This window comes from Phycisphaerales bacterium, from assembly GCA_016716475.1.
Lineage (GTDB): Bacteria > Planctomycetota > Phycisphaerae > UBA1845 > Fen-1342 > JADJWG01.
Window position 1 is genome coordinate 1 of record JADJWG010000002.1, and the last position, 57,671, is coordinate 57,671.

Sequence of the window (57,671 nt, forward strand, 5' to 3'; positions counted from 1 at the left end):
ATCGGGATAACGCTGCCGCTGCTGCCCAGGACGTTGCCGAACCGTACCGTGACGAACTGCGTCTTGCTGCGTGCCTGCAGGGCTTGGATGTACATCTCGGCGACACGCTTCGAGCAACCCATCACGCTGGTGGGGTTGACGGCCTTGTCGGTCGAGATCATCACGAACTTCTCGCAGCCGGTCGCGCTCGCCGCGTCCGCCACGGTGCGGGTCCCGCGGATGTTGTTTTTGATGGCTTCGCCCGGGTTGCACTCCATCATCGGCACGTGCTTGTGGGCGGCGGCGTGGAAAACCGCGGTCGGTTGCTCCCGGGTGAACAGTGCGCGTATCCGCTCCGCATCGCCAATGTCGGCGAGTGCCGGTACGACGTCGATCGTTTTGCACAACCGGCGGAGCTCCTGCTCGATGGGAAAGAGGCATTGCTCGGCACGTTCGATGAGGATCAGTCGCCGCGGGCCGAATTTGGCGATCTGCCGGCACATTTCCGCGCCGATCGACCCGCCCGCGCCCGTCACCGCCACGACCCGATCCCGGATAAACTTCGCAATCTCCGCTTCGTCGAGCTGTACCGGGGCCCGCCCGAGCAGGTCGTTGATTTCGACGTCTCGGATCTCCTTGACCGAGGCCCGCCCATCGATCAGGTCCGCCAGTGCTGGCAATGTCTTGAAGCGGAGGTTCGTCCCTTCGCACAATTCCACGACGTGCCGCAGGCGCTGCCGTGAGGCCGACGGAATCGCGATCAGGATTTCGTCGACCGCGTGCTGTGCGCAAATCTCCCTGATGTTCTCCACCGAGCCCAGCACTTCCAGCCCGTGAATCTGGGTACCCCACTTGCGGCGGTCATCGTCGAGGAATCCGACCACGCGGTACCGCGTGACCGGCATGCGCAGAATTTCCCGCACGGCGTTCTCGCCCGCATTCCCCGCCCCGACAATCAGCAGCCGCGGTACGATGCCATCCGCCGCCGGGCGGATTTCCTCGTGGTACAGCCGTACCCACAGCCGGGCGCCGCACACCAGTGCGATGGTGCCGGCGAAGTCGAGCAGAAAGACCGAATCGGGAAACTTCGTCCCAAAAGGTGCCGTCGCCCCCGGAATCAGAACGGCGATGTTCTGCAAACTGTAGTACAAGAAAAAGATCGCGAAAAAGCTCCACCAGGCGCCTTTCGCGACGTCGAACACGTCCCGCATGCTGACATAGCGCCAGGATGAACGGTGCAGGCCCAACAGGACAAAGACCGTGATCTTGATGATCACGACCGGCACGAGCATCGGCAGGAAGAACTCGAGGAACCAGTCTGTGTGCGGTTCACTCGCCGGCGGAATCGGTTGGAACAACGCGAGGATCTGCCGTGCGGGCCAGAGGATCGCCGCCGACCCCTTGAAGTTGTAAGCCAGTCCGAACGCGAGCAGCCACGCCAAGGCGAAGAGCACCCCGTGTGATACGATCGTCATCGTGCCCCGATGGCGCTCGATCCAATCCAAGGCGGTATTGCGGATAGGGGAATGCTTCTCGGTGCTCATTCCATCTGCCTGGCGGGCGTCCGGATAAGCCCGCGTACTCTGCAACTGTTGGACTCTCTATCGGCCACTTGGTGCCGGTGCGAGTACGACTGCGAACCGTATCTTAGCGCCGCGCGGGCAGCGGCTGCTGTCGCATCAATTCGGCGAAACGCATCAGGCGCGGTCCGCGGAGCGTGTCGTCACGTGCGATGGCCATGACGGTGACGAGCGCATCCTGCATCCGCGCCCGGTCGCCAAGCCGCCACGCGCAGTACGCTTCCAGTACCGGCGATTGTTGCAGCGTCTCGGAACTGCCAAGCTGTCGAAGCCAGGCGCGCATCTGCTCGTCCAAGAACTCGGGGTTGCCGAAGTGCCGCTCCGGGTTGAGCTGCTGGAGAGCTTCGGGGTCGCGCTCGAGGGCCTCGAGCAGCAGCAGTGTAGCTTGCTGGGGCCGGGCTTGGGTGAGGGCTGCATGGGCCAGCAACAGGGGTGCGAGCCCGTTCGCCGGGTCCAGTTCCCGAATCGCCCTCAACCGGTTGGACGCCAGCGTGAGGGCCGCGCGATGCTGCTCCAGCTCTTCCGGCGTGTTGGTAAACACCGTCGCTTGGCGGAACTCACGTTCCGCCTCACGTGCCATCTGCTGAATGCGTGTGTCGTTCTGGGCCTGTAAAGCATGTACCAGCGAGGTTGGCCGCGACTCCAGAGTGGGCCGCACCGACTCGGTCAGGCCGAGCGGTGGCCCCGCTTCGATCGGCGGCGTCTCCGTCCATGGTGTACCACCATCAAGCCGGTTGGTAACGAAATCCGAAACGGGAATCAGTGGCAGGCGAAAGGGCTCTGTTGCTCCCGGCGAGGGTTCCCGCTCGGGCTGCAGCCCCATGAGATCCTGGAAGCGGGTGGTATCGGGTCGTGGAGTAAACTGCGCAGCATACAGGTTCGGCACGTAACCGCGCCCCATGCCCGGCAGGGGCATGTCCAGGCGTGTTGCTGCGGAGAGACCGGTAAGCACGCGCAACTCCTGCGCGGATGCCGTCAGAGGCGGCAGCGATGCGCGGCGGCCGAGCGGGGATCGCAAACCGACATCCACCAGCCCCAGTGACTGGGTGTACTGTGAGGCCGCTCCCGGGCGAAATCCGAAATGTCGCGCGCCGAGCAGGGCGACATTGCCCGCCCGGGCCGCACTGAGTGGACGCACTTCCCGCTGGGCAGTAAACCGCCCCCCCATCGTGACAGAGGGACCGCGACCGGCCGGCCGACTGAGGAGATCCTCTCCCGTGCGGGCACGCTGGGCCGTGGCGTCGGGCACGAGAAACGCTGCCGCGAAGACGGCAAGCGTCCAGCTTTGAATCGTTCTGCTACGAATGCGAAGCCGCATGTGCTCTAACCTCACGCTTCGCGCCACATAAGCGGGCCCCGGTAACCCTTGATATAGTAGCATCGGACAGCATGGCGCCACAGGTGCGGCTTTCCGACTGCAGGTGTATTTTTCGGCCCCGCGGGGCTGGCCCCCGTCACCGTCTTGTGTGGTATGGAAGTCTCGGAGCACACCATGCGAGCGCTGGTTCTGACTGGTGCCCCACCTGCATCCCTTGCATTCGTGCAGAATTATCCGGACCCTGTTCCTGGTGCGAAAGAAGTCCTCGTACGTGTCGACCTGGCCGGTGTTTGCGCCACCGATCTGGAGCTCGCGCGCGGATACATGAGCTATACCGGTGTGCTCGGCCACGAGTTCGTGGGTACTGTCCTCCAGGGGGCACCGGAGCTGCATCACCGGCGCGTGGTCGGAGAAATCAACTGCCCTTGCGGGCAGTGTACCATCTGCCGTTCAGGTGCTGGCAGGCATTGTCCGAGCCGGACAGTCCTTGGTATCTCCGGCCGTGATGGTGCCTTTGCCGAACACCTTTGCATCCCGGCCGCCAACTGCCACATCGTCCCCGCGGATTTGCCCGATGAAGCTGCCGTCTTTGTCGAACCCCTCGCGGCCGCGGCCCATGTGCTCGACGCGGTGCATCTCGACGCCGACACGCGGGTCACGGTGGTCGGGTCCGGGCGCCTCGGGCTGTTGGTGGCTTTTGTACTCCAACGGACCGCCTGCCGGCTCCGCGTCGCAGGTCGCAACCCGAGGACCTTGAGCTTGTGTCGCCGCCGCGAAATCGAAGCCGTAGCGGTCGCAGATCTGCCCATCTCCGCGGATCAGGATGTGGTGGTGGACTGCACGGGCAGCCCGGACGGACTACGGCTTGCGCTGGCCCTCTGCCGCCCCCTCGGTACGATTGTGCTGAAGAGCACCTATGCGGAGCCGGCCGCGCTCGACCTGGCGCCGCTGGTCATCCACGAGCTCCGCGTTGTCGGCAGCCGTTGTGGCGACTTCGGTCGGGCCTTGGCGCTGCTCGCACAGGGCGATTGGAGTCTCGGCGAACTCATCACGGGTAGGTATCCGATGTCACAAGGGGCCGCCGCCCTCACCGCGGCCGCTGCGCCGGAACACATCAAGGTACTCATCTGCCCCCAGGAGTAACCATGCAGTTTGTGACCCGCGGCGGCCGGCACTATGCGCAGTTCGAGCGGCTCGCGCGCGTGCCTGGCTTTGTGCATGCCTTCACGCTGCGGCCGGAGGATGTTTCCGCGCGGGATGACGAGTGGGCTTCTGTGCGGGCAGCACGTCGCGCCACAGCGCTGCGCGACTGGCATCTGCCAGCAGAAGCACTGCGGTATACCCACCAGGTACATGAACCCCGGCTAATGGTGGTCCACGCCGAGACACCGCCCGGACCGATCAACCGTTGCGACGGGTTGGTCACCACCCTTCCCGGCATTCCGCTGATGACGTTCTCGGCGGATTGTCCGCTCGTGTTGCTGGTGGATCCCGGGCGCCGCGTCGTGGGCATGGCCCACGCGAGTTGGCGGTGTGCGGTGGGCGGGATTGTGGGCCGGCTGGTCGAGACCATGACAACCGTGTGCGGCTGTGAACCGCAGGCGCTGTACGCGGGTGTTGGTCCGAGTGCCGGACCCGACGCCTACGAGGTGCGGTTGGACATGTACGCGGCCGCCGCGGATTTGCCCGAGCGCGAGCGCTTTTTTCACCGCCGCAACGGGGGGATGTATTTCGACCTGTGGGCGGTCAACGTGGCGCAGCTCGAAGCTGCTGGTGTGCCGCGGGCGCACATCGAGGTTGCCGGTCTCTGTACGATGAGCCGCACCGACCTGTTTTACTCGTTTCGCCGCGAGGGCCGCGGCTGCGGACATTTCGGACTGCTGGCTGCCTGGGCTGCGCCCGGGTAACGCCTTACTGCGCTGCCTGCTTCAGCAGGGCGATGAACGGGCTGATGTCAGCGAAGTTCACCAACCCGTCGAAATTCGTGTCCCCATTGGAGTGGAAGCACTCCGGGTACGCCACCTGGTATGCAGCCATGTCTTTCAGTGCTGCGATGAACGGGCTGATGTCGGCGAAGTTCACGAAGCCGTCGCAATTGAGGTCGCCCGCAGTCGGCGCGGTGGCAAGGAAAATGTCTGCGAACACGCGCTGGGTTTGCTGGTTGAAACCGCTGAGTTGATACGTGATGTGTACACGTCCGTTCGGACCGACTGCGACCGCCGCGCCTACCCGCGACTGCTCCACACCGCTGACCTCCATTGGCGCGCTGAAGCCGCTCGAAGTCTCCGCGACCACATATACGCCGCGGTTCGGCAGCACGTTCGAAACGAACGCGATGTATCGTCGTCCTGCCGGATCGAACGCCGGCCGTTCGTAAAACGCCGGATTGCCGCCGGAGAACAAGGTGAGCGCCGGACCGAAGACGCCAACTCCGGCATCGTCCACGAGTCGCAGGGTGTTGCTGGTCTCATAGAGGATGCTGACGGTGCCATTGGGGGCCACGACCGGAATCGCCGTCTCGACGTTCTCCAGCACGCCCGTAAACACCGGCTGGAACGCGCCACCCGAGTTGTTGAGGTACACCAAGGGTCCGCCGAAGGCGTTGCCGGCCTGGTAGGTAATGTGGACGACATCGTCCGGCCCGATCGTGAGGTGCGGATACCACGACTCGGCGGCATCGTTGCTCAGGTTCGTCAAGGCCCCCACGCCGACGCCGGGCGTGTAGGTCGTGTAGAACACATCCTGCGTCCCGCTTGACCGTTGCGACATGAACACGAAGTGTGCCCGCCCAGTGCTGTCAATCGCGTGCTTCACAATCACGTAGCCGGACCCGGTGATATCGATAATGCTGCCGAACGCGCCGCCCACGTTGTTTACGTAGCGGATCAGGTTGGAAGTGGTCGTGCCGGTGTGAAAAGCGATGTGGACGTTGTCAGCCGCATCCAGCACCAGATTGGGAAACTCCTCGCGTACGCTGTTGAACGTGATCTGCGTGTGCTCCCAGGCGCCGGACCGGTTCGTCGCGTACCAGATTTCCTTGCTGTTGCTGTCGGTGCCGAACTGCTTCATGTACGCCACGTGCAGCGCCCCCGCGCTGTCCACCGCGAGCGAGGTTGGGTTGTTCCAGTACAGATCCGCCAGCACGGTCTCCGACGAGAAGACCAGCTCGGCGCGGACGACTCCTGCAAGACCAAGCAACAACACAAGCGCAGTGGTGCGCTGTCCGTGAGAACGCAACATGACTCCTCCTCCTCGCCGGCAGCCCGGCTTGTTCGACCTCTGCGGTGCGGGCCCGGCGATTCCTCCCGGAGCCCCCGGGGCCCTCTTAACCCCGAGTGTAGCGATTTCCGGAGGCCGGACCAATGTGCATCGCGAGGGACTTTGTGGTCGCGACTCCGCCCCTTTCGGCGACCGTGGGCGCAATGGTTCGGCAATACCTGTTCGGCGTCTGAGGTCCCCCTTGCCGCAGAGGTGCAGACCGCTACTTCTACTTCTGACGGTAAGTAATGCGACCGCGCTTCAGATCGTAGGGCGACAACTCAACCGTCACTCTGTCACCCGGGAGGATGCGAATGAAGTTCTTACGCATGCGGCCGGAGACGTGGGCAAGCACCTCATGCTTGCCGGAGCCGGCCAGATCGGCTTCGACGAGGAACATGGCGTTCGGTAGGGCCTTGATGACGACCGCTTCCAACTGAATGGCATCTTCTTTGGCCACGCTGTCCTCGCTGCTGCGCAACGGCCACTCGCTGGCCTGCGCGGGGGCACCACCATGCCCCTCGGAGCAACCATCCGCGTTGAATGGAGGGGGGGCGGCACGCTCGTGAAGCCATCCACGGCACTCACGACGTACGTGCCGCATGGTAACGACGCGTTCGGGAGCGGTCAACGCGGCACACTACCACTCGTGGTGTGCTACAGCAGGATCCAACGGGAGGTTAACAGGGGGGATAGCGCCCGGGAGCGATTACGGGCCGAATCGATTCGACTCCCGCACCCCCCATCCGTCCAGGCCCCCGGTTTTTCTGCAAGAATACGTTGTGAACTGCGTTTGGCCCTCCGTAAGACGGTCGAATACGGTGACCGTTCTACGTGGTGCGCCGGGTATCCCACGCCCCTGCGTAGGTGCCGGCTGGGTGATTCCACGGATTCAACGCCGAGAACTACAGGAGTGCGAGACATGCAGCGATGGATGGTCATTACGGTCGGGGCGGCCCTGCTTTTGGCGACCGTTGCCGAGGCGCAGCAGGGGCAGGGCGGGCGACGGCCAGGGCAGCGCGGCCCTGGCGGTCCGGGTGGTCCGCCCGGTGGTCCCATGTTCGAGATGATGGCTGAGCGGCTTGCAGAGCGTCTGCACATGAGCGAAGACCAGCGCCTCGTGCTCGAAGGACTGGTGGCACAGCACCGCGCCGAACTACAGGCGGCGGGCTTCGGCCCAGATCAGATGCGCGGCTTGGGGCAGGAGATGCGCGCCGCCCGCGAAGCCGGGGATGATGCCCGTGTGGCCGAAATTCGTGCCGAGATGCAGGCCCATCGGCAGCAGTTTGAGGCCCTCAATCAGAAGCTGATGAACAGCGTCGAGGGGATCCTGCTCGAGGACCAACTGCCGGAATTCCAGGAGATGCGCGCCCGCATGGAGCGCGGTCGCCAGCAGATGCAGGCCGGCCAGCGTTTCCGCGATATCGTGGAGACGCTGCCCAACGAACTCGCCATGACGCCTGAGCAGCGTGCCTCCTACGACGAGCTCGTGGCGGAACAGCGTGCCGGGTTTGAGGCCCGCCGTGGCCAGTGGCAGGAGATGCGTGGCTTGTTTGAAGAGCTGCGCGAGGCCCGTGCAGCCGGTGATTTCGACCGCGTGCGAGAGATCGAAGCGGAACTGGAATCACGCCGCCCGGCTCCGCCGAATGTGGATGAGTTCTTCGCGAAGTTGCAGCCGCTGCTCACCGCCGAGCAGCGGGCCCAATTGGCCGAGATTCAGGCCCAGGGCCCCGGCCAGCAGCGTGGTCCCGGAGCCCAGGAGCGGCAGCGCCCCCTTGATATCCGCCAGGTCCTACAGACGGCCCGCCGCCTGCGGCTGAACGAGGAGCAGCAGGGCAAGCTGCGCGACATCGAGCGGAACGCTCGTGATGCGGAACAGGCCGCCCGCCGTGATCAGCAGGGTGCCCAGCAGCGGGCCGAAACGGTGAAGACCGAGATTCTCGGCATCCTCGACGCCAACCAGAAAGCCGAGTTTGAACGCCTGCTTACCAGTCCGCGCGGCGAGCGCCAGACCCGCCCCGGTGTGGGCGAGCGTGAACGCGGTCCACGGCCCGAGGGTGGCCCACCGCCGGGCGAAGAACGCCCGCGACGCCGCCCCGCCGGTCCGCCGCCGGTCTAAGGTCGAATGCGGATCTGAACGGGTGACGCAGGGTGCTCGACACCCCGGCGGGGGTAATGTCCCCGTACGGTTTGTCGACAGCCGCCCGTATCCTCCAGGCGCCACCGAAGCGGCCACGTCACCCGGCGTGGCCGCTCGCCTGATTTCTTGGATCACGGTGGCCCAAGTCCGCCGGTGCGCTACTGGTAGTTCACCATGACCGAATCGTACACCGTGTCCAGGATGACCCCTTCGTCGCGCAGCGCGTTCAACGCGGCCGGCATCGACTGCATCCCGTAACGCTGCCCCGTCGTGATGGCATTCCGCAAGTGATACGTGCCGCGGTTGCGCAACACGTTCCGCACGCCATCGGTCGCCACCAGGATCTCGCACGCGACCCGCTTCCCGCCGTCGATTGTCGGTAGAAGTTCCTGGTGTACCACGCCCAGCAGCGCTTCCGCGAGCAATGCCCGCATGTGTCCGTCGCTGCCGTCCGGTGCATACGACAGCAGCCGCTCGATGATCTTGTCGATCGAGATGATGTGCAGCGTGGACATCACCAGCACGCCGGTCTCGGCGGCGGTCAGCGCAATCTTGATGGTCTCGTAGTCGCGCATCTCGCCGATCGCAATGATGTCCGGATCCTGCCGCAGCGCCGCCCGCAGTCCGCGGTGGAAGGAGGAAGTGTCCCGGCCGATCTCGCGCTGCCGCACGATCGATTTCTTATTGCGGTGCACGTACTCGATGGGGTCCTCGATGGTCACGATGTGTCGACGGTGCTGCTCGTTGACATGATCGAGCATGCCTGCCAGCGTGGTCGTTTTTCCCTGACTCGTGCTGCCGGTGACGAGGATCAACCCCTTGCGCGCCACGGCAAGCTGTCCCACGATCGGCGGCAGCTTGAGCTGTGACAGTGGCAGGGGGGCACTCGACAACAGGCGGATGACAGCGCCGACGTCGCCGTCGTTGTAGCTGAGGTTCACACGGTAGCGGTGGTGCTCTTGGTCGGAGATGACGATGTCGAGGTCGCGATCGTGCTCGAACTCCAGTCGCTGCTCCTCACTCAGCAGGGCGAAACTGAGCTCGCGGGCCAGCCGCGCGGACAGCGCCTCGCGCGTTACCGGCTGGAGTTCACGCTCAATGCGGAACAGCACGGGCGACCCCGCCACCAGATGCACGTCGTTCGCCCGCATGGCTCGGGCGCGTGCCAGGATTTCCATTACGTCTGCCATGGAGCTCCTCCTCGGATCGGGTTGGGGTCGGCGGCCGCCTCGATGCTATCCTAACGGCCCGAAGACCGGATCGCGCCCGGTGTGAAAGCATGTGCCGAGGCATGGACAGCTACGCGAGAGAGTCCTGCGGATCGCAACACGTGAAGGGAGTAGCGGCTGATGTACGACTGCCTGACATGTGGGGCCTGCTGCCACGGACTGGATGTGTATCTGACCGAGGAGGATCAGGACCGCTTCGTCGGGGATCCGCAGCTCGGGCGCTACATCCGTGAGCACCCCTGGCGCGGACGCTTCCCGCTCATCTTCCTTCGCCGCGATGCCGAACACGACCGCTGCTTGGCGCTTGAGGTACGCGGGGAGCGGGTACGTTGCACGATCTACCCTGACCGGCCGTACCTTTGTCAAGAACTCGCGGTCGGCTCCGATGGCTGCGAAGAGGCCCGCCGCAAGAAGGGCTTACCGGTGGACTCCGCACCCCGCCCCGACGAAGTTTGATTCCCGGCCTCCGGCAGCCGCGTGGGAACACCTCGGCCCCACGGCGCGCGGGTCAGCGGGTATCATTCCGGCCTTTCAGGAGGCCACCGGATGGTGACACCCGCAGACCCAGCGCCGCCTGCGCCGGCGTCCCCCGCAGCCGCACCGTCCGTTGGTCCGCCGCCACGTCACATCACGAAGCTCTCGGTGGCAAGCTGGGTTCTTTACGATCTCGCGAACACCGTCTACTCAATGAATATCTCGTCCCTGTACTTTTCCCTCTGGGTGCGGGAGCAGGTCGGGATGGAGCGCGCGGATTTCGTTTTCCCGCTCACGATGGCTGTCGCGATGGGCACCATTTTCCTGCTCTCTCCGATTCTGGGAGCGCTGACCGATTTCTCCCGGCGCCGCGTGCCATTCCTGATGGTCTCGACGCTCATTTGCGTGGGTCTTACCGCGCTCCTGGGCCAGGGTGGGGAATGGCGGCTCACCTTCAGCTTGGTCTGTTTCGTCATTGCCACGATCGCCTTCAACGCCGGGCTGCAGTTCTATGATGCGCTGCTCCCCGAGGTGAGCACGGAGCAGAATCGCGGCTGGATCGGCGGGATTGGCATTGGGATCGGCTACTGCGGCTCCTTCCTCGGCATCGGCACGGGGTACTACCTCACGCAGGTTCTCAAGCTAGACCTCGTCTCTATCTTCCCCACCTCCGCGGCGCTGTTCATCCTCTTCGCCTGGCCGGCCTTCGTCTTTGTCCGCGAACGCGGCAACCCCGCCGCGCAGCCCTTCACATGGGGGCTGCTCGGGCAGGCCACGCGCCAGGTCTTCCATACCTTTCGGCACGTCCGGCAGTATCCCGGTCTGGCGCGTTTTCTCATCGGGCGGGTCATTTACACCGATCCGCTCAACACGGTGATCGCCATCATGGGCTTGTATGTGACCAATCTGGCGGTACGCGCCGGGCGCAGCGAGGCCGACGCAAGCGGGATTGCGCAGCAGATCCTGTTCGTGGCGGTGGCCTTCTCCGTGGCGGGTGGTTTCGCCTGGGGGCGGTTGGTCGATTCCATCGGGCCGAAGCGCACGCTCCAGATCGTGCTCGTCGGCTGGATGGGCTGCCTGCTGGCCGGTGCCGCGATGGGGTTCTTCGGTTGGCCCATGCCGGTGTTCTTCGTGATCGCCTGTGCGACCGGGCTCTGCATGGGCGGAACCTGGGCAGCGGACCGGCCGCTCATGCTGCGGCTGGCACCGCCGCGCAGGATTGGTGAGTTCTATGGGCTCTACGGAATGGTGGGACGCTTCTCAGCCATCACCGGCCCTTTGATGTGGAGCATCGTGGTGGGCTACCTGTTCCGCCACGGTGATCAGGCCATCGGCCAGGCGGTCGGCCTGCTCGTCATGCTGGTCTACATGGTGGTTGCGTTTTGCGTGCTGTGGCCGCTGTCCGATGCGCCACGCGCTTGGCCGCCGGATGAGTGCCGCGCCGACGAGATCTGACCTGCGGAAAAGTGTGCGGGTGACTGCCGGCGAACATCGCCCAAGCCCCTTTCCACGCAGAACTTCCCGCCGGTGCAGCTGCCGGCCACGGGGCCCCTTGCTTTCTAGCGCGGACAAGATATCATTTCGGCATGAAACGAAATGATCATGCCATCTTGGGTACCCTCGCAACGATCGCCCGGGCTCTTGGCGATGTGAATCGACTGAGAATTCTGGCGGCCCTACGCACCGGGGAGTTGTGTGTCTGCCAACTGCTCGAGCTGCTCGGTCTCGCCGGGGCGACCGTTTCACAGCACCTTGCCACGCTGCGGACTGCCGGACTGATCGACACGCGTAAGGTCGGCCGCTGGGTTTACGTCGCGCGGCCCGTGGCACCGACACCGCTCGTGGCGACCACCCTCGCCAACTTGGACGAAGCCATCGAGCAGGATGCCACAGTTCGAGCGGATGGACGGAAGCTTGGCACGATCCTGGCTATCGAGCCGGCCGAACTCGCACTGCGTCAGCGTGGCGGCTGCTGCGAGTGAGCACGAATTGCAGGTGTGACGAACATATGAAGGGAGCAGAAGATGAAAGCGACGAACGTTAGCGAAGCGGAAGCCGTCCGCGCGCAGGTGCGCGCGGGTTACGCCGAGATCGCCCGGGTGGGCAACTTCACGACTGGGGAGGACCAGCTCTCCGGTGCTAGTGGCAGCGGTGGGTGCTGCGGTTCGGCGATGTCGGCCGACCAGCTCGCCGAGCGGATCGGCTATGCCACGACCGAACTGCGCGGCCTGCCGGAGGGTGCCAACCTGGGCCTCTCCTGCGGCAACCCGACGGCGCTTGCGGCTTTGCGGCCGGGAGAAGTCGTCCTTGACCTTGGCAGCGGCGGCGGGTTCGACGTGTTTCTCGCCGGCCCGCGCGTCGGTGCGACCGGGCGAGTGATCGGAGTCGACATGACCCCCGAGATGTTGACGCGGGCCCGAGGAAACCTCGCAGCGTATCAGCGCCGCACCGGGCTCGACAATGCCGAGTTTCGGTTGGGCGAGATCGAGCATCTGCCCGTGGCGGATGCGAGTGTGGACGTAGTGATATCGAACTGCGTCTTGAACCTCTCGCCGGACAAGCCGCAGGTGTGGCGGGAGATCGCGCGCGTGCTCAAGCCCGGTGGGCGCGTGGCGGTGTCGGATCTGGCGTTGTTGCAACCGCTGCCGGAGGAGGTGCGCGGGATGGTTGCGGCGCTGGTTGGTTGCGTCGCCGGTGCGCCCCTGCTGAGCGACACACAGGCATGGGCGCAAGCGGCAGGGCTCGTCGAGGTTGAGCTGGAGGAGAAGGGGGACTACGTGGCAGTGCAGACCGGTTCAAGCGACCCCCTGTATGAGCGCATCCGCACGGCACTCCCGGACGGCGCCACGCCAGCGGATTTTGTGACGAGTGTCAATATTACAGCGCGGAAGCCGGGTTGAAACAGATCGGAGAATTCACCTGTGCCGCCGTCAGGCCCGGCTGCGCGGGCCTGGCGCGCGGCTCGGCTTGGCGCTCCGAGTTGTGCCTGCCGTCGGCCGCCTCCAGTTTCCCGGTCCCCGTAGCTCATTGCGCCAACGTGAATTCACTCTCGGAGGTTGTCCGTGACAAACGCCGGGCCGCCACTCCGCAAGCAACTGTCCTTTCTCGACCGCTACCTGACGCTGTGGATCTTTCTTGCGATGGCGCTGGGTGTCGGGCTGGGCTATTTCGTACCGGATCTACATGGGGTGCTCGATCGCTTTTCCGTGGGTACCACCAACATCCCCATTGCTGTGGGATTGATTCTGATGATGTACCCCCCGCTCGCGAAGGTGCGGTACGAGGAAATGGGCCGCGTTTTCCGCGATTGGCGCCTTCTCGCGCTTTCGTTGGCACAAAACTGGCTGATCGGCCCTGTGCTGATGTTTGGTTTGGCGGTCGCTTTCCTCTCCGGCCACCCGGAACTGATGGTCGGTCTGATCCTGGTCGGCATCGCCCGCTGCATCGCGATGGTATTGGTCTGGAATGAACTCGCCCGGGGCAGCAGTGAGTACGCCGCGGGCCTGGTGGCGCTCAACAGCGTGTTCCAGGTACTGACCTACGGCGCCCTCGCGTGGCTCTTCATCACCGTGTTTCCGGGTTGGCTCGGCCTCGATCTCTCGGAAGTGCAAGGCGCCGGCGGCAAAACGGTCGCGGACATCACAATGGGCGAAATCTTCGCCAGTGTGATGATCTACCTCGGCATTCCATTCGCGGCCGGGATCCTGAGCCGGGTGATTCTGTTACCGGCGCTGGGCCGGGCGTGGTATGAGCAGCGCTTCATCCCGGCAATCAGCCCGGTGACGCTCATCGCGCTGCTGTTTACGATCGTGCTGATGTTCAGCTTCAAGGGTGACAAGATCGTGGAGTTCCCCCTGAAGGTTCTGCTGGTGGCGATCCCCCTGACGATCTACTTCGCGATCATGTTCCTCGTCAGCTTCTTCATGGCGTGGAAAGCGGGTGCCGACTACGAGCGCAGCACGACTCTGGCTTTCACCGCCGCGGGGAACAACTTCGAGCTGGCCATTGCGGTGGCCATCGCCGTATTCGGTATTCGGTCGGACGTGGCGTTCGCGACGGTCATTGGGCCACTGGTAGAAGTCCCCGTACTGATCGGGCTGGTGCATGTCGCACTGTATTTCGGTCGATGGCTGTACGGCCGGCCGGTAGTGGCGTGACGGCACCGGCTGCATAATCACCCCCACGCTACAAGCCCGGAACGGCTCAGTACCGCGCGATGGTGGGGTCGATTTCCCGCGACCAGGCGTCAATCCCGCCTCGCAGACTTTGGACGCGTTCAAGGCCGGCCTCGGTGCGGAGCCAGTGTGCCACGTTCATGCTCCGCACGCCGCTGTGGCAGAAGACCACCAGGTCGCAATCCTCGGGAATCTCAGCCAGCCGCAGCGGGATTTCGCCCATGGGGATGTGCAGTGCGCCCTCGATGCGGGCGAACTGCAACTCTTGATGCTCGCGGCAGTCGAGCAGTAACGGGCCACTCGTTCCACGGCGGGCTTGCAGTTCCTGGGGCGTGATTTCCAGCGGGCGGTTCTCTGGCATGATGACTCTCCGCAGTGTTGTGCCATCGGAATTTCGCCGCGTTGCGGCCAATCCAGGCGCGGGCCACGATTGTAGCCCGGTCCGGGGAGTGCGGTCGGGAACGGGCCGGCTGACTGGCTCGTCGTGAGTCACTGTTCGCAGGTTTCCAGCCGTGCCGTCAGGATTGAAAGTCGGCGGCTCACCCGGGTGCCCGTTGCGTGACCGGCGCAGATGGGATAAAGGATGGGGTGCTACGGCTTGATGTCGGCGAGTCGTGCCGGCCGGGTACCGCATGTGCAAAGTTTTGTCCGCTGGCCGCTGGTGGCCGAAGCGCGGATCGTGTACAAGTTCGACCCGTAGCCGGGCGTGAAAAACGGCGTGGTTCGGCGGGTATGTGGATTGGTTCCGAGCGCGGTTCCGACCTGCCGCGAGTGGAAGGCAAGAGGGCATGCCGACCTTTCTGGTTACGGCGCAAGCTTCGACTTCCGAATGGGATACGGCGATCTGGATGGTTGCCGCGCTGGTCCTTGGTGCGCTGGGTCTGTTCCTTGCGTTGCCTGGTGGCCGCGCCGACCTCTCGCGTGTCGGGCTGGTGTTGCTGGCGGCCGCGGGGGGCGTACTGCTGGTCCTTGCGGCGCGCTTGTTGCCGGCCGAAGCCACCACACAGTGGTTTGCGGTTTGTGCCTTGGTAGCCGTCTTCGGGGCCGTGCGGATGATCACGCATCGCAAGCCCGTATACAGCGCTCTCTACTTCGTGCTCGTCATTCTCTCCGTGGCAGCGCTGCTCCTGCTGATGCAAGCGGAGTTCCTCGCGGCGGCGCTGGTCATCGTGTACGCGGGTGCAATCCTCGTCACGTACCTGTTTGTAATCATGCTGGCACAGCAGGCGTATCTGCCGGCGTACGACACGCAATCGCGTGACCCGCTGTGGGGCTGTGTAGGTGGTTTTGCGCTCCTGGCTGTGATTACGATGCAACTCTTCCTTGGGCCGACGGACAGTACGGTCGCCTTCACCGCCCAGTCCGCGGCGTCGGCGGTGGGGAACGAAACGAACGTCGGAACGCCTTTGCTGACGCGCTACGTGATCGGGATTCAGATTGCCGGCGTGTTGCTGCTGGCGGCGATGGTGGGCGCGATCGCGATCGCGCGGCGGCAGATCGGCACGGTCGCGGAGCCCCTGGCCGGGGAGGGCGAGGACTGATGCTCGCCGCGTACCTTATCCTCGGCTCGGTGCTGTTCGCCCTGGGGCTCATCGGGTTCATGACCCGGCGCAACCTGATCATCATGTTCCTGTGCACCGAGATGATGTTCCAGGGCATCATCGTGAATCTCGTGGCCTTCGGGCGCTACCCGTTGAACGGGGCGCCCACGTTTGATGGCCAGGTCTTTGCCCTGTTCCTGATTGCAGTGGCCGCGGCCGAGGCCGCGCTGGGCCTGGCACTGGTCGTGTTGCTCTACCGGTATCGCGGGACTCTCGATGCGAACGCGTTCACCCAGTTGAGGGATGACTAGCCGTGTTGCTGGCCGAAGCGACAGCCATGATTCCCGGTCCGTGGGCCGCCGCTGCGTGGTACGCGACGATTCCGTTCTGGCCGTTGCTGGGGGCACTGCTGGTGGGAGTGCTGCTGATCCTGCGGCAGAAGCCGGAGCGCGCGCACCTGCCGGTGGTTGCGGGGGTGGCCTTCGCGGCGCTGCTCGCCGTCATCATGTTCTTCGACACCGCGCAGCGTTATCCGTCCAAGGGTGGGACGGAGGCGGATCACGATGCCGGGCACGCCGCGGTCGTCCTGGCGGCGGATCCACCGTCACCGATCAGGAGTGGCAACGCCCCTGCGGGCTGGGTCGACCCGGGCTACACCTATACGCTCTACCGCTGGATCAGCTTCGGCGCCGTCGAGAGCCAGGCGCTCGGCCGTTGGATCAGCGTGAATTTCTACTTCGACGGCCTGACGGCGATGATGATGTTGTTTGTCACCGTCGTCAGTCTGATGGTCGTGATCTATGCCATCGGTTACATGCGCGACCATCATGGCCACCCGGAACGGGGCTACGAGCGTTTCTTTGCGTTCCTCGGGTTGTTTGTCTTCTCGATGGCCATGCTGGTCATGGCGGGCAATTTCGTCCTGCTATACCTGGGGTGGGAGTTGGTGGGGCTGTGCAGCTACCTCTTGATCGGCTTCTACTATGGCAAGCCGGAGGCGGCCGCCGCGGCTAAGAAGGCGTTCCTCGTCAACCGCATCGGCGACCTCGGCTTTGCGCTGGGGATCTTCGCCCTCTACTGGTTCCTGTCGCCCCACGTGCTGGAGCACGAGAATCCGCTGGATTTCGCCATCGCCTTCAAGTACGCCGCCGAGTTGCAAACGGATTCGGGCCTGCTGGGGCTGCACCAGTCCACCGTGGTGGCGCTCCTGCTGCTCTGTGGTGCAATTGGCAAGAGCGCACAGTTCCCGCTGTATGTGTGGCTGCCGGACGCGATGGAGGGTCCGACCCCGGTTTCGGCCCTCATTCACGCCGCGACAATGGTCACCGCCGGCATTTACATGATTGCCCGTTGCGGACCGATCTTTGCCGGCTCGCCTTTCGCGTTGGATGTGATCCTGATCCTCGGCCTGATCGGTGCGGTGCTTACCGCGACCATGGCTCTTGCCCAGTATGACATGAAACGCATTCTGGCGTACTCCACCATCAGCCAGCTCGCGTTCATGTTCGTCGCGCTTGGTTGTGGCGTCCCCAAGAGCGGCGTGTTTCACGTGTTCACGCATGCCTGGTTCAAGGCGCTGCTGTTCCTGGGGGCCGGCAGCGTCATGCACGCCATGGGGGGTGTGATCGACGTGCGGCGTTTCAGTGGCCTGCGGCAGGTGTTGCCGCGGACGTATGCCGTGATGTTGATCGGCTGCCTGGCCTTGGCCGGGTTCCCCCTGCTGGCGGGTTTTTGGAGCAAGGACGAGATCGTCCACGCGGCGCTTTTCAGCGACACGCCCTGGGTCGGCTGGTTGCTGGTCTTGACCGCGCTGCTCACCGCCTTCTATACCTTCCGCATGTTCTTCCTGTGCTTCCACGGGCCGCTGCGGCTGCCCGCAGAAGCCGGGCAGCACCCCCATGAATCGCCCCCGGTCATGCTCCGCCCGCTGTACATCCTGGCGCTCGGAGCCATCTTCACCGGATACCTTGGCGTCGGGCTCGTGCCCGGCTCGGCCGACGCGTTTCTGGGCGTGCTGAAGCCGCACGCGGGCATTTTCCACGCTTACCTCGGCAACAGCACGATCATCGAGACCGCCCACCAGGGCGCCGAGGCGGCTGGCGCTGCGGTGGAACACGGCAGTGGCATCTGGGTGGCATATCTGTCCGCGGTGGTGGCGCTGGCGGGGATCGGGCTGGCATGGCTGGTGTACGGCCGGGCACCGGAGGTCGATCCGGCGCGGCGGGCGCTCGGCAGCGTGTTCGGGCTGCTCAATGCGAAGTACTACGTGGACGAGATTTACGACGCGGTGCTGGTGCGGCCGCTGCGCGGGCTTGGCAAAGTGCTGTTCGGGGTGGATCGGCTGGGTGTTGATGGGGCGGTACACTTCGTGGCGGCCGTGCCACGGGGTCTCGCGTTCGTGCTGCAGATGTTCCAGCGTGGAGTGTTGCAGTCGTACGCGCTTTCGATGGTATTGGGCTTGGTCGTGCTGCTGGTGCTCTGGACCGTGATTCGAAGTCCGGCAACCTGACCAGGAACCAGGGAGACGGTGCGCGGGTATGGCCGCGATCGCACTCAATCTGCTGATCTTCCTGCCGCTGGTGGCGGCGGTGTTCGTGTGGATGGCGCCGGTGCGCTACGCAGCTCGAACCGCGTTGGGCGTGGGCCTGCTCACGTTAGCGTTGTCGCTGTGGCTCTGGGGTCAACCGGCCGGGACCGCGGGTGACCCCGGCCGCGCCTTGCTGGGCGTGACGGATGTGCGCTGGATCGGTTTGGGTGTAGCGGATCGCGAGACCGGACTACAGAGCGGTTTTGAGCTGCGTTTTCACGTGGGGCTCGACGCAATCAGTCTGCCGTTGATCGTACTCACCGGCCTCCTGGTGCCGCTGTCGATCTGGTGCAGTTTCTCCGCGATCCGCACGCGCGAACGGGAGTATTACGCGTGGTTGCTCGCACTGACGGCCGGCATGTTCGGCGTGTTCGCCGCCCGCGACGTGCTTCTGTTCTACATCTTTTTCGAGTTCACGCTCGTCCCGCTCTATTTCCTGATCGGTATCTGGGGCGGCCCGGAGCGGCGTTTCGCGGCCAACAAGTTCTTCGTCTACACCTTCGTCGGCAGCGTCATCACGTTCGCCGGCATCCTGTACCTGGGTGTGCGCGCGGCGCAGATCGACGGCGGGATGCTGGTCGGTTTTGACCTTGTGCGGCTTTCGACCCTGAGTCTGCGGGAGCTGACCGCCGGCGAGCAGAGCTGGCTCTTCATCGCCTTCTTCTGCGGCTTCGCCATCAAGGTGCCGTTTTTCCCCTTGCACACCTGGCTGCCGCTGGCGCATACCGAGGCACCTACCGCCGGCAGCGTGCTGCTGGCCGGTGTGTTGCTGAAGCTCGGCACGTATGGCTTCCTGCGGTTCAGTCTACCGATGGTCCCGGAAGGGGCGCTGGCCTGGGCGCAGGTGATGGGTTGGCTGGCCGTGATTGGGATCATCTACGGGGCGCTGTGTTGCTGGGTGCAGCGTGATGTCAAGAAGCTCGTCGCGTACTCCTCGGTGTCACACCTCGGCTTCTGCATGCTCGGCATGTTCGCGTTCAACGCGCTGGGGCTCAGCGGTTCCGTGCTGTACATGATCAACCACGGTATCAGCACGGGCGCGCTGTTCCTCGTCATTGGGATGCTCTACGAGCGTTATCACACGCGCGACATGCACGAGATCGGCGGCCTCGCTCGGCAGATGCCCATCGCGGCCACGTTCTTCATCCTGTTCGTTCTTTCGAGTATCGGCCTGCCGGGCCTGAACGGCTTCGTCAGCGAGTTCACGGTGCTGTTTGCCGCGTTCAACTCGCCGGATCTCGGGCCGGTGTTCGGCGCGCTGGGTGCGACCGGCATCCTGCTCGGCGCCATCTACATGCTGTACGCCACGGGGAAGGTTCTCTTCGGCCCGTTGAAGCAGCCGCAGGGCACACCTGATCTCTCGCACCTGCCGGCCGACCTCAACGCCCGCGAAATCGCAATCCTGGCGCCACTCGCCGTGCTGGTTGTGCTGCTTGGTGTCTACCCGCGCATCGTGACCGAACGCCTCGACCCTGCTTTGCAGGTGCAGGTGCTTGCGCGGCTCGATGAAGCCCGGGCCCAGAGTCCGCGGTGGGCCATGACCTCGGAGCCGCAGCCCCTCCGCGAGCCATTTGCGGCTGCGGAACTCGAAGCGGCCGTTGCCTCCGTGGCGGCGGTAGTTCCGGCTGAATGGCCGCGTCCGTCACTGCCCGAGTTCGATCTTACCGTTCGTCGCTCTCCGTTCTCCGATCCCCATTCCGGTGCTTCGCGATGATCCTCACGCCGCCCATTTCGCTGCTCACGCTGCTGCCCGAGATCGTGCTGCTCGTGGCCGCATGCGGCGTGCTGATCATCGGCCAGGAGCGGCGCGCTGGCCTGCGGCAATTGGCGCCTTGGGCGGCCCTGGGCGCCCTGATCGCCGCGTTGGTGCTGGTGCTGCGGGGCGTGGGTGAACCAGCGGCGGGGGTGGCCGCCAGTGGGTTGTACTTCGGCGGACTCGCCCGCTTTGTGCGCGTCAGCGCCCTCGAACTGGGCATCCTCCTGGTGCTGGTCAATTGGGCCCAGGGGCGGCGGGAAGAGCGCGGCGAGTTTCTCGCGATGCTGCTGCTTTCGCTGACCGGGCTGCTGTTGGTCGCTCCCGCGGACAACCTCGCCATCTTGTTCCTGGCGCTCGAGCTTGTGAGCATCCCGACCTACGTCCTGGTGGTGCTGGGACGGCAAAACCCGCTGTCCGCCGAGGCGGGTACGAAATACTTCTACCTAGGCGCCATGTCCGCGGCGCTGATGGCCTTCGGCTTCAGCTTCCTGTATGGCGTGACCGGCTCGCTGGACCTGACGACCACGCTCGACGGGGACGGTGCGGTCGTCAGTCTCGGCGTGGTGGCTGCCGTGACGCAGGCGCTGGGGAATCCCGGCTCGATCGAGTTCGGCATTGCCATCGTCGGCATCGCGTTGTCCTTTGCCGGACTGCTTTTCAAGATCGCGGCGTTCCCGCTTCATCTGTACGTGGCGGATGTCTACCAGGGTGCGGCCAGCCCGGTTGCGGGCTTACTCGGGTTTGTACCGAAGATTGCCGGATTCGTGGCGCTCTTCAAGATCATCCAGAGTACCGGACAGTGGCAGTACGGCGAGACACTGATCTTCTGGCTGATCTGGCTCACCGCTGCGCTGAGCATGACGGTGGGTAACCTGCTCGCTCTGCGCCAGACCAACATTAAGCGGCTGCTCGCGTATTCCGGCATTGCCCATGCGGGCTACATGCTCGTCGGTCTGCTGGCTGGGCCATTCGCGGGCAAAATGGTGAGTTCGGAAGGGATCGGCAACTTCGCCGACGGCACCGCGGCCGTGCTGTACTACGTCGTCATCTACGGAATTGCGAACCTGGGTGCATTTGCCGTGCTCGGATTGCTGCATTTCCGCGAGCGGCCGTGCGAAACTCTCCGCGAAGTTGCCGGCCTCATTCGGAATGAGCCGGCTTTGGCGTTGTTGCTCGTGCTGGCGATGTTCACGCTGATGGGCATGCCACCGACGCCGGGGTTCTGGGGCAAATTCAGTCTCTTCGGCAGTGCGCTCGCCGCCAGCAACCAGAGCATGCTTCCCGACACCTACCGCACGTGGTTGCTGGTGCTCGTCATTATCGCCGTGCTGAATTCGGCCATCGCGGCGGCGTACTACCTGCGGGTCATCGGGGCGGTGTTGTTCTTCGAACCCGAGGAAACGGCCCGGGCCGAGCAGCGCGAAGCCCCGCAGATCGGCGCCTTGCTGTGTGGTTTTCTGTTGATCATCTTCTCGTTCTATCCCGGGGGCCTGTTCGAGGCGGGGCGGCAGGCGACCGTGGATCTGGAGCGGACGCAGGACCGGATCCCCGGCGTGGTGCGGATGTCGACTTCGGTGGCACCACCCCCGCTCGAGAAGCCGCTGGAAGCTCCCGCGGCGGCCGATTCGTACAGCCCATCCTGACTTCGCGTTGCGATCCCCCCGTACCGCGCCGGCAGTTCTATATGAAGTAGATGGCCAGCGGCACGATGCGCTCCGGGTGGGCCCGGATCAGGTCGAGTGCTTTCTGCTCGATGAGTGGGGCGCGTTCCTCCCAGTTCCTGAATTCCTCGTGCCAGTAGCGCTCCCCCTCCGCAAGGTCACGCCCGAAGCGCTGCTCACGGCGGACCAGACTGAACTCGATGAACGCGCCGGCGTGGGCGAGCTTGGCGGACCGCCGCTGCTCCCAGCGGGCCATGCGCTCCGTCGTCGCGGCGAGACGGTCGGTTCGCATGCGTACCCGCCGGTCCGCCGCTGCCTGGTGTTCGCAGCCCGCGGCCAGGGTTACGAGCCCCGCGCACAGGGCCAGCAGCGCACCGCGCCATGCCAGGATGAAGGTCAGATTCTGCATTGCCACAGAATTGTACCCGCTTGGCGCGCCGGCGCCGCACCTACTGATGAGTGCCTCGGGAGCACGCCTTACGACAGTAATGACAGCAGGCGATCGACTGTTCGTGCCGTGGCCCCGCGCCGCCCCAGGATGGCCTTTCGTCCAGCCGCCCCCATGCGTTCGCGGCGCTCGGGGTGGCGGAGCAGATCCGTGATGGCCGGTGCCAGGGCGGCGGGTCCGGTCAGGCGCCGGCAGCCCCCATCCGCCAACAACAGATTGACCGCTTCCGCGAAGTTATCCGTGTATGGCCCGATGACCAGGGGCTTCCCCAGCCCGGCAACCTCCATCACGTCGGATCCACCCAGGGGTACGAGACTGCGGCCGACAAAGACCACCGTTGCGAGCGCGTAAAACTTCCGCAGTTCACCCATCGTGTCGCCCAGGAACACCGGGACGGGCTCCGCCACGCCCGGCGGTACACGTGGCGCGCCCGTGCTCCGGCGCAAGCAGGCGTAGCCGCGCGTGACAATCAGGTCGGCCACTTCGTCAAACCGCTCTGGCTTGCGCGGGATGATGGCAAGCTGAAGAGCCGGAAAGTGCTCGAGCAATTTCGTATAGGCCGCGAGGATTTCGTCTTCCTCACCCGGTCCCGTGCTGCCGCACACCCAGAGCGGACGTTGCGGATCGATGCCCATCGCCGCCTGGAGTTCCTCCTGACCCTCGATCTGGTCCGCCACCGCCGCTCCGTCATACTTGACCGAGCCGGTCACCTCCACCCGGTCCGCGGGCACTCCCAGCTCGACAAACCGCGCTTGGTAGGTCTGGTCCTGCGCGCCCACCCACGCCAGCCGTGTGAACATGCGCCGCGCCACCCAGCGCAGCACGGGCCACCGAAAGCGACGCATGCTGCGCTCGGCAGTGATGCGGCCGTTCGCGATCACCACGGGCACTTCTTCCTGTGTGGCGACCTCGATCAGGTTGGGCCACACCTCCAGCTCCATCAGCACGATTGCCGAGGGACGCAGTCGCTGCATCAGCGTGCGAATCGCAAAAGAGAAATCGAGTGGCAGCCGGAAGGTGACCAATTGCGGGTAGAGCCGGCGGGCCTGCGCCAGGCCCGTCGCCGTTGTGCTGCTCAGCGCGACAATAACCTCAGGGGCACGCTGGCGCAGCTCGGCCACCAGCGTTCGCGTTGCATTGATTTCCCCAAGCGACACCGCGTGAATCCAGACGCAACGCGCCGCGACCGGTCGCGGGGGTATCTGGCCGAAATACTCACGGAGGGGTGTGCCGGAATTTCCACGCGTCCAGCGGCGGTAGACCAGCCACGGCCACGCGACCAGCAGCGCGAGAAAGTAGGCGAGATCGTAGACCAACCACATGCGGCCGGCGGTCCTTCCGGGCACTGTTGCGGCATCGACGAAAAGCGACGCCTTGCTCGGCGGGGCCGGGGGTCTAGAATCGGCGCCCGCTCAAAAAACACGGGAGATTGTGAAGATGCACACTCGCTGCGCACGCGCCAACGCGGGGATCATACTGGCTGGGGCCGTACTCGTCGCGGGCGCAGAACCCCCCGCGTCTACGGTACCGGCAACCCAGCTGTCGCCCGTGACCAGTTCGCAGCCCGCCACCGGTCCGGTGCTGAGCGCCGGGGCGGAAGTCGATGCCATTCTCTTGCGGCTTGAAGCCCGCCGGGTCACCGATCTGAGGGCCCGGGTGTCCTGGCGTCTGCACTACGTGCTCGATGCCGAAGACGAGGCACTGACCAAGTTGGGGGACCTCTGGTTTCAGGACACCAAGCCAGTGGCCCGCTTCCTGATCCACTTCCGCGAGCGCCGTGCCCCGGATGGTCGCTCCGACCCGCTGGACGAGCGGCATCTGTTCGACGGTGAGTGGTACACCGAGGTGCAGTCTCAGACGCGGTCGGTGACGCGCCGCCAAGTTCGCTCCGCAACCGACCCGGGCAATCCCTTCCGCGTTGGGGAAGGTACCTTCCCGCTGCCTTTCGGCCAGAAAAAGGATGACATCCTGCGCGAGTTCGAAGTGTTCCTCCTGGACCGCGCGGACAACGATCCTCCCGACACCGACCGGCTCCGCCTGAAACCACGCCCGCACACCCGGGCGGCTACGGAGTATGGTGAGTTGCACTTCTGGATAGTGCGTGAAGGGTTGCTTGCCGGTTTGCCGATTCGTGTGCAGGTCGCCAAGCTTGATGGCACCGGGAAGCTCAATTCCACGATCACCATCCACTTTCGGAACGTCGAACTCAACACCGGCCTCGACGACCAGCTCTTCCGCATCGAAGTCCCCGCCGGCTACACCGAGACGGTCGAGCCCCTGTAAGCGTGGTGAAATTGGGTCGCGAACGGCACAACGCTCGAATGGTCTATCGAGTGGCGGGTGCCAAGTCAAGCGCTGCATACCGTCCATCACGGCGCCTGACCACACCCTCGATCCGGGCACTGTTCGTCGGCCGTAAACCGCGTTACGCTCTTGCTCCGCGTGGCGGGCGGGCCGCCACGGACGCCGCAGACGCGCCCCGGCGCCCGGCTCAGGCCGCGTCCGGTGGCGTTACCGAAGGTGCAGCACCGCATGAGCATACTGGTCGACCGGAACACGCGCGTCATCTGCCAGGGTATCACCGGCAAGGCGGGGGCATTTCACACCGCCCAGTGCCTCGAATACGGCACGCAGCTCGTCGGCGGCGTGACACCGGGTAAGGGCGGTACCCGCTCCGAGCACGGTCTCCCCGTGTTCAATACTGTGTACGAGGCCGTCCGTGCGACGGGGGCGGAGGCATCAATGCTGTTCGTGCCGCCGCCGTTTGCCGCCGACGCGGTGATGGAGGCGGCCGACGCCGGCATCAAGTTGTGTGTGCTGATCACGGAGGGGATTCCGACCCTGGACATGGTGCGCGCACGGAAATACCTCGACGACAAGTGTGTTCGGCTGATCGGGCCGAATTGTCCGGGGATCATCACGCCCGGGCAGTGTAAAATCGGCATCATGCCCGGTTACATTCATAAACCGGTTGCCACGAACACGAAGAACGTCGGCATCATCTCGCGCAGCGGTACGCTGACCTATGAAGCGGTCTGGCAGTGCAGTGAGCGCGGCCTGGCGCAGACCACCTGCGTCGGCATAGGCGGCGACCCGGTCAAGGGTTTGAACTACATCGAGCTGCTCGATCTGTTCAACGCGGATCCTGAGACCCATGCGATCGTGCTGATCGGTGAGATCGGCGGCACCGACGAGGAGCAGGCGGCCACCCACATCCAAGCCCACCTCCACAAGCCGGTCGTGGCGTTCATCGCTGGGCAAACGGCGCCTCCGGGCAAACGCATGGGCCATGCCGGTGCGATCATCTCCGGGGGCGAGGGGACGGCGCAGTCCAAGATTGCGGCCCTGCGCGCTGCCGGGATCACGGTGAGTGACAGCCCGGCCACACTGGGCGAGGCCGTCGCGCATGTCCTGACGAAGTGACTTGGCAGTGTCACGCTGTAACGATGCGCTCACTTGCGGGGGAGGTCGCCGGTATGCGCGATGTAGGCGACATAGTCCTCGACTGACATGGTGGGGCGGCCGAGTTGTTCCCAGGATGTCGCAGCACGGAACGCACCGCCATGCCGCTCTGTCACGGTGAGCAGGCGGTCGAGGTAGCGCGCCGCGGGGAGGACGAGCCCACCGAGCCGCAATGCCAGCCGGGGGATGCGGATCAGCCGCAGTTGCGGGCGGTACGCAGCGGCAAAACGCGCCAGTGCAGCGGCGAAGGTCAGTGGTTCCGGCCCCTGCGCATTGTAGATTTGATTCTCGGCGCGCGGGCTGGCCAGGGCGGCCGCAACCTGTCGTGCATAGTCATCCCCGGCGATCCAGTACAACGGTGTCGGGCAATTGCCGATCTGCTGGAGCTTGCGCCCGGCGATGAACAGCGGCAGGGACTCGAAGAACCAAGCAGGCCGGAAGACAGTCCACGCTATACCCGCTTCCATCACGGCCAGGTCCGACTCGTACTTCTGCTGGATCACGGGCCATTCGTGCCGCGCGTCGGGCACCTCCAGTGCAGACAGCCGGGCGATGCGCTGCACACCGGCCCGGCGGGCCGCCTTGACGATTGTGAAGGTGCCGTGCAAATCGGGGTTGAAACGGGTGCGACCATAGGGCGTGTTCAGATTGCAGTAGACGGCGTGCATGCCCTCACAGGCGCGGGCCACACTGTCGGCATCCCGCAGATCGCCGGGAAGAAGGGCACAGCCGGCGGGCAGCAGTTGGGCGGCGCGCTCCGGATCGCGCACCAGCGCGTGCACCGCGAAGCGACCATCTGCGCACAGGCGCCGGACCACGGGGCGGCCGAGCATGCCGGTCGCCCCGAAGATCATGACCTTCAACATGGCAGCGTGACTCCGAGTTGTTGCGCTGCAGCTCGGACAGTTTGCTCAAGCAGCACAGCGATGGTCAGCGGGCCGACACCGCCGGGGACGGGCGTAATGGCGGCCGCACGCAGGCACGCGGCCTGGAAATCGACATCCCCCACGTGGCCGGGGTTGTAGCCCGCGTCGATCACGATCGCACCGGGTTTCAGCCACGAGCCCTGCACGAAGCGTGGTCGGCCCACGGCGGCGATGACCAGGTCGGCCGCACGTACCAGTTCATCGAGATTCCGCGTGTGTGAGTGACAGAGGGTAACCGTGGCGTGCCGGTTGATCAACAGCGAGGCCATGGGGCGTCCGAGGATCGGGCTACGGCCGAGCACGACGGCGTGCAAGCCCTCCAGGGTGATGCCATACGCATCGAGCAGGCGCAGGATGCCGGCGGGCGTATTCGGCAGCCAGGCGGGCAGGCCGAGTATGACGCGGCCCAGAGCGGCAGAGGAAACGGCGTCAACATCCTTGGCAAGTGGAATGGCCTCGAATGCGGCCCGGCGATCGAGCGGCGCGGGCACCGGGTGCTGGAGCAAAATGGCGTGGACGGATGGGTCGTGTGCCAACTGCTGAATTTCAGCGCACAGCGCATGGTCCGTGGTCGGCGGCACCAGGTGGCGGGCAAGGTGCCGTACCCCGACCTCGGCGCAGCGGCGCGCGATCTGGCCGACATATGCGGCTCCACCGGAGTTCTCGCCGACCAGCAGCGTGGCGAGCGTGGGGGGGGCGGGCTGGTGAGGCGCAAGTGACTGTACCAGCGCCGCGACGTCGGCCCGTAGGCGCGCCGCCAGGGGCCGGCCATCCAGCAAAGTCGCGGAGAGAGTGCTCACTCCGGCAACGTACCGCGCCGCGCTGCGGTTGTCAGGGGCCTACTTGCTGACCAGTTCTCCCAGGCGCGTAGCCGCTCGGGCGTAGCGCTTCCGAAAGTCCTCGGGCGACATCCTGGCGGCATTCGCAAGCTTTTCGAGCATCACCGGGTTATCCAGGTCGGACTTCTCCAGGCGAATACTGTACGCCCGCCCCACCATGTACTCGTCGGAGTTGATATCGACGAGCCGTGTTCGGATGCGGTTGTTATCCGGGTCAATGATGTCGTGGAACTGGAGTACATTGAGATTGCCGTTGACCAGGGAGACGAGCGCGCCGACATGGTCGTATTGTGGCTCAGTGAAAAGTCGGATGCTGTGGTAGCCCAGGGCACGGCAATAGGCCATGTCGAAGGGGGTCGGATCCGCGGAGCGGAGTTCATAGCCAATATTGTGTGATACCAGCGCGAGACTCTCGCCACGGGCACTGAAACGGTTCTGGAGTTCACGCTTCAAAATATCGAGCAGTGGGAACTCCGCCAGCCGTGGATGACCGGCCGCGTCCACCGGGACCTCCCGCCCCAGCAAGCGCTGCAGTTCCTCGCGGTCGCCCAGGCGATAAGCGAGACCCTCTGCAATGACCGCGACCCCATCTGGCCGCCCGAGGACCTGCCGCTTCAGCAGGGAGCATTCGAGGACATCCACGAGGTTCGAAAGTGAACTTCGCGGCTCGAACTCCTCCGGAATCAGCGTCACCGTGGCGCCCGCCGCCTGGCCGATGGCCATCGCGAGCCAGCCGGCGCTGCGGCCCATCGCGTTGACCAGGTACCAACGGCCGGTTGTCTGGGAATCGGACATCAGGTTCTTGACGAGTTGTGCACCGACGAAGCGGGCCGTCGAGAATCCGAAGGTGGGTTGGTTCTGGGGCAGTGGCAGGTCGTTGTCGATGGTCTTGGGACAGTGTACGACGCGCAGGTTGGCATCGGGTGCTTCGGACAGGAAGCGTGCGCTCAGCGCCGTGTCGTCCCCGCCGATCGTGAGCAGGTGGTTGATGCCGAGCATCTTCAGATTCCGGAGTGCGACTCCGATTTTGTGCTGGTCCACCTCGACACGGGCGCTGTGCTTGATCGAGTGCTCGTTCAACAGGTTCGTGCGGGCCGTGCGGAGGATGGAGCCGCCGTCAAAATGAATACGAGCCACACGCCCGATCTCCAGCCGCGTGGTATGGAGCGGTGCGTCGAAACTGTCCGCCACCAGGTGCCGGAAGCCGTCGAAGAATCCGACCACCTCGAAGCCGCAGTTGATGGCCTGAATCGTGGCCGCACCGATGACCGCATTGATGCCCGGAGCCGGGCCGCCGCCGACGATAATTCCCAGTCGCTTCGCCATGCCTCACTCACACTGTTGCGCCTGTGGGGCTCGACGGCGCGGATGGTTCGCCACCCGCCTGCCGCCCGCTACTTCACACGCGCTGGACTCTCGTTGTCAGACCCGGCCGCGAGGCCTGGGCGCTGCTTGGTCAAACCCCCGTCGCGGGGCCGCTGCTGCCTGTCAGCCGCTTGGCTGGACCCGGGCCGCGCCGCGACCCACAAAGCCCGGCAGTATACAGACCTTGGCATCCATAATCAAATCCACCCCTGGACAACGCTCGGGGAAGCCATGGCCCGGGCGGTGTGAGCGTCCGCTGTCCGGTAACTTGGCGTGGTTTGCTCTGATATCGCATCGAACCACCGTGAGCGGCCTCTCTCCAGGTAAAATTCGGGAGCGGTTTTGCTTGTGTGGGCGGCATATTTCACACTTCCATGGTGAACCGACCCATGCGGCCGGTCTCGGGGTCACGCGCCGGTGGGCGCGCCTTGCAACCGTCACCTGGGCCGATTCGCGGTGGTTGAGCTTTCTGCGACCGAGTGATGCAGCGTGGCTGCCGGACGATGGTGCCATGGAACCCACAACAGCCGAACAACAGCTACGCCGCCTTTTCCCGGGGGAGCTCCTGCCGCACCGGCCCTTACCAGGCAATCTATACGACCGACATGGTGGACTGCTGGCCCCTCGTGGAACCGTGCTTGCGGAGACGGGTCTGGGAGCTCTCGCCGAGCATGGTGCGGCCGTATATGCCGGACCGGATTGGGAACCATCCGAATCACAACACCGGGAGTCCGCGCTCGATTCTCCCGAGGAATTGCTGCAAACACTGCACCGGCAGCATCGGGGCGGACGTGGCGCGCCACGGTGTCGGCGATTTGCGCGTCATAAGTGGCGGACCAGACTCTCGGTGCTGGTGCAGGAGTGCAGTAAGGGCATCACCTATCGGCGGCGAATGACCGTGGCGGCGTGTGATCTCTCGGCCCACGGATTCGCGTTCACGGCAGTGAAGTTCCTTCATCCCGGCACGGTGGTATACGCCCGTTTTGTAACCGATGCGCAGCAGTCCATCATGAAGGGCATCGTGCGGAACTGCGTGTACCTCGGAGATCGGCTGCACCGCATCGGGGTGGAGTTTATTGCGCGCAATCCCAGTGAGCGGACACCGGAATTTCTGGAGCTCGCCAACGGGGAGTAAGGGTGCCGGGGCGTGGGGCCGGGTGGGTGCGCGCGGCACTCGTCATGTTCGGATTTTGGTGCTTACTCCGCACCCGCACCGGCAATCGGTAGCGGAACGTGCTGCGGCTCGACTTGCGGCGGAGGTGGTGGTACGGCGTCTTCCAGCACCAGGGGGCGCGACCACAGATGCATGCGGAACGCGTTCCGCACGCGGTTCATCCGCGGTGAGGGCTTTGGCGAAAGACCGTAGTTCGCGGCGTCGCGCGGTGCCTGCACCTTGGCCATGCGTTTCCACCCGAGGTTCATGCCATATACGAACAGTGCCGTGCTGATGGAACGCGTCCGTGTGAATGTGCGGAAAGCCCGCTTCCATACCCACGGTTCCTTGGCGGCGGCGAAGCGCAGTTCGTAGATCGCCTCGTCCAGTTCGGTAGCCGGCATGCGCTGCGGGTGATAGACCGTCTCTGTGAACGTGTAGCGTTCCCAGTCCTTCGGGTAGGAAGTGCAGCGGAGGCGCCCGGCCGCTTTCAGACGGTCGAACATCTTGGTGCCCGGCAGTGGCGTCAGGTTCGTGACTTGTATGATGTCCACGCCGAGCTTGACGGCACCAAGTGCGGTGTCCGCTACCGTGTCGGCGGTGTCGCCATCGGCGCCAATAATGAACCCGCCGAAGACCGCGATGCCCGCCTTGTGAAACCCCCGGATCAAGCGCGGATACTGCGAGAGGTTCTTGCGGTTGATGCCCTTGTGATAGTCCTTGAGGGTCTGCTCGTTGAGACTCTCGAAACCGACCAGCATGCCGCGGCAGCCGGCCTTGTACGCAAGCGCCAGTCCCTCCGGGTCGTCACCCATGTTGATCGTCGTCTGACTGAACCACAGGCGCTTGCGGCCGTGCTTGATCAGGGCCCGTAACAGCTCTTTGGCCCACTCGGCGTGCTTCTCGCCGACGCCGAAAAAGTTGTCATCGACGACGAAGATGAACTTCTTCTCAGTCTGGTTCCACTCCACGATGATCTCGCCGATGTCGCGCCGGCGGATCTGGGGGCCATTGAAACGCGTCACCGAGCAGTATTCGCAGCCGACCGGGCAGCCGCGCGAAGTCTGGATCGCCGAGACGTCGTACCGCCCGTTGATCGGCCGGAGGAGCTGGTTTGCCCGGCCGAGCTTGGTATTTTCGAGGTCGGAGAGGCGGCCTTCGTAGCGTGGCAGCAGTCGGCCGGCGGCCGCATCGCGCACGATTTCGGGCCAGATCTCGTCGCATTCACCGACGGCGACGGAATTGCAGTGCGCACCGACTTCGTCGGGGCAGGCCCAGGCATGGGGTCCACCCATGACGGTGGGAACCCCGAGAGACTTGCAGTGATCGGAGATTTCGTACGCGCGGGTAGCGCCACTCGTGTAGGAAGTGATCCCGACGAGATCATAATTCCCGCGCGTGAGCAATGCTTCGGTCTGATCCGTTCCGAAGACTTCGTCGATGATGTCGACGCTGTGCCCGTCCGGCACGCGTTCCGCCAGCACCTGGAGTCCGAGCTGGGGCATGTAGGTGCCAATGGTGTGATAGCCCTGTGAGAGGCGCGTGATGGGGTTGATGAGCGCAATACGCATGCGGTGCGACTCCACAAGGGGGCGGTCGGTGGCCGGCATCGGGTCCGCGGGGATTACGGGCCGGGAACGGGCAGCCGGGACAGTTGCGGGGCCCGAAATCGTTGTTGGGGATTGAGTATCGCCTTCGGGCGGGCGACTGTCAAAGAAAAGCTGGAAAATGGGCCGTGGTGCGTGACCTGGGAGCGGCGTGTTTTTTCATCGACAGGCGAACCGGGCGGTGGTAGGTTGAGTGGGGGCTGGTTTGGGTCACCACCGCATGGTACCAGTGTAAAAAAACGGCAGGCGTGGGGTGTTGACGAGCCCCGGAGGGCGGATGGATGTGCAGTCGTGGGATGCTGGGTGCAGCGCTGGGTGTGTGCTGCTGGTGCACCGTAAACTGGGTGCAAGCCGGAACAGAGTACGTATTCATTCTTGATGAGACCCAATCCACGATCTGGGTCGAGTTGACGGTGACGCTGGGCGGTGTTGACCTGACGGACGAGGATGCTTCACCGGTAGCAGGTACGGTGACGGCGCTTCTGACACCCCCGGCGGGGGGGTTCGAGCAGATCCATGTCACGGGCATGGCGATTGATCTGCTGCAACCGGTGCAATTTGTTCTGGCCGTGCAGTTTCTTGGGGGTGTCAACGTCACCGGCAACGAGGTGGGGCTACGGATGGGTGGTGGCATCGGTATGCCCGGGCCGGCGGTTCCGGTATCGCTCGAGGGCGCTTTCAGCCAACCGGACAACCAGATCGGTCTGGTGGGAACATTCACTTATAACGGGTTTGGCCTGCTCGGCACACCACTTGGCAGCGGGGTCGAGGATCTCGCGGAGTTCGGTGATTTCGTGGCGAACTTCGGCGGAACCGTGTGGGACGATGGGGTACACGTGACCCTAACAGCGCCCATTACCGGGACGCAGTCCCTCGAACTCGACGGTTATCCGGTCACGGTCAATGTGTCTGGCCTGTTGGTGGGAAGAGCACCGAGCCAAGCGGTGACCTACTGCCCCGGGGATCTGAACTGCGACACACATGTCAACTTCACCGATATCTCGCCCTTCATTGCAGCCGTCAAGGCCGGCGGTCCGGGCGCCTGGACCGGCGAATGCCCGTATCTGAACGGGGATTTCACGGGCGATGGCGTAGTGAACTTCACCGATATCTCACCCTTCATTGCGGCGCTCAAGGCCCCGCCGCCCCCGTGCGTCTCCGGCGCGCCGTAGGCACAACCACGGCTCGTCCGTTACACTACTGGCGGTGTGGGGGGTGGATCCGTAGTCAAACCGTTCGGCTGTGGAGCAGGGCGGATGTGGGTCGCCTGCACAGTCGAGCCATTGCTTGCATTCAGGAGATACAGAGTGAACGGACATGTGAAGCTGTTGGTAGGTGTCGCGGTCGCAGCGGGGTTGATGTTGGCGGCGGGGGTGACCCCGCGGATGTCGGTTGCGGCACCGCAGGAGACGCATGGGGGCGGCGGAATGAGCGTCTCAGGGAGCACCGAGCCGCTGCGGACGTTGGACATCAGCGCTGGACAGGCCCATGCAGTGCTGCTGGCGGCCATGCAGAAGGCGGAAGCGATCGATACAAAGATGGATATCGCGGTCGTCGATGCGGGTGGCAATCTCAAAGCGTTCATCCGGATGGACGGCGCATGGCTGGGCAGCATCGACATCTCGATCAAGAAAGCCCGAACGGCGCGCTACTTTGACATGGCGACCGGCGAGATTGGGAAGCTCAGTCAGCCGGGTGGTCCGTTGTACAACATCGAGCACTCAAACGGGGGATTGATCACTTTCCCCGGCGGCGTCCCCCTCAAGGCGGCAGATGGCACGATTATCGGGGCCATCGGCGTGTCGGGTTCGACGGTTGAGAACGACCATACCGTGGCGGCGGCTGGGGCGGCGGCGCTCGCCGCGCATTGATCGAGTTCGAGGTTGCTGCCTGCCCCGGGATGGGGCCGGGGCAGGCGGTTGTGACGGGGGGGGGCGGGCGGCAAAATCGGGGATTCGGGGTGGATTTCGGATGTAGATGTCGCGATACTGGGGTTTGGGGGAACGCGCCCTCCGGTTGTAACGGGGTGGCTCAATCCTGCGGAGGTTCAGTCATGAAGCAGTTCAGCGAGAGTCGTCACATGGCCTTCACGGTGCTCGCCGCGACGCTGGTCGGCGGGTTCGGGGGCTTGTCGACGCTGGCGGCATGGCCGATGAAGCACGCGGATATGCAGCACACTGGCCGGACCTCCTTCGTGGTACCCCCGGAACGGCAGAACGATTCGTTCTTCGACATTCTTCGGTGGCAGAAGCCGACGCCGGGGAATGGGGGCGTGAGCAGCGGTTCGCTGGTCTACTACGATGGGGCCGGGCCGGGTGGTGCAGACCTGCTGGTAGGGGGATATCACTGGCCGAAGGGTGTGCTGGGTCTGGACCGTCACACGGGAGCTCGGCTGTGGTTCGGCAATCCAAGCGGTGGGGAAACGATTGGCGCGAGCACACCGGCGTTCTCGCCGGACGGCTCCACGATTTACGTCATCAACGATGCGACCAGCAGTGGACAATTTCCGAACGGGCATCCACTGATGGCATTCACGGCGGTCAGCGGTCCGGCGGTGTTCTGGCATAATGGGGCTGATCCCCAGCCGTCGAACCTTTCGATGCACTCGGCGACGATCGCGCCGGATGGGCGCATTTTCCTGCATTCGTGGGTGGATCGGCCGTACGCCGGGACGGACTTCGGGAATGCCATCAGCCGGACCTGGGCTGCGAGCACATCGACCGCGAGCGGGCTGTCAGATCCGACTCTGCACCTCGATGACCTGGGCCTGCTGGTCGTAAGCGGGGCGCGCTTCGGAGCGGTCATCGCGCACGATGGCATCACGGGTGCGGAACTGTGGCGCACTACGACGCCGACTATCGATGCGACGGTCACGATTGACCCGGCGACCGGCAACATCTACGCGCCGGCGGGCAGTGGCAGCATCTCGGTGGTGGGGCTGACGCGCGACGGGCAGCCGCTCTGGGGTGGGGTGTCGTCAGCACTGGTCTTCCAGCCGGTGGGCGACGACGAGCCCCAGCGGGCGCAGGCGGCCGGTTGCCTGAGCCACGACGGCGGCACCTTCTACTTTCAAACGAATGCGCCACTGGGGACGGGCGCACTGTATGCCATCCATACGGCCGATGGGAGTGTGAAGTGGGTTTTCTCGACAGGGAGTCGCGGGTGGGAAATGGTGAGCAGTTCTCCGATCGTGACGCCGAATGGAATCGTCGTCGTGGGGAATAACAACGGCGGCATGTATTACGCACTTCGCGATGACGGGACGTTCCCCACGCTGCTCGATGTATTGCCGGTGGTGGGTGGAGGCAGCGCGCGGGCTACGGCGGCGCTCTCAGACGACGGCTTACTGTACATTCCGGCGCAATTACCGTGGACGACGACGAACGGGGACGGGGATGGACCCACCTTCGCGGCCCAGAACTTGTTCAACGCCTTTGATCTGAACGCGGATGCCGCGGCAGTGTTGGCTCCGCCGGCCTTTGTGCAGGCGGAGGCGCTCAACACTGGGGCGCGCGTGACATGGAAACCGCTGCCGCAGCCGGGGGCGGTCTTTGGGTACTACGCGATCTACCGGGATACCCAGCCCTTTAATTCCGTGGCGGGTCGGACGCCGGTGGGTTTCGTATCGGATGCGGCCGGTGGTGTGTTTTTCGACGTGGGACTGGTGAACGGCGTCGCTTACTACTATGCGGTGACGACGGTGACGACCACGGGTGGGGAGGTTGAGAACGTGACCGCGGTGGGGCCGCGCGTGCCGCGCGACGAGACGGACCTGCAGATCATGGCTCTCGCACGCACGCCGCGGTATCCGCGGTACTGCCCAACGTATACGTACTACAGCGTGACGGAACCGAGTGGCTACGGACCTTACATCTACAGTGCCGCCACGGGCCTGGGCTGCGGACAGAACATCAACACGCAGCGCTGGCCGCACCTGGGTGACCCGGTGACCTACACGGCGCATGTCCGCAACCGCGGGACGAATACCTGGGCGGGTACGTTGACCGGGGCCTGGACGGTTGACGGTATCCCGGCGGGTGTGTCCAACCTGCCGGTGGTGTTGCAGCCGGGGGACGTGGCGCAACTGACGTTCAATCTGGCGTGGGACGACGAAGACCACGAGATTCGCTGCACGCTGGAGGTGGTCGACGCCCGGCCGGAGAACAATGCCCGCTCGCTCTGGACGCGCTCGGCGCCGTTCCTGACGTACGTGGACGTTGGGGCGTTGGAGGACTTCCGCGACGTGACCACGCCGCAGTGGCCGCTTGCGGTGACCGACGATCTGGTGGACTGGCTGTGGCGGCATGCGGACGAGATGAACGCGATGTTCGAGCAGGGTGGCAGCCGGAAGCGTGTGCATTACGACCTGCTCGAGGTGGTGCCCGACAGCGCGATCGATCCCGCAGAGCCGGCGACGATTCACTTCGGCATTTTCCCGTTCCGTTACTACGCGGCCACCATCGGTGACCCGCGCAGCCCGGGGTATTACCACGCGAATGTGGATATCGACTATGGGCTGTGCCACGAGTTGTCGCATCAGCTCGGGCTGATCGACATCTACCAGCTCAATGTGCCGCCGGAGGCCAACTGGGTCTCAGGGCAGGGCTACTCGGCCGTGTCTTGCCTGATGAACGGGGTTTCACCGTTTTACTCGGCGCACAGCGCGCTGGCGATGGATCACTGGGCGGAGATCGTGCACGGGTACTACGGACAATACCTGTACCAGTTGCCGCAGGAGATTCGGATCCGCGTGCTGGACGTGCAGGGACAACCGGTGCCGGGAGCGACCGTCAGCATGTACCAGTACAGCGAGGTGCCGGGACAGGGCAAGGTGATCCGCGACGTCCCGAAAGCGGTGGGGACGACAGATGCGCAGGGCGTGTGGGCTCTTCCCAATGTGCCGATCAGTTCCAGCGGCCCGGTGCCGACCACGGTGTACGGCGATACTTTGCCGGACAACCCATTCGGCTGGGTGGCGGTGGTCGGGACCAACGGGGTGCTGCACTTCAAGGTGCAGTGGGAGGGGTTTGTCGACTACGCCTGGCTCGACATCACCGAGGTCAACGTGCGGTACTGGCAGGGTGAAACCGGAGTGCAGACCATCGACCGGCAGCTTTCGATCGGCGGCGGGCTGCAGCTCTATCCGCCCGCCGACCTGGCGGAGCAGAATGCGGAGAACTGGTCGTTCTATGTACAGGGTGGCAACGGCAGCGTGACCGATGATTTCAACCGCAGGATCGTCGGCGCATCGTCGCTGCGGTTTGTCACGGATGGTGGCTTCGACAATTACGTGCGTTACCCGCAAGGGTTGCTGGCCCGGTGGAACCTGAGTGCCGTAACACACCTCCGTTTCTGGGCCTACGCGGAGAATCCCAATTTCAGTTTCCAGAATCAAAGCCCGTGGGTGCGGCTGGGGAATTTCGAGGACGGCTTCTTCCAGTGGACCCCCTCGAGCGAACTGCTGAACCAGGCGAATAATCAATGGCGCGAATTCATCGTACCGATCGCCGGTGGCAGCGGCTGGACACGCACGACCAGCGGAACCCCGAACCTGGCCGAGTTCAACTACTTCCAGTTGCACGCGGATACATGGGGCTTCGGCTTCACACTCTGGCTCGACGGCGTACGGTTCGAGCCGCACCCGGCGCCACCGGTATGCCCCGGCGATCTGAACTGCGATACGGTCGTCGACTTCGCGGACATTTCGCCGTTCATTGCGGCGATCAAGGCGGGGCCGACGGTGCCGGGCCAGTGGCCGTGGCCTTGTCCGTGGCTGAATGGCGATATGAACGGCGACGCCCACGTGGACTTCGCCGACATCAGCGGCTTCATCGCGCAGCTCAAAAACCCGCCACCACCATGCGGCGGATAGCACCCGGGAGCGGGCGCGCCGCTACTGGTCGTCGCTTGTAGATAACATGGCGGCCAGCGCTGCAAGTCGCTCCTCGGCTGCGGTGCGCGGGCGTTTGGCGCCATTCCCGTTTCCGGCGCTGGTGGCGGCGCCGGCGTTCTCGGTCGGCGCGCCTTCTGCGCGGGCCGAGGCGACGGCGGCCGCCAGGGCGAGGTCCTCGTCCTGGCGATTGAGGCAGTCGCGGTCCTGCCGCCACCAGCGGTCGACGATCTCGTTGACATCGCTGCCGGCGGTACCCGCGCTCCACTTGCCGAAGAAGTCGACGTCGCCGCTGCGCGGCAGGCGCGGGGGCATGTCGATGAGGGTGCGCATGGGCATGAGGACGGAGTCGCCGATGACGAACCCCTCGCCGGGTTTCATGCTGGGGAGCACGCTGATCAGACTGCGGAACTGGTCGCTGACGACGCGGGCGACATAGTTCTGGTCGTCGGGGTTATTCATCCGCATGAGGACCATCGAGTTGCATTGGCTGAGAATGGTCTCGGAGATTTCGCTGGGACGCTGGGTGACGATCATCGCCGAGACCCCGTACTTGCGCCCCTCCTTCGCAACCTTCTCGACAGCGTCGCGCGCGAACATGACGTCACCGCGGTCGATACGCGGCAGGTAGTTGTGGGCCTCCTCGTAGCAGAGCACAAAGGGCTGGCGGACTTCGGGTGGCGACCAGAAGTTGAAGTCGAAGAGCGTCCGTGTGAGCACCGCGACCGTCACGTTGACGACGTCAAAGGGCAGTCCGGAGAGGTCCACGATGGTCAGGTTGCGCCGTTGCTTGCCCCGTCCGAGCATCTGGGCAATCACCGCGGAAATGGGCGGCTGAGCTGTCCGGGGGTGGCGTCCGTACGGATGCAGCCGGCCAGATCGGGGTTGCGGCGCACCTGTTCGAAGGGTCGCAGGAGGAAGTCATACCGGCGGTCATTCAGGCGCGTCTCGATCTGGTTGACGAGGCCGAGGAGGTGGCCGAAGTAGGTCGCATGCGGGACTTCTCCCTCGGAATCGCCCTTGTTGAAGTCCATGCGGCGGGTGAGCAGCATGTGCTCCTGTTCCTCAGCGGGGAGTTGCCGGTAAGGCAGGCGGGCAAAGGCGTAGTTCTCGGTGTTCAGCACGTAGCGCGCATCGTTCATGTTCTCCGCGTACACCTTGAGCTGCTCGATGTTGTAGTAAATCGGGGTGTCGACCGTGTACTCGGTGAGCAGGTCGAGCTCTTCGGCGGCCGTGCGCTTCAGGCGCTCAAAGGCAGCCCGCAGGAAGACGCGCTGAGCGTTCACATTCAAGGTGTTGTTGGTGTCGACGAACAACCGCTCAAACTCGCCGTACTGGAGCATCCAATAGGGTAGCACGAGGTTGCGGTCGGAGAGGTAGTTGACGTTCGGCAGCGGCTTGCCCTGCTCGTCGCTGAAGGCGGACAGGTACTCGCCGTGCATATCGAACATGACGATCTGCGTGTGCGGGAGCTGGAGGGCTTCGTGCAGGATCTTGGCGGTGGTGACACTCTTGCCGGAGCCGCTGTTGCCCATCACGGCACAATGCTTGGCGAAGAACTCCTTGCCGAGCGCCTGGACCTCGAAGTTCGTATCCACCGCGAAGCGGCCGAGCGAAAAGGACTTGCGGTGCGTACTGCCGGCGGCGAGCTGCTCGGCATGTCCGAAGATCATCGCGAAGTCGTCCTCGCTCGCGATGTGTACCGGGTCGCCGATGGTGGGGTACTCGTTCACGCCCCGCGTGAAGCGGCCTTCCTGGATCGTGCCCAGGAGTTGGAGGTTCAGGGCCACGTGGCTGGGACGGTTGTGGGCGTCGAACTCGCCGTGACTGCTGACGCGCACGATGTAGCCGATGAGCGTGTTACGCTGGCGCGGCAGGGTGACGTACGTCCCGAGCTTGCCGACGCGGTAGACCGCACCCTGGTAGTGCACTTCGGCGTCCTGGTGGGTAATGCGGACTTCAACAGCATCACCTTCGACACCGGTCACATACCCAATTCGCAGCGCATCCATCGCGTTCTCCGGGGCGGGGGGCGCACTCCGCGCGCGGCCGGTCCCTGGTAGTGTTATCGAGCGTATCGGGCGACGGCCTGACCTGGTCCTCGCAGAACCGGCCGGTTCCCCGGCTGGGTGCTCACCCGCTTGCGGTTGGGACTGATAACTTGTGCCGAGTCTGCTCGCATAACGCGGCTACATAGAAAACGGTGTTCCCGCCGGTGCACCCGTCGGAGAGCGGGTGCACCGTTGCGGGCGAAGGCCCGCCCGTCCCCCTGTAACTGTCGGAGATTACGAGTAAGCACCGCCTACCCAGCGACGGCTGGAGAAATGTCCGTACGCAGTAATGCGGATACTCGTGCGGGCGACGGCTTATCCGCCCGCATACTGCACCTGGAAATTGGCGGCATCCGCGAGGTCAACGTCGGTATCACAGTCGGTATCAAAGCAAGCACAGTCTTCGATGAGCAGCCACATCGGACCGGACAGGCAGGTTGTGAGTGGTGGCCAGTCGGTATTGCCCACGAGGCCATCGCCATCACAATCACCGGTTGGTGGGTTGACCGGATGGCAAAGATTCAACGCGGGACCAGCTTCGAGATAGAGGTCGTCGAAGTAAGCCGGGCCAAAACCGCTGCCACCACCGGAGGTCTTGATGTAGAATGTGCGCAGCGGGCTGTTCTTTCCCGACCGGAACTCAAACACAGCATCCCCATCAGCAGTCGACAGTTTATCCTCGGGAGCGGCGAAGCCACCCGGGCGGTCTGTGAGCCAAACTTCGTAGCGATTCAAAGCTGTGTCAATGCGTAGCCAGATGCTGTACCAGGTGTCGGGCTGGAGCTGCGTCAGGAATTGGTAGTTGCTCCCGTCATCGTCCCAGATACGCAGATCGAGGTTGGGAGAACTGTTGGCCATTCCCAGCTCCGTGGCGAAATCGCTGTATTGTGAGGGGAAGTTACTTGACGACAGGCCGACGGAGAATGTCTGTTTCTCGGCAACGCGCATGCGCATGAAGAACATGCGCACAGTGCCGTCGGGAAGTTCAAGATTGGCGAAAGCCAATGCCTTGCGCAGGGTAGACGATTCCGAGGGCACACAGAGCACTAGATTGTCGCCACCGGCGGGATCGACCTCGACGCGGTTGTCGCCCCCGGACGAAGTCCATCCGTCCTGACCGTGAATTGGGCCGATGAGCTCATCCTCAAAATCATCGAGACGGACGAACTGCGCACCCGCTGACGAGACGAGGAGCAGAGCCATGGCGACCGCGACGATGTACCCGTTGAATGGTAGACGGGTCGCTGACGTGGGGTTCTTGAGTGAGTGTAGCATGATTTGTCCTCGAGTGAAATGTGGCTAGAACGGGTTACGGCGCATCGCGCCAGTGTGAAGTGCTGCAAGGATGCCGGGCGATGCCCAATACCGATATCAGTATTCTACTCATGTACGGCAACCGTTTATCTAATGAGGGACGTTGCCCGCGGCGTTGCAGATTTGTGACGAAGTTCACGTGAGGCCGGATGCATATGCTGCGACCACGTAGCAGTTTGCTGCCATAGGTATTCGATGGTGACTGGTGGGGCCAGCCCATCGATCATGTCGGTTTGCATGCTGGCACATGAATGCGCTGCTCACCACAGGGTGAGATGCGGTCGGCCCTGCTATTCCAAGTAGTCAGTATGCAGCCCGACTGGCTCGTGACCTGTAACCATGCGACGCTGCTTCCCTACCCAAGATCGCGCGCATCTGCACACTCGCGTGGCGCTGCCGTTCAAGAAAACTTGTCCGCACACGCTGCACGTTGGTTAGTCATCCGGCGATCACCTGGTCTGCAACCTGGTTTGAGGCACGCCCAGCAGGCTCCAGAACCGAGTGTGGTCGCGTCTGTCGGGCCCCGCGCGACACCCGGGCCGACTCGTACGAAGTTGTGGCCACGTGGTGGAGACCGCCGCTCCCGACTGTTAGGTTGTGCGCCCATGAGTACGTTGCGTTCGTCGATCCTGCTATTGGGGATCTTTCTGGCCGCAGGGACAGTGTTCGGTCAGGGCACGGTGCCGCGCTCGCCACTCGATCTCGTGCCCGCCGAAGCCCTTCTGTGCTGGAATGGCGAAGCCCTGCCGGATGCACCACCGCCCGGAACCGATTCCACGACCCTGCAGGCCCTGCTCGAACTCGGGACACGTTACGCGGCCGGTGGCGGGGACAGTCAGGCCCGTTTCGGGTTGCGTGTGGCAGAGATGTTCACCCACATGATCCGCCACCCGCACGCCCTGGCGCTGATTGACGCACGAGCGGTACCGGTGGCGGGTGCCCCCGAGAGTCGCCGGGTGGATCGCCTGCGCGCGGCCCTGGTGGTGCAGTGCGGTAGCCACATGGAGCCCTTCCTGCGGATCGTGCAGAAGGCGGTGAACGAGCAGACCAATGCCGGTACGGGTACGTTGACCGCACACGAGAGCCACGGCTGGCGCTACCAGGAGCTGCGCGATGCGCGCCTGCCGGAGTGGACCGTCGTGGCCTGGGGGCAGATCGACGGCTTTTTTGTGCTCACGGTCGGGGCGGAAGTCTGGCCGCAGATCGCCGCGACCGCAGCGGGGGAGCGCGTGTCGCTCAGCCGCGATCCGTGGTACGCGGCGGCACGGGGGCGGGGTGAGGATCCGGCCCTGATCGAGATCTTCGTCGGGGCGGAGGGGCTGCGCGAACGGCTCGACGATGTCCTCGAGGGGCGGGCGAGTGCCTTTTTCGGGGCCTGGGAAGCGGAAAGTCTGACGCGGGCGCATTGGGCACTCGGCTTCCGGGAACGGGCGCTGTACTGCCACGCGCACTTTCTCGTGGGCGAGGAAACGCGGCGTCGAGTCTATGCTGACGCCCGCGTCTCAAACCCAGTCCTGCTTGCGACGGTGCCGCCCGAAGCCCGCTACGCTGTCTACGAGGTGCCGATCGGACGACTCCTGCCACAGTTCTTCAGTGGACTCGTCGCCCTGCAAGGTCCGAAGGAGCGCGCGAACATCGAGCGACTCTGGGCGGAGATCCAGCAGCAGCACGAGTTCAATCTCGAGCGCGACCTGTTGCCGCACCTTGGTGACCGCATCGTGCTGCACAACAGCCCACCTCACCCGCTGCGGTTTCCACTGGCGACGACTATTCTCATCCAGATTCGCAGCGAACCTGCTACTGTACAGCGCGCGGTGGAGCGCTTCTGCCGGGCCTGGCAGGCGACGATCATTGCGGCGACGCAGCAGTCCGGGGTACGGCCACCGCTCGTGCTGCAACGCGATACCGACGGGGTGTGGTTCGTGCGATTCCAAACGGGGGGGGCCGACTGGTTCGGCCTGGCCGGCCCGGCGTGGACTGTGACGGACCGCTACATTGTGGCGAGCTGGTCACCCCTGGCGCTGCGGCAGTATCTCGGAGGGATCGGTGCCGCAGCAGGGCAGCGCCTGCCCGCACTGCCCCGGACGCTGCCACCTGCCGAGACGGAATGAGGCGGCCTCTCAGCGTCTTCTGGACCACTACACTTAACGTGGTGTGTTCACATAGTCGTACGCCATGTCATCGGCCCAGTTCGCCCACAGTCGCATATCCGCAAGCTGGTTCGGCGTGCGACCGTCGACATGGCCGTCAAAAAAGGCGGTGAGACTCTTCGAGAGGAAACGCCCTTCCGGCAGACCCAGGGCGATGTTGTGGTCGACGACTTCCAAGCGGTTGTGGACCGCCCGCCATTTTTCCCCCTTGAGCCGCGGGGGCGTCGCCCAGTAGTAGCCGTTCGTATCGCCCGGACCCTTGCCGCCGCCGCGCCACTTCACATCCGTAAACGTGATCAACTCCGCCGTGCGCCGCACTTCGCTCTCGCGGAACACGACGTGCCGGCCCGTGTTCGGTGACGTCGTGGCGCCGCGGACAATGAAGCCCGCGTACGTGTTGAAATAGCCACCGACGTAGCCGGCGTTGATGCCGAAGGTTGGCTCGATGCTCAGCATGTACGCCTTCATGAAGGCGTCCGCCGGGCTGTCGATGTTCAACGGGCGCTCCGCCGGCTTGGTGTGGCTGAACAGTACGCCCCAGAAATTGGCAACGTAGGGCAGGATACGCCACGGGTAACGGTTCACGACGGGATTGCCGAAAGTGAGCCCGGAGTCGGGGTCCCGGACCTCGATGTTCCAGCCGTCCACGGAACCGGGCGCGTACCCGAACAGCACGAAACCGCGATTGTCGCTGTGATAGGCGGAGTAGCCCATCAGGAGTTCGCGCAGATCGCTGGCCGACTTCACGTGCCGGGCGCACTTGCGGGCCTGCCCCAGCGCCGGCAGCAGGATGCTGACCAGCAGGGCGATGATCGCGACCACCACCAGGAGTTCGATCAGGGTGAATGCGGGTTTGCGTGGCATGGTGCTCTCCTAGGAGCGGCCCCCGATACGTGTCGGGGGTCGACATCCGCAGCGCGCGCCGCACGTCGCGGGCGCGCGCTGCTCAGCCGTTTCGACGTAGCGCCGCGATCTTCTTAGCGCCGGCGCAGGGCGAGCAGGCCGAAGCTTAACAGCAGGGCGGTGGCCGGCTCGGGGATGACCGTGATCGGAAACGCCTCCGTCGCCACCTGGGTGTCGACGCGTATCTGGTTGAAGGACGAGTGCACTACGACCAAGGTGCTGACGCGGAAGTCACCGGTATAGCCGGGCAGGAAGAACTCGAAGATCAGCTCTTCCTGCGTGGCCGGTGTACCGCCCATGCCCGAGACAACGACGGTGCGAATCTGGTCGATGCGCAGGGCTTCGGCGTTGCTGCCGCCGGGCAGCACGTTGCCGTCCGTGTCCACAATTCGAACCTGATCAAGGATCACGCTCGCCGGGCCACCGGCCGCGGGATCAGGATTCATCGTGGCGGCGGTCTGCACAATCACGTGCGTGCCGTAGCCAGTCGGCGCTGCGGCGCCGTAGTTGTAGATGCTCGCGGACACGTTGTAGGGGCCGCCCCAGAAGTAGAAGCTGCCCGAGGCGGTGACGTACGGACCGGCGACGTTGGGGGTCGGCAGCACGGTGCCGTCGGTCAGGTAGCCCGCATCGGGGGCGTTTGTAGCGGCAGAAGTGAAGAAGTCCCACTCCTGGTAGGTGGAGCCAGTAGCCCCGGGGGTCCAGCCGTCCGGGGCGAAGAACATGACCTCCGCCGCTGCGAGTCGGACCGTGAGAAGCGCGGCAAAAGTCGTGATAAGCAGGGTACGCGTCATGGGAAGCAAACTCCTTCTTTCCTCTAGTGGCGGCGCCGGGCGCCGCGGGGTCGTATCGAACAGGGCGCCTGGCCACACGCCGGGCAGTTACGCGGTCTACCGACCGGCCTTGATTGCAGCGATGAAAGCTGAGATGTCGGCGAAATTCGCTTCGCCGTCGCCATTAACGTCGGCCCGACTGTGCGGGCAGGGCAAGGTCCACTGGTCAGCGGGCGTCTTGAGCGCGGCTATGAACGGGCTGATGTCGGCAAAATTCACCACCCCGTCGCAGTTCACGTCTCCGGGCCGCTCGATGAGCGTATCGACGCGCGTCTGGAGCAGTCCGGCATGGACGTAGAGTTGCCCGGTCACGGTGAAATCGCCGGTGTACGCGGGCAGGAGGTATTCGAAGTAGAGCTCAGTGACCGCGGTCGGGCCGAAGGGGGTCTGAATGTCTCCCCGGAACAGCTCGAGCACGGCGATTGCGTCGTGAGGAGCACCGCCCGTCAGCAACGCGCCGTTCACGTCGACGATCTTGAGCGTGTCTGGCTTGAGTCCGGCGTCAAAGTCGGGGTTCGTCGACACCGAGATCTGCACCACGACGCGGGTGCGGTCACCGGCCGGATAAGTGGTTGTGCCGTGGGTTCCGCCGTGGTTGTTGATGTCGGCTTTGAAGCCATAATCCGACGAAAATGCGTAGAAGTTGCCCGTTCCCGATACGAAGCCGGTGGGCAATGCACTGAGGCGCGGCAGTTCGGCGATCGGGCCGTTGGTGAGGTATCCGTAGTCCGGGGGATTGTTCTGAATCATCGTCTTCACGTCCCACTCCTGGTAGGTGGAGTGCAGCGTGCCGATTTCCCACTCGGGGGGCTCAATGAAGCTGGTGGCATCACCGGCGGACGATATCGAAGTCAATGCGAGCGAAATGAGCACGACCAAGTTGGTTCGTAGCAGCATGTCCTCATTCTCCTTGGTGTCGCGCGCGGGCTCGTACAGGGACCACTCGCCCATCCAGGCGGTGTGGGCTGGGCTGCGCGGACGGGTGTTCAGCGTAAGCAGCCATGGGCTGCATTCGGCTGGGTCAATTTCACGGGTTGCGGTCCAGGCAGGAGTTTCCCGGGCGTCAACACGCCGCGGGGCAGACCGCCGGAGGGGCGCGATCGAGTCTACAGGTTCGGACGAGGAGAGTCAGGTGCAGGGGCCAGACTTCGGCCATTGCGGGATAGCGCGCCGCTCGGTGCGGCTGGGTTGCATCCCCGTGGCGACGCGCAGGAGACCGCCGATTCTGAACTACATTGCGGCGAAGCAAGGCCAGCACGCCGGCCACGCCGCTACTCTTGATCAGGGCGGCATAATCAGACGCAGCGCCGGTCTGAGCAGAAAAATAGCGCCGCAGCACATCGCTGTGCAGCAGAACCACGATCGTCACCGCCGCGAGCCAGGCACCGCGACGAGGTGAGAGTCGCAGCCACGGAGCATCGCACGCCTTGAGAACAAAGAAGACCTGGGAAAGAGTCAGTATCAGCAGGCGGAGCACATGCAGGGGGTCGGCATCACCCAGCACAATCCAGAGTGCCCCGAGCCACGAAGGCGCGTGGGCCAGCCAAAGCACTGACCACAACCCCACCCGGGACCAACGCTGCGAACGCGCGGCTGATCGACCGCCCGAGGCCGTTTGCTGGTGTGTTACGGGCTGCGTTGGCAGCGCGATGTGCCTCATGCCGTTCCGATCCTGGTCGCGGCTCCGAACGACCATCGCGACCCAGTTTATTACCATGTCGCCGCAATGCAACCGGCCTTGAACGGGATGGCGAGCGGCGGCGAACACGTCCGAGTCAACGCTGGAAATGTATCACATGTGCAAAAGATAATCAAATCGAAAACACTGAATTCTCATTTTTGAAATCTGCCTGGCGCTGGTGAGGTTGCCGGAAAGGGAGCTCAGCACGAAGCATGAGGGGGCGCTGCAACTGCGCCCGGCACCGCCTTGAGGACCCCATCGTCCACGCGTCCAATCAGGTCGAACGACGCTTGGGCACCGGTTACGACTGCGGCCCTCTGATGCACGTCAGCAGGCGCGGCAGATTCGAGGGTAGTGCGGAATTGCTGCCAGAGTTGCCGCTGTTCTTCGCCATGCGGATCAAGGTACGCGCTAGCGCCCGCAGCCCATTCGTGCGCCCTGCGTTCCAGCGCTCGCAGTACGAAGCGCCCACCGTTCTTGCTGCCCTCGAACACGTAATGGGCACCCAGCAGGCGCTCGGGCACGGACTCGGCCCAACGTGACCACTCGGCCAGGCAGGCCGTCGTTTCGGGCGTGGCCTCCGCGTTGGCGGTGGTGCCGAACGCTTGCAGTGCGGCAAGGGCGGCGGGAGCCAGGCGATGCTCCGGCGTGAGGAGCGGCTGCCACTCTGGGCGGCTAAGGGCCAGCTTATCCAGCAGTGCTTCCAATCGCACGTGTAGCAGGTAGCGTTGCTGTAGCCAAGCCACACAGCCGGCGTGTGTGAGGCCCCCCTGCATCAATGCAAGAGCGAAGGGCCCGCGTTCGATCGCCGCGTGCTGGGCGGACGTTTGGGCTTTAAGTTCGTCCAACAGTGTGTGCGTGGCAGAGCCAGTTTCGGCTGCTGGCATCATGAACCTCTTGGGTTGGAAGATGATTTAGTGTTCAATCTAATGATGCAATCATAAATCGTACACGGTGGGTGTCAAGGACGTTTGGGGGGCAATCGCAAACGCGTGGTGCCCACGCAGCGGGTCAAGCTGCGCGGGCACCCAGCGAACTTGCGGGGCAGCGGCCTGGCCGCGCGAGTCAGCGCGATCTACGTCGACTCGGCACTCGCGGCCGACACGGCGGCGGGGCCGGTATCTTCCGGGCCAACACCCGTAAACTCAATTTTGCGCTCGTCGCTGCCTTCCTCACCGACGACCTCGACCCGGATCAGGGTCTTGCCGGCAAACTTGTTGCGCAAGATGTCTTCGCTGAGCGGATCCTCGACCATCGAGGAGATCGAGCGACGCAATGGCCGAGCGCCGAACTTCTCATCCGTACCTTTTTCGACGAGGAATTCCTTCGCGGCGGGGGTGATCTCGAGCGTCAGGCCGCGCTCCTTCAGCCGCTTGCTGACCTTGGCAACCTCGAGATCGACAATTTGCAGCAGATCGGCATGGGTGAGCTTGTGGAACACCACCACTTCGTCCAGGCGGTTGATGAATTCCGGCCGGAAGTTGCGCTCGAGCTCGCTGACCAGCATGTCCTTCATCTTCTGGTAGTTGATGTCCTCGTCGCGCTTCATGAACCCGAACGGATCCTGGCTCATGATGCGGTCGGCGCCGATGTTGCTGGTCATGATGAGGATGACGTTGCGGAAGTCGACGTGGCGGCCGAACGAATCCGTCAACCGGCCTTCTTCCATGATCTGGAGCAACATGTTGAAGACGTCGGGGTGGGCCTTCTCGATCTCGTCGAGCAGGACGACCGCGTAGGGCCGGCGGCGGATGCGCTCGGTGAGCTGCCCGCCCTCTTCGTAGCCGACGTAGCCCGGCGGAGCGCCGATCAGGCGGCTGACGTTGTGCTTCTCCATGTACTCCGACATGTCGATCGTGATCATCGCGTCTTCGTCGCCGAACATGAAGTCGGCCAGCGTCTTGGCGAGGAGCGTCTTCCCGACACCGGAGGGGCCGAGGAAAATGAACGAACCCATCGGCCGGTTGGGGTCCTTCAGGCCACTGCGGCTGCGGCGGACGCTGCGGGCAATCGCGCTGATGGCTTCGTGCTGGCTGATAACGCGCTTGTGCAGCTCGTTCTCGAGTTCGAGCAGCCGCGCGGCCTCCTCCTTTTCCAGCCGGGTGAGCGGAATGCCGGTCATCTTGCTGACGACTTCGCCGACAACGATCTCGTCGACAATGCCCTCGGCCTCCTGGGCGTTGTCCTTCCACTCGCGCTGGATGTTCTCCCGCTTCATGCGGAGAGACTCGCTCTTATCGCGGAGCTCGGCGGCCCGCTCGTAGTCCGCATTGCGGACGGCCTCGTCCTTCTCCGCGGCCAGACGCTCGATCTCGCGCTCGAGCTCCGCCATGTCCGGCGGGATGGTCATACTCTTGATACGCACGCGGGCGCCGGCTTCGTCGATGACATCGATGGCCTTGTCGGGCAGGACGCGGCCGGTGATGTAGCGGTGGGAAAGCTCCGTCGCGGCACGCAGGGCATCATCGGTGATTTGCACGCGGTGGTGGGCCTCGTACCGATCGCGCAGCCCCTTCAGGATCTCGAGGGCGTGCTCCATGGACGGTTCATCGACGTGGATCGACTGGAAGCGGCGCGCGAGGGCGGCATCCTTCTCGATGTACTTGCGGTATTCGTCAAACGTGGTCGCGCCGATGCACTGGATCTCGCCACGCGAAAGGGCCGGCTTAAGCACGTTGGATGCGTCAATGGCACCCTCGGCGCCGCCGGCACCGACCAGCGTGTGCAGTTCGTCGATGAATAGGATGACATTGCGCGCCCGCCGCACCTCGTTCATGACCGCCTTGATGCGCTCTTCGAACTGGCCGCGATACTTCGTGCCGGCGACCATCATGGCGAGGTCGAGAATGACAATGCGGCGCTCGTGCAGGATCTCCGGCACCTGGTGGGTGATGATCTTCTGCGCAAGGCCCTCCACGATCGCGGTCTTGCCGACGCCCGCTTCCCCGAGCAGGACCGGATTGTTTTTCATCCGGCGGCAGAGCACGGTGATCACACGCTCGATTTCGTTTGCCCGTCCGATCACCGGATCGAGTTTGCCCTCGCGTGCGAGTTCCGTCAGATCGCGGCCGAAGGAGTCGAGCGCGGGGGTGCGGCTGCGGCCGCCCTTCTTGGTCGGGGCCTCGCCCGGCGGCGCAACGGCCGAGGATTCTTCCGATTCCATGCCGGCGCCGAGGAGGTTGAGGACTTCCTCGCGCACGTCGTCGAGTTTCAGTCCGAGGTTCATCAGAACCTGGGCGGCGACGCCGTCCTGCTCGCGCAAGAGCCCGAGCAGCAGGTGCTCGGTGCCGACGTAGTTGTGATTCAGATTGCGGGCCTCTTCGATCGCGTACTCGATGACGCGCTTGGCCCGCGGGGTCTGTGGCAGCCGCCCCATGGTGACCATCTCGGGTCCGCTACGGACGAGCTTCTCCACCTCGAGTCGAACCTTGCGCAGGTCGACGCTGAGGTTCTTGAGCACGTTGGCGCCGACCCCGGAACCCTCTTTCACGAGCCCGAGCAGGATGTGTTCCGTCCCGATGTACTCGTGGTTGAAGCGCTGGGCTTCCTGGTTGGCCAGGGCCATGACCTTGCGCGCACGGTCCGTAAAACGTTCGAACATGAGCTTCAAGTCTCCATCACGGCTGCGTTTGCGTCGTCGGGCAGGGCGCAGCCCTTTACCGGCTACGCAACTCGCATGTTACCGGGCGATTCTATGCCGCGCGCAGGGGGCCAGCAAGGCAGGCCGCGAAGCGCCTGTACTGGCTATCGACCGGCCGGCACCGCGCATGGAGGCGTGCGCACTTCGTGAAGTGCGGAAACCAGCGCGGTACGCGGGGGCTGTGAACCAGGGCTGCCGTAGGGGTTCAGGACTGTCGGGGACCGGAGTGCGGCTCCGCCCCGGCCAGGGCCACGAGCGCCCGGTGAGCCGTCGCGCGGTAGAGCCCATGGCGATCGGTGCGCAGGACCAACTCCCACACCGTTCGCGCCTGGGCGTGGTCGCCGGCGGCTGCCAGTGCCTCGGCGGCGCGTACCGCGACGAGCAGGTCCGTTGCCAAGTGGCATTGCAGTGGCTCGAGCGCCCGCAGGGCGGTCTGCGGGTCACCGGAAGCCATGGCACGCCGCGCAGTGATCAGGGCAGCCCGTCGCATGGCGGCGTGGGCGGCAGCGGCCTGCTCGCGCACGGTTTGCGCCAGTTTGAACTGTGCGGCGACGTAGACCGCGATTGTCAGAACGACAACGATATAGACTGCCCAGGGTGGCGGCTCGTACGGGATGACCGCGATCCAGAGGACGGACAGGAGAGAGAATACCCAGAATACGGCACCGAACAGCAGGCCATGGCCCCAAGCGCCGATCAGGAGCAGGCCCGCTCCGGGGGTCAACAAGTTCATAGCGTACTGGGCCCGGGTAGGGGCTGGCGTGGCGGGCGGGGCATTGGTCAAACTTGGAATCATCCTCTCCAGATTACCCGTTACGGCTGGATTGCGCCACCTCGGTGTACAGTTCCCCCAGGCGCTGCAAGAGTACCGCGAGGGGGTGGTGTGCGCGGGCGTACTCCCGAGCCGAAGCCGCGAGTTCGGCCGCCTGTGCCGGTTTCTCCAGCACGCGGGCGAGCAGGTAGGCCAGTTCCGTGGCTGAGCCGGGCGTAAACATCCAGCAGGTGCGATCTTCGTGGAACCAGGGGCCGCGCTGCTGGCGCGCGGCGATCACCGGCTTGGCGTGCCCCATCGCACTGAGCGCCACGAGCGCATACTCCTGCTCCTCCGCTGGAACCACGACAATGTCGACTTCCGGGAGTACACGGTCCCAGAGCTGCGGTGTGTCGAGCAGTGAGACGCACGCCCCCAAGTTCAGCTCGCGCAACTTCTGCCACACGGGTTCGATGCCTGGGCCGGCGCCCAGGAGGGCCACCTGAACCCGCTCGCCACCGGGGGCGAACTGGGCTACGGCCTCCAGCAGAGCCGCGCAGCCGGTGTATTGCGCAAATGATGTCACCGCCAGTACGCTGCAGATGGCGCTCTCAGGACGCGCCGCCGGCGCGCTCAGGGGCACGAAGGCGGCCGGCAGATCGCGGACACCCCCCGGCACGACTTCTCCGACCTCACCACTCCGCACAGAGCTGATCCGCCATTCATGCGGACCAGCCCGCAGCGATTCCAGGCGTCGGTGATGACGCCGATTCAGGGCATGCACGATCAGTGGAAGTCGCGCGGTTTGTGTCCATTGCCGGATCCACCCCAGCCCCGTCGTGCCCCAGAGATGTACCACAGACGGCTGTGGTAGCACCTGTCGGCGCAGATAACGCCAGAGCGGCCAGGCGCGCCAGCCGCTGAGGTCGCGGACGAGGTGCGCCCCGACCGCAGCATCGCCCAGGCGCAGGATCAATTCTTCGTCGTTGGTCAGCAGCGTGGAGTGTACTCCTTGCCGAGCCAGCCCCCGCAGTGTCTCGGCAATGAGTGGCATGAAGGCAGCCGCTGTCCGGCGCTCGGCCACATGCAGAATGGGGCCCAGTGCGGCCGTTGGTGCCGGGGGCGTTTCGAGCGGCGTACGGGTCATCGGGTGCAAGATAGCAGGGATCGTCCAGAAGTTTGAGACCTCTGCAGACGAACAGCACGCACCACCCTGCCAGTGCCGATCGCGGGTAAACTTCCGCAGCGTGTGGTGCGGAGTCGTGCATGCCGGAAATTGTCTGGTGGCTGGATGCGACGGGTGTCGGCCTGGGAGCGGCGCTGGCTCTTGGAGCCGCTGTGCACCTGCTGCAGAGCGGACGCTGGCGGGAGCCCCTGCACATGGCGCCGCCACTACACACGCAAGCGGATTTTTTCGGCGTGCTGCTCACGTTCGTGGTCTACGCGGGTGTGGTGCTGTTGCTGCAACACGCGATCGAGGCGATCCTCGGCCCGCCGGAGATGTCTGAAGGTGCCCTGCGGCCGGGGGCAGCGCGTTGGCACTGGCTGCAGTCGGCAGACCTGGCAGGCAAGCTGGTGGCCTGCGGCATCATGCTGTGGCTCCTGCGACCAGCGACCGCGGACGGGACCGTACCGCGATCTGGTGCGATACGGGTTGGGCTGATCAGTTTCGGTGCCTTTTTAGCGCTGCTTCCGCTGATGAGTGCCCAGTTGCAACTCGGCCGAGCGGTCTGGCATTGGCTGCATCCGGATGCACCTCTGCCCGAACACATGGTGCTGGAGGCGTTGCGGCAGAGCGCCTGGGGCGCCTGGGGGCGTGCGCAGCTCATCCTTGCGGCGGTGCTGGTTGCACCGCTGGTGGAAGAATTGTTCTTTCGGGGGGTCGTCCTCGATGCCTTCCGGCGTGTTCTGGGGCGACATTGGCCCGCGATCGTGGCGTCGGCGGTGGTCTTCGGTGTGGTGCATGCTCAGCCACAGGACAAACTGCCGCTGGTCACGATGGGGCTGGTGCTCGGCTACCTGCGCGTGCGTTATGCAGCCCTCTGGCCGTGCGTGGTTGTACACGTGCTCTTCAACCTGCGCACGATGCTGGCGGCCGTTCTCATGGAATCGGACGGAGTGGACTGACGCCTGTACACGGGTGCGCCGCTTGTCGGTTCGACCGCTCCCTTGACGCCGTCGGGGGGCCGATTATGCTTCATCCATGGTGGACGAAACGCACATTCCGAAGGTCATCGGGCAGGCCCTCACCTACGACGATGTGCTGCTGGTTCCGCGCCGGGCGACCAGGCACCCGCGCGACCTGGACGTCAGCACGCAGCTCACCCGCAATATCCGGATCAACATTCCGCTTGTCAGCGCACCGATGGATACCGTCACCGAAAGCATCCTCGCGATTGCGCTCGCGCAGGAAGGTGGGATCGGGATCATCCATCGCAACCTCTCGATCGAGGAGCAGACGCGCGAGGTTCACAAGGTCAAGCGTTCCGAGAGCGGTGTGATCCTGGACCCGGTGACGTTGCGCCCGGAAGACTCCGTGGCCCGCGCCCAGGAGATCATGCGGCTGCACAACGTCAGCGGGATTCCTGTCACGCGCGCGGATGGCACGCTGGTGGGGATCCTGACGCGCCGGGACATGAAGTTTCTCGAGTCGTACGAGAAGCGCATTGCCGACGTGATGACCAGCGACAACCTCGTCAAGGCCCCGCCGCACACGACCCTGGACGAAGCTGAGGCGATCCTGAAGCAGCACAAGGTCGAGAAGCTGTTGCTGGTGAACGCCCAGAACCGGCTGGCCGGCTTGATCACCATGCGGGATATCGAGCGTGCCCGCGAGTTCCCGCAGCGTTGTTCGGATGCCCGCGGGCGACTGCGGGTCGGGGCGGCCATTGGTGTGCATGACTATGAGCGCGCCACGCAATTGCTCGCGGCAGATGTGGATGTGCTCGTGGTGGATACGGCCCACGGCCACAGCGACGCGGTCCTCGAAACCGTCCGCACGCTCCGACGCGAGCACCGCATCGAGATCATCGCGGGCAACGTCGCAACAGCGGAAGGCGCGCGTGATCTGGCCGACGCCGGGGCGGACGCGGTGAAGGTGGGCATCGGACCCGGGGCGATCTGTACGACGCGGGTGGTCGCGGGTGCGGGCATCCCCCAGGTTACGGCGATCATGCAGTGTGCCGAGGCCGTGGATGTGCCGGTCATTGCCGACGGTGGCATTCGCTATAGCGGTGACATTGCGAAGGCGCTCGCTGCCGGCGCTTCCAGCGTGATGCTCGGCTCGCTCTTCGCGGGGCTGGACGAGTCCCCTGGGCAGCTCGTGCTCTGGAAAGGACGGCGTTTCAAGGAATATCGGGGCATGGGTTCGCTGGGCGCTATGGTGCGCGGCAGCGCCGAGCGCTACGGCCAGGCAGCCGACCAGCCGCAGAAGATGGTGCCGGAGGGCGTTGAGGGTCGCGTACCCTATCGCGGGCACCTGAGTGAGTACGTGCTCCAGCTCGTCGGCGGCCTGCGCCAGGGCATGGGCTATTGCGGTGTCGCGAACATCGCGGAACTGCGTCGGGATGCGCGTTTTGTGCGCGTCACGCACGCCGGCGTGATCGAATCGCATCCGCACGATATTGTGATTACGAAAGAGCCGAGCAATTACGCAATCGACCACGCGGCTGAAGAATAGGATCAGGCACTCCGGTTACTGGGGTGCGCAACTTGGGCGGGCATGGATGGAAGCGGAGATGACAATGCACCGAGTGGCAACCTGGATGCGTGTAACGCTGTGTGCGGGGCCGGTGCTGATCGTGGCCGGCTGCGCGAATACGATGAATCATTTTCATGAAGACGGTCCGGCGGTCACCGCTGCCTGGCAATCCCCGACTGAAATCGAGATGCGGGCTCGGTATCAGCCGGCGTCCGTGCGGCAGCGTGAATGGGCGGCCAAGACGATCGCGCCACAGGACGGCGGGGTTCGGCATTGGCCGCTCTACTTCGAGGACCCCTTTGTGGACAAGGGGCACGGGCGCACGGATGAGACCCACTACCACAACGTGTGGCGCGGCGGCTGGGAGGATCCCTTCGCGGCGGTGTACAACTATGCCCGCTTCACGGCGAATTGGCTGTTCGTGCCGGTGAGCGCTGCGGTGACGCCCCCGTGGACCATTATGGAAAGCGACGGCTTCGTCAGCCGACAACTGCTCTGGTACGACCACGATGCGCGCGTCATCGGTTCGACCCTTTTCGCACGCGAGGCCCCGGCAGACACTCCCGAACCCACCCCGGCCGAGGAGGTCCCTGCGGTCGAGGAACAACCCGAGCCGGAGGACGGTCAGGCGGTGTAGATTGCCGAGCAGGGGGCGGCTCGCGTCAGTCTTCGGCGGGGGCCGGTGGCATGGGCGGGGGCCGGTGGTCGGTTACGGCGGGCGGGGGGGTGGCTTGCCAGGCACCGTGGTGCCAGTCGGCCAGCTTTTCCATGGGGAAATCCACCTGTTCGTAACCCCGCTCCCGGGTGGCCTGTTCGAGTGCGGGACGCAGCAGCTCACCCACGTAGTCGTGCGGCACGAGCAGTGCGTATGTGCGGGCGCCCGTGCGATCGAGCCCCGCGCTGCCGAACGCGAACAATCGTCCGCCAAACCACTCACCCAGCAACAGGCCGGCCCCGCGATCCTGGTGTGCGAGTAGATCGAGCACGAACACTTCGGCGGCCACCGCGGATTCTTCCAGCGGCACCCGGGGATCGGGACCCATCCGGTGCTGCAGCAGCGCGATCATCGCCGGCGCATCCGCGCGCGTCAGTGGACGCACTGCGGGCGGACCGGCGGGCGACCCGTCATAGGGGGTTGGCGCGGCATGGCCGAAACACCGCAACATCGCGAGCCGCGCGTGCGGCTGCCAGAAGGCCCGATGCAGCGGCTGGAAGTGGAAACGCCCGTAGACCGCCTCGTCCAACTCGGCCGTCGCGAACAGGTACAGCCAGCGCCCGCCGGTCATTTCGAACCACGCCGCCACGGCTTCGAATAACTGCCGCGCGAGGCCCCGCCGACGGCGCTCGGGTCGCACCAGCGCCGGGCGAACAATGCCAACGTCGCCGCACCGGCCGATGCCGAAGCAGCCGCCGAGATGGTGGGCATCCTCGGGTGCGATGGCAAACGCGTCATGCGCGCCGGGCACGCCCTCTGCCACGCGGATCCGCAGATCGTCCAGGAAGGCACGATTCTCGTTATGAAAGAGGTCCTCCAGCGCAGGCCAGCGCTGTGGGGCAGGCGGCACAATGACGACGGGCTTCATAGCGACCCCTCGGCCACGGGGACCGCGGAGCAGGATGCCTTACGAACGCCGTGAGCATCGTACGCGCTGCCGCCGCTTTGTCTACCGGCGCCGGTAGGTGACTTCGCGCTGTGCCACGGCCGCTTTACACTACCTAAGTGTCCGCTTTCAGACATCACGCCGCCGGCGGTGTCCGGTGGTTTTGACCCGTGAGGTAGTCGCGATGAAGAAGATCCGCCTGTTCACCCCCGGTCCGTGTGCCGTACCCGAGGAAGTGCTGATCGAGATGGCCCGCCCGTTCCATCATCACCGGACGGACTGGTTCAAGGGGCTGATGGAAGACGCGACGAAGAAGCTCCAGAAAGTGCTCCAGACCGAACATGAAGTTCTGATCCTGACCGGGTCCGGCACGGCGACGGCCGAGGCGGCCATCATCGGCTGTAACCCGCCGGGGTCGAAACTGCTGACGATCGAGGCGGGGAAGTTCGGGCAGCGCTGGGGTGAAATTGCCCAGCAGTATGGCCTCGAGGTCACGCGCTATGAGGTGGAATGGGGCACGGCACCGACGGCCGAGGAGGTCGCCGAACTACTCAGGAAAGACCCCGCGATTACGAGTGTGATGGTCGTACACAGTGAAACTTCCACCGCGACGGTGTGCGATCTCGAGGCCATCGCGAAGGTCTGTCGGGCGGCTGACAAGCTTCTGATCGCGGACTGCATCACTTCGGCCGGCGCGCTGCCGCTCAAACCCGACAAGTGGGGCGTGGATGTGGTGATCACGGGGGCCCAGAAGGCGCTGATGCTGCCGCCGGGGCTCGGCTTCCTGGCCCTCAGCGCGCGGGCGTGCAAAGTGATCGAGTCCCACAAATCGCAACCCGCGTATTACCTGAACCTGAACAAGGCGCGCAAAGCTGCGAAAGAGCACGATACGCCATTCACACCGGCGCATCTGCTGGTCCGCGGGCTGGTGGTCGCCCTGGACCTGCTGCTCGACGAGGGCATGGAGCAGGTCTGGAGGCGCGTCGCGGCAATGGCGGCGGCCACGCGGGCGGCCGGTGAAGCCATTGGCCTGAAAGTGTTCTCCCAATCACCCTCGGACTCGGTGACGGCGCTGTGCCCGCCGGAGGGCATCAAAGTCAAGGCGCTGCGGGAAGAACTCGAACAGCGCTATGGCATCGAGTCGGCCGGCGGACAGGACCAGCTCAAGGGCAAGATCTTCCGAATCGGGCACATGGGCTACGTGGACGAAATGGACACGGTGCTGGCGGTCGCAGCCCTGGAGCAGGTCCTGCTCAAGCTGGGGCATCGGTTCGACCTTGGCGCCGGCGTTACGGCAGCCCAGCAGGTGATCGCGGAAAGACTCACAAAGTAGTAATGGACGATAGGGACAATGGAGCGCTGGGAGAGTGGGTCGCATGATGTGGAGCCCCGTGTGTAGGGGCGCCCCAGCATGGACCTATCGATTCACCCGCCGTACCAGCGCGAACAGCACACCGAGCACCACCGCGACAGCGATACTGGCCAAAAGGCAAGTCATCCCGAACAGTGCGAGGACTCCGGCGACATCGGGCGCTCCCCGGCGGGCGGCGGAGTCCGGGGCGAGCGGGGCGGCACTGGGGGCGGTGGCCGGCGCGGGGGCGGTGGTCGGCTGGGTCGCCAGTGCGGGCGCGGTGGCCGGTGGAACGGTCGCGGCCCGGA

49 protein-coding genes (1 of these 49 running past the window's edge) are annotated in these 57,671 nt (G+C 64.6%); 24 read left to right on the forward strand and 25 right to left on the reverse strand.

Going from position 1 to position 57,671, the window contains the following annotated elements; genetic code table 11:
- Positions 1-1,523, reverse strand: a 1,523-nt coding sequence (locus IPM18_07550) for a polysaccharide biosynthesis protein (GenBank protein MBK9119441.1), incomplete at its 3' end; no start/stop codon positions are given.
- A gap of 103 nt (positions 1,524-1,626) precedes the next feature.
- Positions 1,627-2,877 carry a hypothetical protein gene (locus IPM18_07555; protein ID MBK9119442.1) on the reverse strand — a complete coding sequence of 417 codons (1,251 nt, stop codon included), beginning with the start codon at positions 2,875-2,877 and terminating at the stop codon, positions 1,627-1,629.
- Between the two features lie 174 nt (positions 2,878-3,051).
- Between IPM18_07555 and IPM18_07560 the strand changes: the two genes are divergently transcribed.
- Both IPM18_07560 and IPM18_07565 read left to right on the forward strand, forming a co-directional pair.
- Positions 3,052-4,020, forward strand: a complete 969-nt coding sequence (locus tag IPM18_07560; protein ID MBK9119443.1) for an alcohol dehydrogenase catalytic domain-containing protein — start codon at positions 3,052-3,054, stop codon at positions 4,018-4,020.
- 2 nt (positions 4,021-4,022) lie between these two features.
- The gene (locus IPM18_07565) at positions 4,023-4,784 is read left to right on the forward strand and encodes a laccase domain-containing protein (GenBank protein MBK9119444.1); all 762 of its coding nucleotides are present in this window, start codon (positions 4,023-4,025) and stop codon (positions 4,782-4,784) included.
- A gap of 4 nt (positions 4,785-4,788) precedes the next feature.
- Here the strand turns inward: IPM18_07565 and IPM18_07570 are convergent, their stop codons facing one another.
- Positions 4,789-6,117 carry a hypothetical protein gene (locus tag IPM18_07570; GenBank protein MBK9119445.1) on the reverse strand — a complete coding sequence of 443 codons (1,329 nt, stop codon included), beginning with the start codon at positions 6,115-6,117 and terminating at the stop codon, positions 4,789-4,791.
- Between the two features lie 247 nt (positions 6,118-6,364).
- Positions 6,365-6,595: a translation initiation factor IF-1 gene (gene infA / locus IPM18_07575; protein MBK9119446.1), complete on the reverse strand. Its 231-nt coding sequence runs from the start codon at positions 6,593-6,595 to the stop codon at positions 6,365-6,367.
- A gap of 462 nt (positions 6,596-7,057) precedes the next feature.
- Between infA and IPM18_07580 the strand changes: the two genes are divergently transcribed.
- Complete coding sequence (locus IPM18_07580) at positions 7,058-8,254, forward strand: hypothetical protein (GenBank protein MBK9119447.1); 1,197 nt, start codon at positions 7,058-7,060, stop codon at positions 8,252-8,254.
- Positions 8,255-8,433: 179 nt separating this feature from the next.
- Here the strand turns inward: IPM18_07580 and IPM18_07585 are convergent, their stop codons facing one another.
- A complete protein-coding gene (locus IPM18_07585) occupies positions 8,434-9,465 on the reverse strand; it encodes a PilT/PilU family type 4a pilus ATPase (protein ID MBK9119448.1) in 1,032 nt (343 codons plus the stop codon).
- 159 nt (positions 9,466-9,624) lie between these two features.
- On the opposite strand from IPM18_07585, the gene IPM18_07590 reads away from it, so the two are divergent.
- The 5 genes from IPM18_07590 (at position 9,625) to arsB (ending at position 14,135) form a co-directional block, all read left to right on the forward strand.
- Positions 9,625-9,960 (forward strand): YkgJ family cysteine cluster protein, encoded by a 336-nt coding sequence (locus IPM18_07590; GenBank protein MBK9119449.1) that lies wholly within the window; start codon positions 9,625-9,627, stop codon positions 9,958-9,960.
- Between the two features lie 186 nt (positions 9,961-10,146).
- On the forward strand, positions 10,147-11,433 hold the full coding sequence (locus tag IPM18_07595) for an MFS transporter (protein MBK9119450.1): 1,287 nt from the start codon (positions 10,147-10,149) through the stop codon (positions 11,431-11,433).
- Positions 11,434-11,564: 131 nt separating this feature from the next.
- Positions 11,565-11,960: a winged helix-turn-helix transcriptional regulator gene (locus IPM18_07600; GenBank protein MBK9119451.1), complete on the forward strand. Its 396-nt coding sequence runs from the start codon at positions 11,565-11,567 to the stop codon at positions 11,958-11,960.
- 42 nt (positions 11,961-12,002) lie between these two features.
- The gene (gene arsM / locus IPM18_07605; protein MBK9119452.1) at positions 12,003-12,878 is read left to right on the forward strand and encodes an arsenite methyltransferase; all 876 of its coding nucleotides are present in this window, start codon (positions 12,003-12,005) and stop codon (positions 12,876-12,878) included.
- Positions 12,879-13,118: 240 nt separating this feature from the next.
- On the forward strand, positions 13,119-14,135 hold the full coding sequence (gene arsB, locus IPM18_07610; GenBank protein ID MBK9119453.1) for an ACR3 family arsenite efflux transporter: 1,017 nt from the start codon (positions 13,119-13,121) through the stop codon (positions 14,133-14,135).
- 46 nt (positions 14,136-14,181) lie between these two features.
- Here arsB and IPM18_07615 read toward each other — a convergent pair whose 3' ends face one another.
- Positions 14,182-14,514 carry a sulfurtransferase gene (locus IPM18_07615; GenBank protein ID MBK9119454.1) on the reverse strand — a complete coding sequence of 111 codons (333 nt, stop codon included), beginning with the start codon at positions 14,512-14,514 and terminating at the stop codon, positions 14,182-14,184.
- Between the two features lie 427 nt (positions 14,515-14,941).
- Here IPM18_07615 and IPM18_07620 point away from each other — a divergent pair, with 427 nt between their 5' ends.
- The 5 genes from IPM18_07620 to IPM18_07640 are packed head-to-tail and all read left to right on the forward strand — an operon-like array spanning position 14,942 to position 21,680.
- A complete protein-coding gene (locus IPM18_07620) occupies positions 14,942-15,694 on the forward strand; it encodes an NADH-quinone oxidoreductase subunit J (GenBank protein ID MBK9119455.1) in 753 nt (250 codons plus the stop codon).
- Positions 15,694-16,005, forward strand: coding sequence for an NADH-quinone oxidoreductase subunit NuoK (nuoK, locus tag IPM18_07625; GenBank protein ID MBK9119456.1), 312 nt, complete (start codon positions 15,694-15,696; stop codon positions 16,003-16,005). The genes IPM18_07620 and nuoK overlap by 1 nt, the downstream gene beginning before the upstream one ends.
- Before the next feature lie 26 nt (positions 16,006-16,031).
- Complete coding sequence (gene nuoL / locus IPM18_07630) at positions 16,032-18,203, forward strand: NADH-quinone oxidoreductase subunit L (protein ID MBK9119457.1); 2,172 nt, start codon at positions 16,032-16,034, stop codon at positions 18,201-18,203.
- Between the two features lie 28 nt (positions 18,204-18,231).
- Positions 18,232-19,995, forward strand: coding sequence for an NADH-quinone oxidoreductase subunit M (locus tag IPM18_07635; GenBank protein MBK9119458.1), 1,764 nt, complete (start codon positions 18,232-18,234; stop codon positions 19,993-19,995).
- Positions 19,992-21,680 (forward strand): NADH-quinone oxidoreductase subunit N, encoded by a 1,689-nt coding sequence (locus IPM18_07640; GenBank protein MBK9119459.1) that lies wholly within the window; start codon positions 19,992-19,994, stop codon positions 21,678-21,680. The genes IPM18_07635 and IPM18_07640 overlap by 4 nt, the downstream gene beginning before the upstream one ends.
- Before the next feature lie 37 nt (positions 21,681-21,717).
- On the opposite strand, the gene IPM18_07645 is transcribed toward IPM18_07640, so the two are convergent.
- Entirely contained in the window at positions 21,718-22,113 is a 396-nt protein-coding gene (locus tag IPM18_07645) for a hypothetical protein (protein MBK9119460.1), read from the reverse strand.
- A gap of 62 nt (positions 22,114-22,175) precedes the next feature.
- A complete protein-coding gene (locus tag IPM18_07650; protein ID MBK9119461.1) occupies positions 22,176-23,468 on the reverse strand; it encodes a 3-deoxy-D-manno-octulosonic acid transferase in 1,293 nt (430 codons plus the stop codon).
- 226 nt (positions 23,469-23,694) lie between these two features.
- On the opposite strand from IPM18_07650, the gene IPM18_07655 reads away from it, so the two are divergent.
- Positions 23,695-24,429 (forward strand): hypothetical protein, encoded by a 735-nt coding sequence (locus IPM18_07655; protein ID MBK9119462.1) that lies wholly within the window; start codon positions 23,695-23,697, stop codon positions 24,427-24,429.
- Between the two features lie 249 nt (positions 24,430-24,678).
- The gene (gene sucD / locus IPM18_07660; GenBank protein ID MBK9119463.1) at positions 24,679-25,569 is read left to right on the forward strand and encodes a succinate--CoA ligase subunit alpha; all 891 of its coding nucleotides are present in this window, start codon (positions 24,679-24,681) and stop codon (positions 25,567-25,569) included.
- A 29-nt stretch (positions 25,570-25,598) separates the two neighbouring features.
- Here sucD and IPM18_07665 read toward each other — a convergent pair whose 3' ends face one another.
- From IPM18_07665 to IPM18_07675, 3 genes are read right to left on the reverse strand one after another with little or no spacing between them, the layout of a single operon-like run.
- Positions 25,599-26,474: an NAD(P)H-binding protein gene (locus tag IPM18_07665; GenBank protein MBK9119464.1), complete on the reverse strand. Its 876-nt coding sequence runs from the start codon at positions 26,472-26,474 to the stop codon at positions 25,599-25,601.
- Positions 26,468-27,334, reverse strand: a complete 867-nt coding sequence (locus IPM18_07670) for a bifunctional 5,10-methylenetetrahydrofolate dehydrogenase/5,10-methenyltetrahydrofolate cyclohydrolase (GenBank protein ID MBK9119465.1) — start codon at positions 27,332-27,334, stop codon at positions 26,468-26,470. Before IPM18_07670 ends, IPM18_07665 begins: the two co-directional genes overlap by 7 nt.
- 39 nt (positions 27,335-27,373) lie before the next feature.
- Positions 27,374-28,699: a 6-phosphofructokinase gene (locus IPM18_07675; GenBank protein MBK9119466.1), complete on the reverse strand. Its 1,326-nt coding sequence runs from the start codon at positions 28,697-28,699 to the stop codon at positions 27,374-27,376.
- A gap of 550 nt (positions 28,700-29,249) precedes the next feature.
- Here IPM18_07675 and IPM18_07680 point away from each other — a divergent pair.
- On the forward strand, positions 29,250-29,873 hold the full coding sequence (locus IPM18_07680; GenBank protein ID MBK9119467.1) for a PilZ domain-containing protein: 624 nt from the start codon (positions 29,250-29,252) through the stop codon (positions 29,871-29,873).
- A gap of 62 nt (positions 29,874-29,935) precedes the next feature.
- Here the strand turns inward: IPM18_07680 and IPM18_07685 are convergent, their stop codons facing one another.
- Positions 29,936-31,462, reverse strand: coding sequence for a B12-binding domain-containing radical SAM protein (locus IPM18_07685; GenBank protein MBK9119468.1), 1,527 nt, complete (start codon positions 31,460-31,462; stop codon positions 29,936-29,938).
- Between the two features lie 317 nt (positions 31,463-31,779).
- Here IPM18_07685 and IPM18_07690 point away from each other — a divergent pair, with 317 nt between their 5' ends.
- The 3 genes from IPM18_07690 to IPM18_07700 all read left to right on the forward strand — a co-directional run bounded on the left by IPM18_07690 (position 31,780) and on the right by IPM18_07700 (position 37,370).
- Positions 31,780-32,670 (forward strand): hypothetical protein, encoded by an 891-nt coding sequence (locus IPM18_07690; GenBank protein MBK9119469.1) that lies wholly within the window; start codon positions 31,780-31,782, stop codon positions 32,668-32,670.
- A gap of 255 nt (positions 32,671-32,925) precedes the next feature.
- Positions 32,926-33,369 carry a heme-binding protein gene (locus IPM18_07695; GenBank protein ID MBK9119470.1) on the forward strand — a complete coding sequence of 148 codons (444 nt, stop codon included), beginning with the start codon at positions 32,926-32,928 and terminating at the stop codon, positions 33,367-33,369.
- Positions 33,370-33,551: 182 nt separating this feature from the next.
- A complete protein-coding gene (locus tag IPM18_07700; protein MBK9119471.1) occupies positions 33,552-37,370 on the forward strand; it encodes a PQQ-binding-like beta-propeller repeat protein in 3,819 nt (1,272 codons plus the stop codon).
- A 21-nt stretch (positions 37,371-37,391) separates the two neighbouring features.
- Here the strand turns inward: IPM18_07700 and IPM18_07705 are convergent, their stop codons facing one another.
- The 3 genes from IPM18_07705 to IPM18_07715 all read right to left on the reverse strand — a co-directional run bounded on the left by IPM18_07705 (position 37,392) and on the right by IPM18_07715 (position 40,714).
- Entirely contained in the window at positions 37,392-38,195 is an 804-nt protein-coding gene (locus tag IPM18_07705) for an ATP-binding protein (protein MBK9119472.1), read from the reverse strand.
- Between the two features lie 8 nt (positions 38,196-38,203).
- Entirely contained in the window at positions 38,204-39,400 is a 1,197-nt protein-coding gene (locus tag IPM18_07710; protein ID MBK9119473.1) for an ATP-binding protein, read from the reverse strand.
- Positions 39,401-39,754: 354 nt separating this feature from the next.
- Complete coding sequence (locus IPM18_07715; GenBank protein MBK9119474.1) at positions 39,755-40,714, reverse strand: hypothetical protein; 960 nt, start codon at positions 40,712-40,714, stop codon at positions 39,755-39,757.
- Between the two features lie 644 nt (positions 40,715-41,358).
- Here IPM18_07715 and IPM18_07720 point away from each other — a divergent pair.
- Positions 41,359-42,864 (forward strand): hypothetical protein, encoded by a 1,506-nt coding sequence (locus tag IPM18_07720; GenBank protein ID MBK9119475.1) that lies wholly within the window; start codon positions 41,359-41,361, stop codon positions 42,862-42,864.
- Positions 42,865-42,897: 33 nt separating this feature from the next.
- Here IPM18_07720 and IPM18_07725 read toward each other — a convergent pair whose 3' ends face one another.
- From IPM18_07725 to IPM18_07760, 8 genes are all read right to left on the reverse strand, one after another.
- Positions 42,898-43,767, reverse strand: a complete 870-nt coding sequence (locus IPM18_07725) for a type II secretion system protein (protein MBK9119476.1) — start codon at positions 43,765-43,767, stop codon at positions 42,898-42,900.
- 113 nt (positions 43,768-43,880) lie between these two features.
- Positions 43,881-44,600, reverse strand: a complete 720-nt coding sequence (locus IPM18_07730) for a hypothetical protein (GenBank protein ID MBK9119477.1) — start codon at positions 44,598-44,600, stop codon at positions 43,881-43,883.
- A 96-nt stretch (positions 44,601-44,696) separates the two neighbouring features.
- Positions 44,697-45,536, reverse strand: coding sequence for a dockerin type I repeat-containing protein (locus IPM18_07735; GenBank protein ID MBK9119478.1), 840 nt, complete (start codon positions 45,534-45,536; stop codon positions 44,697-44,699).
- A gap of 166 nt (positions 45,537-45,702) precedes the next feature.
- The gene (locus IPM18_07740; protein MBK9119479.1) at positions 45,703-46,299 is read right to left on the reverse strand and encodes a hypothetical protein; all 597 of its coding nucleotides are present in this window, start codon (positions 46,297-46,299) and stop codon (positions 45,703-45,705) included.
- 221 nt (positions 46,300-46,520) lie between these two features.
- Positions 46,521-47,210 carry a biliverdin-producing heme oxygenase gene (locus tag IPM18_07745; protein MBK9119480.1) on the reverse strand — a complete coding sequence of 230 codons (690 nt, stop codon included), beginning with the start codon at positions 47,208-47,210 and terminating at the stop codon, positions 46,521-46,523.
- Positions 47,211-47,395: 185 nt separating this feature from the next.
- Positions 47,396-49,921: an ATP-dependent Clp protease ATP-binding subunit gene (locus IPM18_07750; protein ID MBK9119481.1), complete on the reverse strand. Its 2,526-nt coding sequence runs from the start codon at positions 49,919-49,921 to the stop codon at positions 47,396-47,398.
- 244 nt (positions 49,922-50,165) lie between these two features.
- Positions 50,166-50,693 carry a hypothetical protein gene (locus IPM18_07755; protein ID MBK9119482.1) on the reverse strand — a complete coding sequence of 176 codons (528 nt, stop codon included), beginning with the start codon at positions 50,691-50,693 and terminating at the stop codon, positions 50,166-50,168.
- A gap of 73 nt (positions 50,694-50,766) precedes the next feature.
- Positions 50,767-51,858 (reverse strand): glycosyltransferase, encoded by a 1,092-nt coding sequence (locus tag IPM18_07760; GenBank protein ID MBK9119483.1) that lies wholly within the window; start codon positions 51,856-51,858, stop codon positions 50,767-50,769.
- A gap of 119 nt (positions 51,859-51,977) precedes the next feature.
- Between IPM18_07760 and IPM18_07765 the strand changes: the two genes are divergently transcribed.
- The 3 genes from IPM18_07765 (at position 51,978) to IPM18_07775 (ending at position 55,048) form a co-directional block, all read left to right on the forward strand.
- The gene (locus IPM18_07765) at positions 51,978-52,838 is read left to right on the forward strand and encodes a CPBP family intramembrane metalloprotease (GenBank protein MBK9119484.1); all 861 of its coding nucleotides are present in this window, start codon (positions 51,978-51,980) and stop codon (positions 52,836-52,838) included.
- 76 nt (positions 52,839-52,914) lie between these two features.
- Positions 52,915-54,390 (forward strand): IMP dehydrogenase, encoded by a 1,476-nt coding sequence (gene guaB, locus IPM18_07770; GenBank protein ID MBK9119485.1) that lies wholly within the window; start codon positions 52,915-52,917, stop codon positions 54,388-54,390.
- Positions 54,391-54,448: 58 nt separating this feature from the next.
- On the forward strand, positions 54,449-55,048 hold the full coding sequence (locus IPM18_07775; protein ID MBK9119486.1) for a hypothetical protein: 600 nt from the start codon (positions 54,449-54,451) through the stop codon (positions 55,046-55,048).
- 25 nt (positions 55,049-55,073) lie between these two features.
- Here the strand turns inward: IPM18_07775 and IPM18_07780 are convergent, their stop codons facing one another.
- Complete coding sequence (locus tag IPM18_07780) at positions 55,074-55,994, reverse strand: GNAT family N-acetyltransferase (GenBank protein ID MBK9119487.1); 921 nt, start codon at positions 55,992-55,994, stop codon at positions 55,074-55,076.
- A 202-nt stretch (positions 55,995-56,196) separates the two neighbouring features.
- Here IPM18_07780 and IPM18_07785 point away from each other — a divergent pair, with 202 nt between their 5' ends.
- Positions 56,197-57,345 carry an alanine--glyoxylate aminotransferase family protein gene (locus IPM18_07785; protein ID MBK9119488.1) on the forward strand — a complete coding sequence of 383 codons (1,149 nt, stop codon included), beginning with the start codon at positions 56,197-56,199 and terminating at the stop codon, positions 57,343-57,345.
- Positions 57,346-57,429: 84 nt separating this feature from the next.
- Here IPM18_07785 and IPM18_07790 read toward each other — a convergent pair whose 3' ends face one another.
- Positions 57,430-57,671, reverse strand: the 3' portion of a protein-coding gene (locus tag IPM18_07790; GenBank protein MBK9119489.1) for a hypothetical protein. It continues 118 nt past the right edge of the window; the window shows 242 of its 360 coding nt (coding positions 119-360); the start codon falls outside the window, past its right edge; the stop codon is at positions 57,430-57,432.

Coding starts and splice junctions, on each gene's coding strand:
- IPM18_07775 (MBK9119486.1), top strand. CDS start 54,449: ATGACAATGCACCGAGTGGCAACCTGGATGCGTGTAACGCTGTGTGCG.
- IPM18_07560 (MBK9119443.1), top strand. CDS start 3,052: ATGCGAGCGCTGGTTCTGACTGGTGCCCCACCTGCATCCCTTGCATTC.
- guaB (MBK9119485.1), top strand. CDS start 52,915: ATGGTGGACGAAACGCACATTCCGAAGGTCATCGGGCAGGCCCTCACC.
- IPM18_07755 (MBK9119482.1), bottom strand. CDS start 50,693: ATGAACTTGTTGACCCCCGGAGCGGGCCTGCTCCTGATCGGCGCTTGG.
- IPM18_07740 (MBK9119479.1), bottom strand. CDS start 46,299: ATGAGGCACATCGCGCTGCCAACGCAGCCCGTAACACACCAGCAAACG.
- arsB (MBK9119453.1), top strand. CDS start 13,119: ATGGCGCTGGGTGTCGGGCTGGGCTATTTCGTACCGGATCTACATGGG.
- IPM18_07685 (MBK9119468.1), bottom strand. CDS start 31,462: ATGCGTATTGCGCTCATCAACCCCATCACGCGCCTCTCACAGGGCTAT.
- IPM18_07570 (MBK9119445.1), bottom strand. CDS start 6,117: ATGTTGCGTTCTCACGGACAGCGCACCACTGCGCTTGTGTTGTTGCTT.
- IPM18_07760 (MBK9119483.1), bottom strand. CDS start 51,858: ATGACCCGTACGCCGCTCGAAACGCCCCCGGCACCAACGGCCGCACTG.
- IPM18_07650 (MBK9119461.1), bottom strand. CDS start 23,468: ATGTGGTTGGTCTACGATCTCGCCTACTTTCTCGCGCTGCTGGTCGCG.
- IPM18_07555 (MBK9119442.1), bottom strand. CDS start 2,877: ATGCGGCTTCGCATTCGTAGCAGAACGATTCAAAGCTGGACGCTTGCC.
- IPM18_07735 (MBK9119478.1), bottom strand. CDS start 45,536: ATGCTGCTACGAACCAACTTGGTCGTGCTCATTTCGCTCGCATTGACT.
- nuoK (MBK9119456.1), top strand. CDS start 15,694: ATGCTCGCCGCGTACCTTATCCTCGGCTCGGTGCTGTTCGCCCTGGGG.
- IPM18_07620 (MBK9119455.1), top strand. CDS start 14,942: ATGCCGACCTTTCTGGTTACGGCGCAAGCTTCGACTTCCGAATGGGAT.
- IPM18_07745 (MBK9119480.1), bottom strand. CDS start 47,210: ATGATGCCAGCAGCCGAAACTGGCTCTGCCACGCACACACTGTTGGAC.
- IPM18_07780 (MBK9119487.1), bottom strand. CDS start 55,994: ATGAAGCCCGTCGTCATTGTGCCGCCTGCCCCACAGCGCTGGCCTGCG.
- IPM18_07580 (MBK9119447.1), top strand. CDS start 7,058: ATGCAGCGATGGATGGTCATTACGGTCGGGGCGGCCCTGCTTTTGGCG.
- IPM18_07720 (MBK9119475.1), top strand. CDS start 41,359: ATGAGTACGTTGCGTTCGTCGATCCTGCTATTGGGGATCTTTCTGGCC.
- IPM18_07615 (MBK9119454.1), bottom strand. CDS start 14,514: ATGCCAGAGAACCGCCCGCTGGAAATCACGCCCCAGGAACTGCAAGCC.
- nuoL (MBK9119457.1), top strand. CDS start 16,032: ATGATTCCCGGTCCGTGGGCCGCCGCTGCGTGGTACGCGACGATTCCG.
- IPM18_07640 (MBK9119459.1), top strand. CDS start 19,992: ATGATCCTCACGCCGCCCATTTCGCTGCTCACGCTGCTGCCCGAGATC.
- IPM18_07600 (MBK9119451.1), top strand. CDS start 11,565: ATGAAACGAAATGATCATGCCATCTTGGGTACCCTCGCAACGATCGCC.
- IPM18_07730 (MBK9119477.1), bottom strand. CDS start 44,600: ATGACGCGTACCCTGCTTATCACGACTTTTGCCGCGCTTCTCACGGTC.
- IPM18_07565 (MBK9119444.1), top strand. CDS start 4,023: ATGCAGTTTGTGACCCGCGGCGGCCGGCACTATGCGCAGTTCGAGCGG.
- IPM18_07750 (MBK9119481.1), bottom strand. CDS start 49,921: ATGTTCGAACGTTTTACGGACCGTGCGCGCAAGGTCATGGCCCTGGCC.
- IPM18_07665 (MBK9119464.1), bottom strand. CDS start 26,474: ATGTTGAAGGTCATGATCTTCGGGGCGACCGGCATGCTCGGCCGCCCC.
- IPM18_07725 (MBK9119476.1), bottom strand. CDS start 43,767: ATGCCACGCAAACCCGCATTCACCCTGATCGAACTCCTGGTGGTGGTC.
- IPM18_07700 (MBK9119471.1), top strand. CDS start 33,552: ATGAAGCAGTTCAGCGAGAGTCGTCACATGGCCTTCACGGTGCTCGCC.
- IPM18_07635 (MBK9119458.1), top strand. CDS start 18,232: ATGGCCGCGATCGCACTCAATCTGCTGATCTTCCTGCCGCTGGTGGCG.
- arsM (MBK9119452.1), top strand. CDS start 12,003: ATGAAAGCGACGAACGTTAGCGAAGCGGAAGCCGTCCGCGCGCAGGTG.
- IPM18_07715 (MBK9119474.1), bottom strand. CDS start 40,714: ATGCTACACTCACTCAAGAACCCCACGTCAGCGACCCGTCTACCATTC.
- IPM18_07710 (MBK9119473.1), bottom strand. CDS start 39,400: ATGGATGCGCTGCGAATTGGGTATGTGACCGGTGTCGAAGGTGATGCT.
- IPM18_07585 (MBK9119448.1), bottom strand. CDS start 9,465: ATGGCAGACGTAATGGAAATCCTGGCACGCGCCCGAGCCATGCGGGCG.
- IPM18_07695 (MBK9119470.1), top strand. CDS start 32,926: ATGAGCGTCTCAGGGAGCACCGAGCCGCTGCGGACGTTGGACATCAGC.
- IPM18_07690 (MBK9119469.1), top strand. CDS start 31,780: ATGTGCAGTCGTGGGATGCTGGGTGCAGCGCTGGGTGTGTGCTGCTGG.
- sucD (MBK9119463.1), top strand. CDS start 24,679: ATGAGCATACTGGTCGACCGGAACACGCGCGTCATCTGCCAGGGTATC.
- IPM18_07590 (MBK9119449.1), top strand. CDS start 9,625: ATGTACGACTGCCTGACATGTGGGGCCTGCTGCCACGGACTGGATGTG.
- IPM18_07705 (MBK9119472.1), bottom strand. CDS start 38,195: ATGCTCGGACGGGGCAAGCAACGGCGCAACCTGACCATCGTGGACCTC.
- IPM18_07675 (MBK9119466.1), bottom strand. CDS start 28,699: ATGGCGAAGCGACTGGGAATTATCGTCGGCGGCGGCCCGGCTCCGGGC.
- IPM18_07785 (MBK9119488.1), top strand. CDS start 56,197: ATGAAGAAGATCCGCCTGTTCACCCCCGGTCCGTGTGCCGTACCCGAG.
- IPM18_07765 (MBK9119484.1), top strand. CDS start 51,978: ATGCCGGAAATTGTCTGGTGGCTGGATGCGACGGGTGTCGGCCTGGGA.
- IPM18_07680 (MBK9119467.1), top strand. CDS start 29,250: ATGGAACCCACAACAGCCGAACAACAGCTACGCCGCCTTTTCCCGGGG.